The 57,671-nt window shown below is 72.0% G+C and carries 40 protein-coding genes (2 of these 40 only partly in view); 27 read left to right on the top strand and 13 right to left on the bottom strand.

Going from position 1 to position 57,671, the window contains the following annotated elements; all coding sequences use genetic code 11:
- Both OG335_RS06690 and OG335_RS06685 read left to right on the top strand, forming a co-directional pair.
- Positions 1-119, top strand: partial view of a nuclear transport factor 2 family protein gene (locus OG335_RS06690; RefSeq protein WP_405010081.1) — the 3' end only. 403 nt of this gene lie to the left of the window's left edge; only the last 119 of its 522 coding nucleotides appear in the window; the start codon falls outside the window, past its left edge; it ends in the stop codon at positions 117-119.
- A gap of 430 nt (positions 120-549) precedes the next feature.
- A complete protein-coding gene (locus OG335_RS06685) occupies positions 550-2,094 on the top strand; it encodes an ABC transporter substrate-binding protein (RefSeq protein ID WP_405010080.1) in 1,545 nt (514 codons plus the stop codon).
- A gap of 163 nt (positions 2,095-2,257) precedes the next feature.
- Here the strand turns inward: OG335_RS06685 and OG335_RS06680 are convergent, their stop codons facing one another.
- Complete coding sequence (locus tag OG335_RS06680; RefSeq protein ID WP_405010079.1) at positions 2,258-2,743, bottom strand: RrF2 family transcriptional regulator; 486 nt, start codon at positions 2,741-2,743, stop codon at positions 2,258-2,260.
- A 109-nt stretch (positions 2,744-2,852) separates the two neighbouring features.
- Between OG335_RS06680 and OG335_RS06675 the strand changes: the two genes are divergently transcribed.
- Complete coding sequence (locus OG335_RS06675) at positions 2,853-3,590, top strand: SDR family oxidoreductase (RefSeq protein WP_405010078.1); 738 nt, start codon at positions 2,853-2,855, stop codon at positions 3,588-3,590.
- A gap of 139 nt (positions 3,591-3,729) precedes the next feature.
- Here OG335_RS06675 and OG335_RS06670 read toward each other — a convergent pair whose 3' ends face one another.
- Positions 3,730-4,482 (bottom strand): (2Fe-2S)-binding protein, encoded by a 753-nt coding sequence (locus tag OG335_RS06670; protein WP_405010077.1) that lies wholly within the window; start codon positions 4,480-4,482, stop codon positions 3,730-3,732.
- A gap of 668 nt (positions 4,483-5,150) precedes the next feature.
- Here OG335_RS06670 and OG335_RS06665 point away from each other — a divergent pair.
- Positions 5,151-7,382 (top strand): carbohydrate binding domain-containing protein, encoded by a 2,232-nt coding sequence (locus OG335_RS06665; RefSeq protein ID WP_405010076.1) that lies wholly within the window; start codon positions 5,151-5,153, stop codon positions 7,380-7,382.
- 131 nt (positions 7,383-7,513) lie between these two features.
- Here OG335_RS06665 and OG335_RS06660 read toward each other — a convergent pair whose 3' ends face one another.
- Positions 7,514-8,506 (bottom strand): site-specific integrase, encoded by a 993-nt coding sequence (locus OG335_RS06660; RefSeq protein ID WP_405010075.1) that lies wholly within the window; start codon positions 8,504-8,506, stop codon positions 7,514-7,516.
- Positions 8,507-9,104: 598 nt separating this feature from the next.
- Positions 9,105-10,898 carry an adenylyl cyclase gene (locus OG335_RS06655; protein WP_405010074.1) on the bottom strand — a complete coding sequence of 598 codons (1,794 nt, stop codon included), beginning with the start codon at positions 10,896-10,898 and terminating at the stop codon, positions 9,105-9,107.
- A 467-nt stretch (positions 10,899-11,365) separates the two neighbouring features.
- Between OG335_RS06655 and OG335_RS06650 the strand changes: the two genes are divergently transcribed.
- From OG335_RS06650 to OG335_RS06570, 17 genes are all read left to right on the top strand, one after another.
- Positions 11,366-12,397, top strand: coding sequence for a substrate-binding domain-containing protein (locus OG335_RS06650; protein WP_405010073.1), 1,032 nt, complete (start codon positions 11,366-11,368; stop codon positions 12,395-12,397).
- Between the two features lie 381 nt (positions 12,398-12,778).
- Positions 12,779-14,614, top strand: coding sequence for a ribulokinase (locus tag OG335_RS06645; RefSeq protein WP_405010072.1), 1,836 nt, complete (start codon positions 12,779-12,781; stop codon positions 14,612-14,614).
- Between the two features lie 3 nt (positions 14,615-14,617).
- Entirely contained in the window at positions 14,618-15,346 is a 729-nt protein-coding gene (locus OG335_RS06640) for an L-ribulose-5-phosphate 4-epimerase (RefSeq protein WP_405010071.1), read from the top strand.
- A 233-nt stretch (positions 15,347-15,579) separates the two neighbouring features.
- Positions 15,580-16,680 (top strand): aldose epimerase family protein, encoded by a 1,101-nt coding sequence (locus tag OG335_RS06635; protein WP_405010070.1) that lies wholly within the window; start codon positions 15,580-15,582, stop codon positions 16,678-16,680.
- Between the two features lie 834 nt (positions 16,681-17,514).
- On the top strand, positions 17,515-18,969 hold the full coding sequence (locus OG335_RS06630) for a family 43 glycosylhydrolase (RefSeq protein WP_405010069.1): 1,455 nt from the start codon (positions 17,515-17,517) through the stop codon (positions 18,967-18,969).
- Between the two features lie 268 nt (positions 18,970-19,237).
- The gene (locus tag OG335_RS06625; protein WP_405010068.1) at positions 19,238-20,281 is read left to right on the top strand and encodes a LacI family DNA-binding transcriptional regulator; all 1,044 of its coding nucleotides are present in this window, start codon (positions 19,238-19,240) and stop codon (positions 20,279-20,281) included.
- 352 nt (positions 20,282-20,633) lie between these two features.
- Entirely contained in the window at positions 20,634-22,844 is a 2,211-nt protein-coding gene (locus tag OG335_RS06620) for an endo-1,4-beta-xylanase (protein WP_405010067.1), read from the top strand.
- A 637-nt stretch (positions 22,845-23,481) separates the two neighbouring features.
- Positions 23,482-24,825 carry a sensor histidine kinase gene (locus OG335_RS06615; RefSeq protein WP_405010066.1) on the top strand — a complete coding sequence of 448 codons (1,344 nt, stop codon included), beginning with the start codon at positions 23,482-23,484 and terminating at the stop codon, positions 24,823-24,825.
- A complete protein-coding gene (locus OG335_RS06610) occupies positions 24,822-25,262 on the top strand; it encodes a roadblock/LC7 domain-containing protein (protein WP_405010065.1) in 441 nt (146 codons plus the stop codon). Before OG335_RS06615 ends, OG335_RS06610 begins: the two co-directional genes overlap by 4 nt.
- On the top strand, positions 25,259-25,642 hold the full coding sequence (locus OG335_RS06605) for a DUF742 domain-containing protein (protein ID WP_405010064.1): 384 nt from the start codon (positions 25,259-25,261) through the stop codon (positions 25,640-25,642). The genes OG335_RS06610 and OG335_RS06605 overlap by 4 nt, the downstream gene beginning before the upstream one ends.
- 10 nt (positions 25,643-25,652) lie before the next feature.
- Positions 25,653-26,234: a GTP-binding protein gene (locus OG335_RS06600; RefSeq protein WP_405010063.1), complete on the top strand. Its 582-nt coding sequence runs from the start codon at positions 25,653-25,655 to the stop codon at positions 26,232-26,234.
- Positions 26,231-27,523 carry a cytochrome P450 gene (locus tag OG335_RS06595; RefSeq protein ID WP_405010062.1) on the top strand — a complete coding sequence of 431 codons (1,293 nt, stop codon included), beginning with the start codon at positions 26,231-26,233 and terminating at the stop codon, positions 27,521-27,523. The genes OG335_RS06600 and OG335_RS06595 overlap by 4 nt, the downstream gene beginning before the upstream one ends.
- Positions 27,524-27,685: 162 nt before the next feature.
- Positions 27,686-28,804, top strand: a complete 1,119-nt coding sequence (locus OG335_RS06590) for a polyprenyl synthetase family protein (RefSeq protein WP_405010061.1) — start codon at positions 27,686-27,688, stop codon at positions 28,802-28,804.
- Positions 28,801-30,441, top strand: coding sequence for a prenyltransferase/squalene oxidase repeat-containing protein (locus tag OG335_RS06585; RefSeq protein WP_405010060.1), 1,641 nt, complete (start codon positions 28,801-28,803; stop codon positions 30,439-30,441). The genes OG335_RS06590 and OG335_RS06585 overlap by 4 nt, the downstream gene beginning before the upstream one ends.
- The gene (locus OG335_RS06580) at positions 30,438-31,799 is read left to right on the top strand and encodes a cytochrome P450 (RefSeq protein WP_405010059.1); all 1,362 of its coding nucleotides are present in this window, start codon (positions 30,438-30,440) and stop codon (positions 31,797-31,799) included. Before OG335_RS06585 ends, OG335_RS06580 begins: the two co-directional genes overlap by 4 nt.
- Entirely contained in the window at positions 31,796-32,761 is a 966-nt protein-coding gene (locus OG335_RS06575; RefSeq protein ID WP_405010058.1) for a hypothetical protein, read from the top strand. Before OG335_RS06580 ends, OG335_RS06575 begins: the two co-directional genes overlap by 4 nt.
- 762 nt (positions 32,762-33,523) lie before the next feature.
- Positions 33,524-35,086, top strand: a complete 1,563-nt coding sequence (locus OG335_RS06570; protein ID WP_405010057.1) for a polysaccharide lyase family 1 protein — start codon at positions 33,524-33,526, stop codon at positions 35,084-35,086.
- A gap of 172 nt (positions 35,087-35,258) precedes the next feature.
- On the opposite strand, the gene OG335_RS06565 is transcribed toward OG335_RS06570, so the two are convergent.
- The 4 genes from OG335_RS06565 to OG335_RS06550 form a co-directional block, all read right to left on the bottom strand.
- Positions 35,259-36,089 carry a DeoR/GlpR family DNA-binding transcription regulator gene (locus OG335_RS06565; RefSeq protein ID WP_405010056.1) on the bottom strand — a complete coding sequence of 277 codons (831 nt, stop codon included), beginning with the start codon at positions 36,087-36,089 and terminating at the stop codon, positions 35,259-35,261.
- A gap of 308 nt (positions 36,090-36,397) precedes the next feature.
- Positions 36,398-37,579 (bottom strand): zinc-binding dehydrogenase, encoded by a 1,182-nt coding sequence (locus tag OG335_RS06560; protein ID WP_405010055.1) that lies wholly within the window; start codon positions 37,577-37,579, stop codon positions 36,398-36,400.
- Positions 37,576-39,168, bottom strand: coding sequence for a flavin-containing monooxygenase (locus OG335_RS06555; RefSeq protein WP_405010054.1), 1,593 nt, complete (start codon positions 39,166-39,168; stop codon positions 37,576-37,578). Before OG335_RS06555 ends, OG335_RS06560 begins: the two co-directional genes overlap by 4 nt.
- Positions 39,165-40,502: a spinster family MFS transporter gene (locus OG335_RS06550; RefSeq protein ID WP_405010053.1), complete on the bottom strand. Its 1,338-nt coding sequence runs from the start codon at positions 40,500-40,502 to the stop codon at positions 39,165-39,167. Before OG335_RS06550 ends, OG335_RS06555 begins: the two co-directional genes overlap by 4 nt.
- Before the next feature lie 173 nt (positions 40,503-40,675).
- On the opposite strand from OG335_RS06550, the gene OG335_RS06545 reads away from it, so the two are divergent.
- Positions 40,676-41,914 carry a PucR family transcriptional regulator gene (locus tag OG335_RS06545; RefSeq protein ID WP_405010052.1) on the top strand — a complete coding sequence of 413 codons (1,239 nt, stop codon included), beginning with the start codon at positions 40,676-40,678 and terminating at the stop codon, positions 41,912-41,914.
- Between the two features lie 176 nt (positions 41,915-42,090).
- On the opposite strand, the gene OG335_RS06540 is transcribed toward OG335_RS06545, so the two are convergent.
- From OG335_RS06540 to OG335_RS06520, 5 genes are all read right to left on the bottom strand, one after another.
- Entirely contained in the window at positions 42,091-43,137 is a 1,047-nt protein-coding gene (locus OG335_RS06540) for a substrate-binding domain-containing protein (RefSeq protein WP_405010051.1), read from the bottom strand.
- 515 nt (positions 43,138-43,652) lie between these two features.
- Positions 43,653-46,685: a TIM-barrel domain-containing protein gene (locus OG335_RS06535; protein WP_405010050.1), complete on the bottom strand. Its 3,033-nt coding sequence runs from the start codon at positions 46,683-46,685 to the stop codon at positions 43,653-43,655.
- Positions 46,686-46,886: 201 nt separating this feature from the next.
- Entirely contained in the window at positions 46,887-48,362 is a 1,476-nt protein-coding gene (locus OG335_RS06530; protein ID WP_405010049.1) for an RICIN domain-containing protein, read from the bottom strand.
- 241 nt (positions 48,363-48,603) lie between these two features.
- Complete coding sequence (locus tag OG335_RS06525) at positions 48,604-50,157, bottom strand: glycoside hydrolase family 76 protein (protein WP_405010048.1); 1,554 nt, start codon at positions 50,155-50,157, stop codon at positions 48,604-48,606.
- A 220-nt stretch (positions 50,158-50,377) separates the two neighbouring features.
- Complete coding sequence (locus OG335_RS06520; protein WP_405010047.1) at positions 50,378-52,498, bottom strand: glycoside hydrolase family 2 TIM barrel-domain containing protein; 2,121 nt, start codon at positions 52,496-52,498, stop codon at positions 50,378-50,380.
- 721 nt (positions 52,499-53,219) lie between these two features.
- Here OG335_RS06520 and OG335_RS06515 point away from each other — a divergent pair.
- The 5 genes in view from OG335_RS06515 to OG335_RS06495 are tightly spaced (at most 30 nt apart) and all read left to right on the top strand, a layout consistent with a single transcriptional unit that may run on beyond the window.
- Positions 53,220-54,473 (top strand): extracellular solute-binding protein, encoded by a 1,254-nt coding sequence (locus OG335_RS06515; RefSeq protein WP_405010046.1) that lies wholly within the window; start codon positions 53,220-53,222, stop codon positions 54,471-54,473.
- A 14-nt stretch (positions 54,474-54,487) separates the two neighbouring features.
- Positions 54,488-55,657, top strand: a complete 1,170-nt coding sequence (locus tag OG335_RS06510; protein ID WP_405010045.1) for an ABC transporter ATP-binding protein — start codon at positions 54,488-54,490, stop codon at positions 55,655-55,657.
- Positions 55,654-56,577, top strand: a complete 924-nt coding sequence (locus OG335_RS06505) for an ABC transporter permease (RefSeq protein ID WP_405010044.1) — start codon at positions 55,654-55,656, stop codon at positions 56,575-56,577. Before OG335_RS06510 ends, OG335_RS06505 begins: the two co-directional genes overlap by 4 nt.
- A complete protein-coding gene (locus OG335_RS06500) occupies positions 56,574-57,473 on the top strand; it encodes an ABC transporter permease (RefSeq protein ID WP_405010043.1) in 900 nt (299 codons plus the stop codon). The genes OG335_RS06505 and OG335_RS06500 overlap by 4 nt, the downstream gene beginning before the upstream one ends.
- 30 nt (positions 57,474-57,503) lie before the next feature.
- Positions 57,504-57,671, top strand: the 5' end (the start) of a protein-coding gene (locus tag OG335_RS06495; RefSeq protein ID WP_405010042.1) for a glycoside hydrolase family 27 protein. 1,605 nt of this gene lie beyond the right edge of the window; 168 of the gene's 1,773 nt are visible here — the first part of the coding sequence; it begins with the start codon at positions 57,504-57,506; its stop codon lies beyond the right edge, outside the window.

Below are 57,671 nucleotides of genomic sequence, written 5' to 3'. Positions count from 1 at the left end.
GCAACCCGCTGGTCCCCGAGCCCAACGCCGAACACCACCCCGACATGCACACGAACGTGCTGCGCGAGCACAGCGAGGCGGGGCGAGTCGCCTTCCTGAACGCGATCTCGGCGACGTAGGCACGGAGACCGCGTCCCCCCGGGGCCGGCGCCGCAGGACGTCCCGGCGGCCCGTGCCCGGGGGACGGCGGCACGCTCCTCCTCGCGGGTGACCGCGAGACCCCGGAAGCGGGCAGGCCACCGCACCGTCGGGGAAGCCCCCGCCGGCGCCCGCGAACGCGGCGGACCCGCCGCCCTCCTGACCCCCGCCTCCCCGCCGCCCTCCTGACCCCCGCCTCCCCGTCGGCGCTCCGCGCCGCCGGAATCCGGACCCTCCGCCGCCCGGGACACCGGCGACGGCCCGGTCCGCGGACGTGCCCACCCCGTGACGGCCGGGGCCGTCCCGTCCGCACCACCCGCCCGGAGCGCCGGCACCCGATGAGCCGTGCCGTGCCCGGCGCCACCCGCCGCCGTGGGTGCGGTCCCGCCACCTGCTCGGAAAAAGGAAACAATGCTGCCCGCGTTCCGAAGACTCCTGGCTGCGTTCTGCCTCTCGACGGCGCTGGCCTCCAGCGCCTGCAGCGGCCCCGACGCCACCACCTCCGGATCGGACGGCCGGACGATCACCCTCGCCTCACCGAGCGCGCTGTCCGACCTCGACCCCTACTCCTGCACCGGCGGCCAGGACCAGACCGTCCTGGGTGCCGTCTACGACACCCTGCTGCGGCAGGCGCCCGACGGCGGCTTCCAGCCCGCCCTCGCCGTCTCCTGGCGCTACGAGAGCCCGGTCAGGTTCACCCTCCAGCTGCGTACCGGTGTCACGTTCGCCGACGGGACGCCGCTGGACGCCGAGGCGGTCAAGCGGAACCTGGACCGGGCCGGCGCCTCGACCGGCACCGCCACGGCGAACTTCGCCGCAGCCGTCCGGTCGGTCTCGGTCGAGGGCCCGGCCCGTGTCGCCATCACCCTGCACCAGCCGTACCCGGACCTGCCGGCCGTGCTCGCGGGCTGCACCGGCATGATCGTCAACCCCGAGCGCCTCGTCACCCCCGAGACGCTGGCCACCACCATGGACGGCTCCGGCCCCTACACCTACGACGCCGCCGGCAGCGAGCCCGGCACCCGGTACGTCTTCCACCGCAGGAAGGGCTACTGGGACCAGGGCTCCTACCCCTTCGACACGGCCGTCTTCGAGGTCATCCCCGACATCGACGCCGGCTACGAGGCCCTCGCCGCCGGCCGGGTCGACGTCGCCGCCGGCGCCTCCTCGGCCCTCCAGCGCGCCGGGCAGATCGTGCCGGCCTCCGTCCGGGGCCAGGACGTCCAGTACCTGGTCAACCTGCTGGACCGCGGGGGATCCCGGGTGCCCGCCCTTCGGGACGTACGGGTCAGACGAGCCCTCAACACGGCCGTCGACCGCGTCGCCGTCAACACCCGGTTCTTCGCCGGTGCCGGACGCCCCACCGTCCAGATCATCCCGCCCGGCGCCCCCGGCTACGACGCGGCACTCGACGACACCTACCCCCACGACGTCGTGAAGGCGAAGCAACTCCTCACGCAGGCCGGTTTCCCCAACGGCTTCACCCTGACGGTGCTGTCCACCCAGAGCTTCAAGTGTGACGCCGTCCTGCAGGCGGTCGCCGCGCAGTGGGCGGCGATCGGCGTGAAGGTGGAGGACGTCGTGAAGCCGTACGACGAGTACCTGGAGAGCCTGGCCAGCCAGATCTATCCCGCGGTGATCGTGCCCGTCCAGGGCACCCCGCCGTACACCGCGCTCGTCAACAACTTCGCCGAACGCAGCCGCCGCAACCCCTACCGCAGCACCGACGCCGCCTTCACCGAGGCGCGCCTGAAGGCCCAGGACGCCACCAGCTCCGAGGCGGTGGACGGCCTGCACACCATGTCCGGGCGCCTGGTCGACCAGGCCTGGTACGTCGGCATCGGCACCAGCGCGGTGACGTGGCTCTACAACCCGGCGAAGGTCACGAGCGTCCGCATGCAGGAGGGCGGCTACAGCCCCGGGCTCTACAACTGGCAACCGGCGAAGGGTGACTGACTCCGGGTCAGCCGATCCCGGCCGGGTGCTCCGGCACCGCCGCGCGGGTGCCGGGGCCGATGACCGGGCGCACTCCCCTGTGGCCTGGCCTGGCCCGGCCCGGCCCGGCCCGGACTGAACTGGCCCGGCCCGGCCCGGCAGCTCGGCCGAGGCCGCCGACGGGCTACGGGTCGGTGCCCGCGTTCAGCCAGGCGCCGATCCCCGGGAGCGCGTCCGGCCCGCCGGCGCTCTCCACGGAGGCGGCGAGGTCGGCGATCGTGACCCCGGCGAGCGAGGCGCGCCATGCGGCGTCGGCGGCTCCCATCGCCCGGGCGATGGGGCACGGCTCGGTGCACTGCTCCGGTGGTGTCGCGAACGGGCCGCGCCGGCGTATCTCGGTGCACACGAATGCCGGGGTCGCCCCGTCGACGGCCTGCACCACATCGAGGAGGGTGATCCGGTGGGCCTCCCTGGTGATCGCGTAGCCACCGGTCTTGCCCTGGACCGAGCGCACCAGGCCCGCGCGGGAGAGCGCCTGCAGCTGCTTGGCCATGTAGCTGGGCGACACGTCGTGCAGGGCGGCCAGCCGGGCGGCCGGCACCGGTTCGCGGGCGGCCGTCAGCACCACGCAGCAGTGCAGTGCCCACTCGACGCCGCCGGACAGTTTCATGTCGCCTCCCGATTGACCCGGACATAGACTATCCGAGTATTGTCTCGGACATCAGGTATCCGAGTTTGCGTGCCGGGGGGAGCACCCGGCACACGGAGGAAGGCACACCATGAAGATCACCGTCATCGGCACCGGACTCATCGGCTCCCAGCTCGCCGCCCGGCTGGAGGGCCAGGGCCACGACGTGACCGCCGCGTCGCTGTCGTCCGGCGTCGACCTGCTCACCGGCGCCGGCCTCGACGGAGCCCTCGCCGGCGCGCACACCGTCGTCAACGTGACCAACAGCCCGACCTTCGACGAGCAGTCCCTCGCCTTCTTCCGCACCACCGTCGGCAACCTGCTCGACGCGGGCGAGCGGGCCGGCGTGCGGCACCAGGTCGTCCTGTCGATCGTCGGGGTGGACCAGGTCCCCGAGCTGGACTACTACCGCGCCAAGGTGCTCCAGGAGGACCTGCTGCGCGGCGGCCCCACCCCGTACTCGATCGTCCGCGCCACGCAGTTCTTCGAGTTCATGGAGCCCACCATGTCCTGGACCTCCGACGACAGCGCCGTCCGCCTGCCCGCCACTCCGGTCCAGCCCGTCGCCAGCGCCGACGTGGTCGCCGCCCTCGCGGACGTGGCCACCGGCTCCCCCCTCGGCGGCGTCCTCGACGTCGCGGGCCCCGACCGGTTCACCCTGGACGAGCTCGGGCGCCTCACCCTGGCCGCCCGGGGCGACGGGCGCCCCGTCGTCACCGACGACCGGGCCGGCCTGTTCGCCGCCGTCCGCGGCGACGTGCTCACCGCCGGGCCCGACGCCCGTCTGGCACCCACCCACTACCGGGACTGGCTGAACACCACCGGCTGAACGCCACCGGCTGAACACCGCCCTCACCGGTCGACGGTCAATGGCCGGAGCGGCGCCGCCCGGCGACCCGCCGTGAGCCCACGGCGACCCCGGCGCGGCCCCGCACCGCCGTGGGGCGGCCCCGGAACGCGGCTGCGGGTCAGCGCCGGGGCGGCCGGTCGAAGACGCAGTCGCCGCAGACGCCCCCGCCGGGCACGCGGTAGTACAGGCAGCAGGAGTTCCGCCGGAACGCCGTCGGGTCGGGTCCGGTGTGGGTGCCCGTCCCGAGGAGCGGCGGACTGTCCAGCAGGGCGCGGGCGAGCGCGGCGGCGGTCCGTGCGGCCCCCGTCCGCCGCAACTCGGGGTCGTTGCCCAGCACGCGTACCGTACCGGCGAGGGCCGAGGCGGCGTTGCCGTCCAGGAGCCGTGGTGCGACCGGGGCGACCGAGCGTACGGCTGCCGCCAGGGAGGCGAGGTTGGCCACGACGACCGTACGGTGCAACTGCTCCACCAGCGGATCGCCGGGCCCGGTGACGGCGGGGCGCGGCAGTCGGAAGGCGTGCGGCAGCCACAGGTCGAGCGGACCCTGCGGAGGGAGGGCGAAGTGGGCCCGGTCGGGATCGAGGTCCGGCACGGCTCCGCCGAGGGCCGCGGTGCCGAGCGCGACCGACCACAGGCGGGCGGCCAGCCCCAGGTGCACGATCGACGCCGCGACCCGCGGCTCCGCCGTGCCCAACTGCCGCGCGGCGGCGGCAGACTTCCGGGCGATCGGGCTTCCGGGGCCGGTCGCGTAGAGCTCGCGCAGCGGCCGGAAGCCGTCCGGCGGCGCCCCGCCGGGGGCGCCGGTCCGGACGGCGAAGTACGGTCCGATCCGGCCGACCCGGTCGGGCAGGTGGTCGGGCTGCCCGCTCATGACTGCGCCGCAGCCCGAGAGTTCCGCCGCTGCGCGGCGTCGCCGAGTCGCCGGTACGCGGTCGAACGGGTCAGGGTCATGTCGGACGGCCTCTCCATCTCGGTGGCGGCGATCTCGGCGGCGAGGACCGCTCCGGATCCGCACCGGAACTCCCGAACACCACGGCGGTGACACCCTACGGGCCGGACCTCCCCACACCGAACGGGTCGACGCCGGCACGGCCCTGATGGCGGCACACCGCGCCGAACCGCGCGCGGCGCCGATCGGTGCCGCACCCGAGGTGTTCGTGACGGCCGCCGCCCTGTGCGGCCGCGCCGTCCACTCTCGGCAAGTATCTGAAAGAACTTGCAGGTTTGGGCGCGCCAATGGGCCATCAGGTCGGGTTTCGTGGCGAGATCCGGTGGCGAAGGTGGTCAAGTCGGCCTGTTTTCACGGCCGGAACGATAGATTCCGAATGGAAGCTCTTGCGCAAACTTGCGCCAAAACTCTTGACGTGCCGGACCGGTGGCGGGAGGGTCGTCGGCGGCTCACCCCGTCGCACGGCCCGCTGTTCGAGCACCACGGCAGCGGGCCGTCGACGGACTTCGGCCTGCCGCTGCGCACAGTGCGCGGACGGCACGGTCGGCCCGCACGTTCCTGACGCCCACACCCCACCCAGGGAGTCATCCATGCCCGAAAGATCCCGTCCCCTCACGAGCGGCGCCCCCCGCACGGCGCGCATCCGGCCCCGGCGCGGTCCGGTCGGCCTGCTCGCCGCCGGTGCGCTGCTGGCCGGTGCCGTCCTGCCGGTCGCGTTCCAGGCCAGCGCCGAGGCCGCCTCCGCCCCGAACGGCGGTGACGTGATCGCGAACCTCTTCGAGTGGAACTGGAACTCGGTCGCCACCGAGTGCACCACCGTGCTCGGACCCAAGGGGTACGGAGCCGTCCAGGTCGCCCCGCCGGCCGACTCGATCAAGCTGAGCGGCGCCCACCCCTGGTGGGAGGTCTACCAGCCCGTCTCGTACGCGCTGAACAGCCGGATGGGCACGGAGGCGCAGTTCAGGGCCATGGTCACGGCCTGCCACAACGCGGGCGTCAAGGTCTACGCCGATGCCGTCATCAACCACACCGCCGGCGTCAACCAGACCAGCACCAGCTCCTACGGCGGCGCGAGTTTCAGCCCGACCGCCTACACGTACAACAACATCCCCTACGCCCGCGCGGACTTCCACGGCTCCCCGCCGTGCCCCAACGCCGACCTGGGCATCAACGACTGGAACAACGTCACCCAGGTCCAGGAGTGCCAGCTGCTCCTCCTGTCCGACCTGAACACCGAGTCGGACTCCGTCCGGGGCAAGATCTCCGGCTACCTCAACAGCATGGTCGAGGCGGGCGTCGACGGCTTCCGGGTGGACGCCGCCAAGCACGTCGCCCAGGCCGACATGGCCAACATCCTCGGCCGGCTCCACGACACCACCTGGGGCGGGCGGCCCTACATCTACCAGGAGATCTTCCCCGGCAGCAGCGGCCAGCTCGCACCGTCCGCGTTCGAGGGCAACGGCAGCGTCCTGGAGTTCACCTACGCCTACAAGCTCAAGGACCAGTTCAACGGCAACATCGCCAACCTCAAGACCTTCGGCCAGAGCTGGGGCTTCGAGCCGAGCGACAAGTCCGCGGTCATGGTGACCAACCACGACCTGGAGCGCGACCAGACCACGCTCACCTACAACAGCGGTTCCAAGTACAACCTGGCGCACGTCTTCGAGCTCGCCTGGAACTACGGCACCCCGCAGGTCTACTCCGGCTTCCGGTTCGCCAACAAGGACGACTCCCCGCCGGCCGACGCCAACGGCTTCGTCACCGACGTCAACTGCTCGAACAACACCTGGACCTGCACCGACCGCAACCAGGGCATCGCGAACATGGTCGGCTGGCACAACGCGGCCAAGGGCCAGGCCGTGGCCAACTGGTGGGACAACGGCAGCAACGCCATCGCCTTCAGCCGCGGCAACGCCGCCTGGGTCGCGATCAACAACGGCACCACCGCCGTCACCCGGGCCTTCGCCACCGGCCTGGCCGCCGGCACCTACTGCGACGTCATCCACGGCGACCTCACCTCGACGGGTGCCTGCACCGGCACCACCGTCACCGTCGACGCCTCCGGCAACGCCACCGCCACCGTCCCGGCCGGCGACGCCGTCGCCCTGCGCACCGGCGTGGGCGGCGTGACGCCCAGCCCGAGCGGCGACCCGACCGCGAGCCCGACCGCGAGCCCGACCGCCTCGCCGACCAGTGGCACCAACAGCGCGACCGTGTTCTACAGCACCGACAAGAACTGGGCCGCCTACAACCTCCACTACGCCCCCACCGGCGGCACCTGGACCACCGTGCCCGGTGTCGCGATGGCCGCCGCCTGCACCGGCTGGGTCAAGAAGACCGTCGACCTGGGCACCGCCACCGGCCTGGCCGCCACCTTCAACAACGGCACCGGCACCTGGGACAACAACAACAGCGCCAACTACGCCCTGGGCACCGGCAACGTGACGGTCAAGGGCGGTGTCGTCGGCAGCGGCGACCCGTGCACCAGCGCCACCCCCACCGCGACGCCGACCGCGACTCAGACCGCCACGTCGGCCGCCGTGTTCGCCGTCAACGCCACCACCGTCGTCGGCCAGAACATCTACGTCGTCGGCAACAACGACACGCTCGGCAACTGGAGCCCGGGCAGCGCGCTGCTGCTCTCCTCCGCCGCGTACCCGGTCTGGAAGCTGACCGTGCCGCTCGCCGCCGGCACCTCCTTCGAGTACAAGTACATCCGCAAGGACGCCGCAGGCAACACCACGTGGGAGTCCGGCTCCAACCGCACCGCCACCGTCCCGGCCTCCGGCCAGATCACGCTGAGCGACACCTGGCGCAGCTGACACCCCCACCCGCACGGAGGGGCTGCCGCACCGGGCCGGTGCGGCAGCCCCGCGCGTGCTGCCGCACCTGGACGGGCGAGCAGTTCGTCGACCTTCTCGGCCGTCGGCCGGTTGCAGCCGGAGAGGCCCGGCTACACCGGGTCGGGAGCGAAGGGCGGCACGACGGCACGGCGGAGGACGGTCACGCCGGGGAGGCCGGCCGGTTCCAGCTCGATCGCGCGACGGAGCTGTTCCATGCGCTCCGGCATCGGCTCCCAGCCGGGCTCCCCGGCCATGTCGGTGTTCAGGCTCCGGATCTCGCGGACGTAGGCCCGGGCCAGGCCCCGGAAGTGCAGCGGCATGCCGGGCCGGCTGCGGCCGCTGGGGGAGACGCTCACCCACAGGGCGGGGGTGGTCTCGTTCTCCGGGCCGTCGGGCTTCGCGGTGTCGCGCACGACCAGGCGGTGGCGGACCGCCAGCCAGTGCCGCATCGCCGCCCGGGTCGGACCCGACAACGCGACCGTCTCGGTGGCCGGTTCGGCCCGTAGATCCCGGTGCTGAGGCAGCCGGGTGACCCGGATCCTGCCCCGACGGAGATCGACGTCGTCCACGTGCATGGTGCAGAGCTCGCCGGCGCGGCAGCCGGTGTCCATCACCGTGCCGATGATCGCGAGGATCCGGCTCCTGGCCTCGGACCGCCCCGGCCGGGCCGCGCGTTCCAGGTGGCCGAGAAGAATGCTGCGCGGGCGGGCGGCGACCACCGGCCGGAGGGCGACCTGCAGGGCGCGGTCCGGGAGTACGACGGTGATGCCCGCCAGGGCGCCGAGGATCTGCAGGCAGTCCGCCCGGACGTTCATGGACGCGGACGAGGCCTGGTCCGGCCGCGCGGCCGGCTTCCGCCGGAGGACGCCCAGCCCGGCCGCCCTCAGGTAGGCGGCGAGGGTGTCCGGCGCGAGGAGTCCGGCGAGGGAGCCGGCGGCCGCCGACGGGATCTCGCCCCGCTCGAGGGCGGTGCGGAGCTCGCCGGCGACCCACCGCAGTTGCTTCGCCCGGGACTTGCTCGTCGGCGGTTCGCAGGCGCGCTCGACCACGGCGTTCAGCTCCTCGACCGAGGGAGGATCTGCTGCTGCCGGGACGTCCGCCATGGGGACCACCCTACGGCCGGACCGGGACAGTGCACCGGTCCGTGCCGTCGGACGACCCTCGACGCGCCTCGCACGGCGGCTCCGGCACCGGCCCGCAGGGCCGGGCGCGGTTCCCCGGTGGCCTCGCCGAACGTCGACTCCGTTGCGCGGCAGGGGCGATGACGTGGCCCGGGATCGGGGTGCGGCGGGGGAGCCGTCCCCGTCCTCGCCCGGCGAGGACCGTGATGCTGCTGATCCGCTGCCGGGCAGGCCGTGCCCGTGAACCGGCGTGCGGCGGGCGAGGGTGCGTGAACCGGCGCGCGGCGCGCGAGGGTGCGTGAGATGTGCAATAACTGGCCTGGGGCGCGGTGGTCCGCTCGGGCCGGCACCGTGGTGACCGTCCGCTCCGGGTCACCCTTGCTCGGACGGTTGCCGTCCTTCGGCACCTGGAGGGGGCGGGCCTCGGGGTATGCGCCGGTCCTCGCGGTGGTGTCGCCCGTACGGTGCGCCGTCGCGTGCGGCCCGGTGGACCCGCCGACGCCGTGCCCCCGACGTTCCGCCGCGGGAGCGCGCGGGTGCGGGGCGGCGCCGGGAGACCCGGCACCGCCCCGGTGGTGCGTCAGACGGTGGCGACGCCGTTCGAGTAGCTCTTCATGAAGTAGGTGGCGAAACCGTTCTGCACCGGGTCGCCGCTGTTGTTGACGCAGTGCAGGATGCCTCCGCCGCCGGGGCCGTTGAGGCAGACGGTCATCAGGTCGGTGAGGACGACACCGGGGGTGTCGGGCACCTCGTAGGCCCGGTCGGTGTAGATGTCGGCCTGCAGGTTGAAGAAGCAGTAGCTGCCCAGGCCCCAGGCGTGGTGGTCGGTGACGGAGTCGGCGACCTTGTACGCGGCGTAGCCGCGGGTGCCGCCGCGGACCCAGGCGGACTGGGTGGGGACGTCGTAGGGGTGCTCGTTCTGGAAGAAGTAGGTGCGGCCGTGGTTGCCCTTCCAGAGCACCTCGTGCTTCTGGAAGTGCTCGACGAACAGGCCGTAGACGGTGACCCGGTCGCCGTTGACGAGGAAGCCGACCTCGGCGGGGTTGACCGACCAGCCGACGCTGCCGTCGAGGCCGTGGTCGGCGCGCCAGATCCAGACGTGGTCGACGATCACGTCGTTGCTGTCGATCCGGATGCCGACCTCGGTGCCGCCGGGCACGAAGCCGCCGACCCGGACGAAGACGTCGAACAGCACGGTGGGGCGGGCGGAGTGGTTCCTCCGGCTGCGGCCGTCGCCGACGGAGAGCAGGACGGACGAGCCGGCGGAGGCGGTTTCGAGGAGCACGCCCGCGATCGTGACGTCGTCGACGTCGGCCACCTCGACGAGCGAGTTGCCGTCGGTCGCCTGGAGGGTGGCCAGGCCGAGGCCGAGGACGACCGTCCCGGGCCGGGACACCTCCAGCGGCGCGGAGAGCCTGTAGACGCCCGGGGTGAACAGCAGGTGCTCGCCCCGGGAGAGGGCGCGGTTGAGGGTTCTGGCGGAGTCGCCGGGCCGGGCCACGTGGAAGCGGGACAGCGGGACGCTGTGCCCGGCGGTCCGGCCGGAGGCCCAGGTGGTGCCGGTGGAGTTGCGGCGCAGGGCCGGGACGAAGACGTGGTAGCCGCCGCGGGCGTCCACGGTGAGGTACGGCTTCTCGCGGACGACGGGGGTGCGGTCGACCGTGGTCATCGGAGGGGCCGGGAAGCTCTGGGCGGGAGCGCCCTGGGTGCCGACGAAGACCATGTTCCAGTTGGAGCCGGTCCAGCTGCCGAAGGTGTCGTTGCGGGACAGCCACTGCTGCTGCGAACCCGACTCGACCTGGCCGTCCACGAGGCTGTCGGCGAGGAAGCCGCCGCTGGACCAGCGGTTGCCGGGCGGGCTGGGCCACAGGGTCATGTCGCCCTTGACGTGGGTGCGGCGCATCGGGGCCGCCTGGGAGACCGCCCAGCGCTCCAGGCCGTCCGGCGGGACGATGCACAGGTTCTCGGCGGCCCGCCAGAAGTTCTGGGTGCCGTTGCCCTCGAACCACTGCGCGTCGGACGTGACATGGCCGTTGATCACCACGTCGTCGGGGCTCTCGCCCAGGCCGAGCACGTGCGTGTAGAAGCCGACGTTGATGTCGACGTTGTAGGTGCCCGGCTTGAACGCCAGGGCGTACCGCTCGGAGCCGAACTGGTTGGACTCCTGGATCTTGAACACGGCGTCGACCTGGGCCTGGATGGCCGCGTCACCCATGGAGGGATCGAAGACCAGGACGTTGGCGCCCAGGTCGGTGGTCCCGTGGGGGCCTGACGTGGCGGAGGCCGAGCCGGTCGACAGGGTGCCGACCATGGGCAGTGCGGCGGCGACGGCGGCACCGCGGAGTACGGTCCGGCGGTTCGGGGTGACAGACATGACTCTCCCTGACGTGGTGGATGGGGAGGGGCCGGGGCAGATTCTCGATGGGGGTGAGAGCGCTCTCTCGCGGGAGGAAGTGAAACACCGGGGCCATGCGGCGTCAATAGGGTGCATGCGCCGGGTGTTTCGGGTGGGGTCCCGTGTTCACTTGATGAAGGAGCACCGCCGGTCCCGCTTCCGGAAGCCGGACATAGGACGGCGGGAGTGTCGAACCACCTGATGGGGAAGGTTTCCTGACTCAAAGTCCTGACGGTGCCATGTGCCGCGGGCGACGGTTGACCCCTGCGCGTCCTGCCGTCCCGCCCGTGCCGGGCCCGCGCGTTGCGCGTCCTGCCACGAGCGGCCCGGACCGGTCGTGGACGGCCTGCCGGTGGCGCGTCGGCCCGTGCCGGGCGACGCTGGATCTGAGCTGTGGGCCCGACGGAACCCGCCGATGTCCGGTGCCGAGACGTGAGGGGGCCGGAGTGGACGAGGGAAACGGCAAGGCCGTGTCGCGCCTGCCGGTGATGGCGGATGTCGCGAAGGTGGCGGGGGTGTCGCACCAGACGGTCTCGCGGGTGCTGAACGACGCGCCCCATGTGCGGCCCGCCACCCGGAAGAAGGTGCTCGCGGCCATCCGGGAGCTGGACTACCGGCCGAACACGGCGGCCCGGACCCTGGTGACCCGGCGTACCCGGACGCTGGGCGTGGTGAGCTTCGGCAGCACGCTCTACGGCCCCGCGCTGATGCTGGACAGCATCGAACTGGCAGCGCAGGCGTCCGGCTACTTCGTCAGCGTGGCGAGGCTGCGCTCGCTCGACACCGCCTCCGTCCAGGGTGCGGCGGACCGGCTGCGCGACCAGGGCGTCGAGGGGATCGTCGTCATCGCTCCGCAGCTGCCGGTGGTGCGGGCGATCGCGCGGCTGTCGAGCGCCGTCCCCGTGGTGGCGGTCGGCTCGGCCGGCCGCTCCCGGGTGCCGATGGTCGCCGTGGACAACGAGGCGGGCGCGGTTGCGGCCACCCGGCACCTGCTCGGCCTCGGGCACCGCACCGTGCACCACATCGCGGGGCCGCCCGACTGGCTGGAGAGCGCGACCAGGCGCGAAGGGTGGCGCAAGGAGCTGGAGGCGGTGGGGGCCCGTGTTCCGGAGCCGTGGAGCGGCGACTGGAGCAGCCGGTCCGGCTACGAGGCCGGCCGGCAGATCGTGAAGGACCCGCAGGTCACGGCGGTGTTCTGCGCGAACGACCACATGGCGCTGGGGCTGCTCTGCGCCGTGCACGAGGCGGGCCTCACCGTGCCGGAGGACATCAGCGTCGTGGGGTTCGACGACATCCCCGAGGGGGCGTATTTCGCTCCTCCGCTCACCACTGTCCGGCAGGGGTTCGAGGAGCTCGGCCGCCGCGCGCTGGAACTGCTCGTGGAGGAGCTGGACAGCGTGCCGCGCGCCCACAACCACGTGCTGGTCTCGCCGGAGATGGTGATGCGTCGCAGCGCGGGGCCCGCCCGGCAGCGCTGAGGGCGGTCTCCGTCGGTGGGTGCCGCCCGTCGCGTCCGCACGCGGCCGTCAGCTTCCCGGGCCCGTCTTCACCGGACTTTCCCGGGCCTCTTGACGCGCCAATTGTTAACGCTAACAATTGGCGACGAGACGGCTCCGGCCGGAACGCCACCCAGTCCGCCGGCAGCACGGGCGGATTCCCGCTTCGGCCCGCCACCCCGGCGGCCACCGCTCTCCGCAGCCTTATGAGGGTGAGGTCGGCGGAGCGGTGGCCGGCCGCCGGACCCCCGCAACGAAGCGGACCGGTCCGGCGGCCCCACAAGCCCCACAGAGACGACGACGCAGGCGCCCGGCGCCCGCCGACAGCGCGGCAGGATCGCACCTGCCATTAAGGACGAGACCGTGACCGAGACTTCCCCCGCCCGTGACGGGGACACCTACGTGGTCGGTGTCGACTTCGGTACGCTCTCCGGCCGTGCGGTGGTGGTCCGGGTGCGTGACGGTGAGATCCTCGCCTCGGCCGTGCACGAGTACGCGCACGCCGTGATCGAGGAGCGGTTGCCGGGCAGTGGTGAGCAGCTTCCGCCGGACTGGGCGCTGCAGCATCCGGAGGACTGGCGGGACGTGCTGCGTACGGCGGTGCCCGCAGCGCTGGCGGCCTCGGGTGTGGATGCGGGTGCGGTGGTCGGTATCGCCACCGACTTCACCGCCTGCACGGTGCTGCCGACGCTGGCGGACGGCAGGCCGCTGGCCGAGACCGAGTTGTGGGCGGGGCGTCCGCATGCGTGGCCGAAGCTGTGGAAGCACCATGCCGCGCAGGGCCAGGCCGACCGGATCAACGACCTCGCCCATGCACGGGGTGAGAAGTGGATCCACCGCTACGGGGGGAAGATCTCCGCGGAGTGGCAGTACGCGAAGGCGCTGCAGGTGCTGGAGGAGGACCCGCAGGTGTACGCCGCGTGTGAGCGGTGGATCGAGGCCGCGGACTGGATCGTCTGGCAGCTCGCCGGCGCCGAGAGCCGTAACACGTGCACTGCCGGCTACAAGGGCATCCACCAGGACGGCGCCTACCCCACCGAGGACTACCTCGCCGCGCTGAACCCCGGCTTCGCGGACTTCGCGGCCACCCGCCTGGAACACCCCCTGACCCCGCTGGGCGCCCGCGCCGGCTCGCTCACCGCGCAGGCCGCTGCCTGGACCGGCCTGCCGGAGGGCGTCGCGGTGGCCGTCGGCAACGTGGATGCCCATGTCGCGGCCCCTGCCGCCCGTGCGGTCGAGAACGGCCAACTGTTGGCGATCATGGGCACCTCCACCTGCCACGTCGTCAACGGCGCCGCCCTCGCGGACGTCCCCGGTATCTGCGGCGTCGTCGACGGCGGCATCATCGCCGGCTCCTACGGCTACGAGGCCGGCCAGAGCGCGGTCGGCGACATCTTCGCCTGGTGGCTGCGCCAGGGCGTCCCCGCCCACTACCAGCTGGAGGCCGACACCACCGGCGAGGACCTCCACGAGCTCCTCACCCGCAAGGCCGCCGGCCAGAGCGTGGGCGGTCACGGCCTGATCGCCCTGGACTGGATGAACGGCAACCGCTCCACCCTGGTGGACCACCACCTGAGCGGCGTCATCATCGGCATCACCCTCACCACCCGCCCCGAGGAGATCTACCGGGCCCTGCTGGAGGCCACCGCCTACGGCACCCGCACCATCGTCGAGGCCTTCGAGGAGGGCGGTGTCCCCGTCACCGAGTTCGTCGTCACCGGCGGCCTCAAGAAGAACGCCCTGCTGATGCAGATCTACGCCGACGTCCTGCGCCGCCCGGTCTCGCTGGCGGTCTCCGAGCAGGGCCCCGCGCTGGGCTCCGCGATCCACGCCGCGGTCGCCGCCGGTGCCTACCCGGACGTGCGCACCGCGTCCGCCGCGATGGGCCGCGTCCAGCGGGGCGCCTACCTCCCCGATGCCGCCCGCGCGGACGCCTACGACGCGCTGTTCGCCGAGTACCGCCTCCTGCACGACCACTTCGGCACCGGCCCCGACAAGCAACTCCACCGCCTGCGCGCCATCCGCAACACCGCCCTCACCAGCAGTGGCCCGCAGGACGACGCGCCGAGCACCGCGCCGCCGCGCGCCGCCGTGAGCGCCACCCCGACCGGGACCGGTCCGAGCGGTGCCGTCCCGACCGGTGCTGCTCCGGCCAGTGCTGCTCCGGCCATCGACGGCTTCCCGAAGAGTGAGGTCTGACCCTTGACGACCGCCGCCATCGACGTGCTCCGCCGGCAGGTGAGCGACCTGCACCAGGAGCTGGTCCGCTACAACCTGGTCGTGTGGACGGCCGGCAACGTCTCGGCCCGGGTGCCCGGCGAGGACCTGCTGGTCATCAAGCCCAGCGGCGTGTCCTACGACGAGCTGACGCCCGCCAGCATGATCCTGTGCGACCTGGAGGGCAACGTGGTGGAGGGCGGGCACAGCCCGTCCTCCGACACCGCCGCGCACGCCTACGTCTACCGGCACATGCCCGAGGTCGGCGGCGTGGTCCACACCCACTCCACGTACGCCTGCGCCTGGGCGGCGCGCGGTGAGCCGGTGCCGTGCGTGCTGACCGCGATGGCCGACGAGTTCGGCGCCGAGATCCCCGTCGGCCCGTTCGCCCTGATCGGCGACGACTCCATCGGCCGCGGCATCGTGGACACCCTGACCGGCCACCGCTCACCCGCCGTCCTGATGAAGAGCCACGGCGTCTTCACCATCGGCAAGGACGCCAAGGCCGCGGTGAAGGCCGCCGTCATGTGCGAGGACGTCGCCCGCACCGTCCACATCTCCCGCCAGCTCGGCGAGCCCCTGCCCATCGCCCAGGCCGACATCGACGCCCTCAACCACCGCTACCAGAACGTCTACGGCCAGCAGCCCACGACCGCCTCGACGGCGTCGATCTCGTTGGCGACGAGGCGGAAGCGGTCGCCCCAGGGCCTCTGACCCACGACAGCCGCGCCGGGGCCGCCCTGGGATCAGGAGCCGGCCCCGGCGCCCTGTCCGGCCGGCGGCTCCCTCGCCTCCCCGTTCCGAGCCCGCCGGCCTCCCGGCCGTGCCGACGGCCCGCCGGTCCGCGCAAGGTGCCGCGCCGCCGCGGACCGCGCGGCGGGCCCCACCGCACGCCCCCTGCCCGTGGAGCGTGCCCCCTGCCCACGTACCGAGGACGGACGACGCCCATGACCACCCCCGCCATCAGCCGCGAGCCGTACGCCACCCTGCCCGACGGACGGACGGTGGAGCGCTGGACCCTCGGGGCCGGCGGGTCGCTGACGGCCGAGGTGCTCACCCTCGGTGCCCGGCTGCAGGCCCTCCACGTGCCGGACCGGCACGGGCGGCGCACCAACGTGGTGCTCGGCGGCGCGACCGCGGCCGACCTTCTCGGCGAGGCGGCCTACTTCGGTGCGACCGTCGGCCGGTACGCCAACCGCATCGCCAACGGCCGCCTGCCCCTCGACGGCGCGGTCCACAGCCTGCCGGACCAGTCGGGCGGCCACGGCGGACACGTCCTGCACGGCGGCCCGGACGGCTTCGCGACCCGCCTCTGGGAGGCCGGCCCCGTGCACCGGGCCGACCGCGCGGGCGTCCGCTTCCGGCTGCACAGCCCCGACGGCGACCAGGGCTTCCCCGGCGCCCTCACCGCCCAGGTCACCTACCTCCTCGACGCCGACGGTGCACTCACCATGGAGTACGAGGCCACCACCGACGCGCCGACCGTCGTCAACCTCACCAACCACGCCTACTTCAACCTCGCCGGCGAGGGCGACGGCACCGTCCTGGACCACGTGCTCCAGGTCGAGGCCGACCACTACCTCCCCGTGGACCCGGGCCTCATCCCGCTCGGCCCGCCCGCACCCGTCGCCGGCACCCCCTTCGACCTCACCGAGCCGCGCACGCTCCGGCAGGGCCTGGCCGGCCCGGACGGGCAGCTGACCGCCGCGGGCGGCGGATACGACCACAACTGGGTGCTGCGCGAGGCGGCGGACGGCGCGCTCCGGCGCGTGGCGACCCTGTGGCACCCCGCCAGCGGTCGACGGGTGGAGTGCCTCACCACCGAACCCGGCCTCCAGGTCTACACCGGCAACCACTTCGACGGCTCGCTCGCCGGACCCTCGGGCCGTACCTACCCGCCCTTCGGGGGAGTCGCGCTGGAGACCCAGCACTTCCCCGACTCGCCGAACCATCCCGACTACCCCTCCACCGTCCTGCGTCCGGGGGAGGGGTACCGCTCCACGACGGTCTACCGCTTCACGGCGGGAGATTTCCGTCCGATCTCTTGACCACAGAAGTGTGAGCGTTAACAATCATGGAGTCGCAGGCCCGAACCCACAGCCTGGGCAAGCGACTTCGCACACGGGGTGGCTCGAAGAGCCACCCCCCTCTGACGCGGGTTCCGGACCGGGCACGTCCGGCCCGCGCTCTCTCCAGCCTCCCGGCAGGGCAGCCTCCGACGCCCTGCCGCGGGCCGATCGTCGCGCCGGGCCATCCCCCGGCGCGCCCTGGCGCCGCCCGTCCCTCCGCGCGGCGCCCGAGAGTCCGAAAGGCGCAGCAGTGACCCGCTCCACCCGCGTACCCGGAAAACCGGCGGCACCCCGAACTTCGGCTGCCGTCGGGCTCGGCGCCGCCCTCGCCGGGCCCCCGGTGAGACCGCTGCCACGCCCACCTCGTGCACGTGCACGAACCGGGCCGCCGGCAAGTGCCCCGGCTCGGCCGTCCGCTCCGCCGCGGGCGGTGCCGATCTGCGCCGGTGGTCCCGGCACGGCGACGGCTGCCGGACGTTCCGCCTGATCACCGGCGACACCGGCGACACCGGCGACACCGGCGGCCGGGTCCGGCTCGCCGACGCCGTCAGCGGCAAGGTCGCCGAGGGCGGCGACGTCCGCCGGTGGACCCGGCTGAACACCGCCTGCCAACAGTGGCGGATCACCCCGAACGCCTGACGCCCCCTGTCCGGCCGGACCACTCCGGCCGTCCACCCGCGGGCCGGATGCTGCTCCGGACGGCTTCCGGCTCACGGGCCGGGACCGTGCGAGTGCCCCGACCGGTCCCGGCCCACCCCCACCCGCCAAGGTCCTGCGGACCTCACCCCGCAGCGCTTCCCCAGGAGCACCCCCATGCCTGCATCGCGCGTCCTGTCCCGCACCTCCGCCGCTGCCGCCGCCGCCGTGCTGGCGGCGCTGGTACTGCCCCCCTCCGCACAGGCCGCCGTGCCCGCCTCGCCCGCGGCGACGTACACCAACACGATCGCCGAACAGCGCGCCGACGCGCAGATCTACAAGCACACCGACGGCTACTACTACTTCACCGCCACCGTGCCCGAGTACAACCGGCTCGTGCTGCGCCGTGCCACCACGATCCAGGGTCTGGCCACCGCCCCGGAGACGACCATCTGGACCCAGCACGCCACCGGTGCGATGGCCAACCACATCTGGGCCCCGGAGATCCACTTCATCGACGGCAAGTGGTACGTCTACTTCGCCGCCGGGTCCTCCACCGACCAGTGGCGGATCCGCAGTTACGTCCTGGAGGGCACCGGCTCCAACCCCCTCACCGCCGCCTGGACGGAGAAGGGGCAGATCGCCACCCCGATGGACAGCTTCACCCTCGACGCGACCACCTTCACCGTGGGCGGCGTCCGCTACCTCAGCTGGGCGCAGGCGGACCCGGCGATCGCCACCAACTCCAACATCTACATCGCCAGGCTCGCCAACCCGTGGACGATCACCGGCACCCCGGTGCGGCTCACCGTGCCCACGCTGAGCTGGGAGACGGTCGGCTACAAGGTGAACGAGGGCCCGGCCGTCATCCAGCACGGCGGCAGGGTGTTCCTCTCCTACTCCGCCTCCGCGACCGACTCCAACTACTGCCTGGGCCTGCTGAGCGCCTCCGCGACCGCGAACCTGCTCGACCCGGCGTCCTGGACGAAGAGCCAGAACCCGGTCTTCACCAGCAACGCCGCCACCGGCCAGTACGGGCCCGGGCACAACCAGTTCACGGTCTCCGAGGACGGCAGGAGCGACATCCTCGTCTACCACGACCGCTCCTACAAGGACATCACCGGCGACCCGCTGAACGACCCCAACCGCCGCACCCGGGTGCAGAAGCTCTACTGGAACACCGACGGCACCCCGAACTTCGGCATCCCGGTCGCCGACGGCGTCACGCCCGTCCGGCTGTCCTCGTACAACTTCCCCGCCCTCTACGTCCGGCACTTCGACTACCGGGCGAAGCTGGAGGCGAACGTCACCAACCTCGCCGACTCCCAGTTCCGCACCGTCACCGGCCTCTCCGGCACCGGCACCGTCTCGCTGGAGTCGGCGAACTTCCCCGGCTACTACCTCCGCACCCGCGCCAACGGCGAGGTCTGGGTCGACAAGAACGACGGCACCGCGGCCTTCCGCAGCAGCGCCAGCTACTACCAGCGGGCCGGCCTCGCCGACGCCGCAGGCGTCTCCTACGAGTCCTACGCCACCGCCGGCCAGTACGTGCGGCACTACAACTACCTGATGTACACGCAGGCCGTGCCCACCACCCTCGACAAGGCCGACGCCACCTTCTACCGGCAGTAGCCGCTCCTGCCGGGCTGCGCCGCACTGCCGCCGACGGTCGCGGCAGTGCGGCGCGGGCCGCGGTACGGCCCCGCGCGCGGCGCCGTGCTCCCGCCGGCGTCACCGCAGGTGCCGCCGGGCGGCCGGCCCCTGCCCGGCGCGGTCGTGCGGCGCCGCCGGACGTCGGCTCCGCACGACCGGTGCATCCGGGACGGAAGTACGGTGTCCTCCACATCACCCGGTCGGTGCCGGTCGTCCGGTGTTCGCGTCCAGATCGTAGGAGTGTCCCGTGCCGCGGCTTACCGAAGGTGCCCGCATGCCCACCATGGTCGACGTGGCCCGGGCGGCGGGCGTCTCGCACCAGACGGTGTCCCGTGTCCTGAGCAACCATCCCAACGTGCGGGAAGCCACGCGCCAGGTGGTGCTGAAGACCATCGGCGACCTCGGGTACCGGCCCAACAGCAGTGCGCGTGCGCTGGCGACCCAGCGCACGCGCACGCTGGGCGTGGTCGCGGCGGACACCACGCTGTTCGGTCCCGCGAGCACGCTCGCCGGGCTGACCGGCGCCGCCCGCGCCGAGGGCTACATGGTGTCCACGGTGAGCGGGCAGGAGCTGAACCGCGTGAGTCTGGCCGACGCGCTTGAGCACCTCGGTGCCTGGGGCGTGGAGGGGGCGGTGGTGCTCACCCCGCAGCGGGAGGCCGTGGCGGCGCTGGTCGGCATGCGGCTGCCCTTCCCCGTGGTGACCGTGGAGGGCGGTCACGACCTGGCGATCCCGAACGTGTCGGTGGACCAGCGGCTCGGGGCGAAGCTCGTGACCCGCCATCTCCTCGGCGCGGGGCACCGAACCGTCTGGCACGTCACCGGCCCGCAGGACTGGCTGGAGTCGCAGGCCCGGACGGCAGGCTGGCGAGCCGCACTGGAGGAGGCCGGCGCCGAGGTCCCGCCGCCGCTGGCGGGTGACTGGAGTCCGCTGTCGGGCTACCGGGCGGGCCAGGAACTCGCCGGCCTGGTCGGCCGGGGAGCGGCGGGCGGTCCCGGAGTGACGGCGGTGTTCGCCGGCAACGACCAGATGGCGCTGGGAATCATGCGGGCGTTCCGGGAGGCGGGCATCCGCATGCCCGGCGCGGTGGCGATCGCCGGGTTCGACGACATTCCCGAGTCGGAGTTCTTCGCGCCCCCGCTCACCACCGTCCGGCAGGACTTCACGGCGGTCGGCAGGGCCAGCATCCGGTTGCTGATCGACCGGATCGAGGGCACGGACACGGCCGACCGGCACCTGCGCATCGAGCCCCACCTGATCGTTCGCGGCAGCACCTCGCAGGCGTCCTGAGGAGGGACGACGGCAGGTGCCCACGCAGTCCGGCCGGCCGGGTGACCGTCCCGCCCGGCCGCTCCGGGGGACGCCGGTGCGTTCGGGATGACGGATCGTCACCGACGCCGCGGGGCCGGTCGTGGACGCCGTACGGTCCTGCGGCCCGACGCATTGCCGGTGGGGACGCGTTGCTCCTAGGATCTGGGCGGTCATGCCTCTGCCAACCGCGCTGGTGTCCGGCGCGGGAAGTGCGGGAGGCGCTGCGGCGCATCGCCGCTCCCACGCGCCGGGCTCGTGCCGGCGTGGTCCCAGGTAGCCCCGCGCTCTCCGCCGGTGGCCCACGTGCGTTCACAGACAAGGATCTGACCGCATGCCTCCTCATCCTTCCCGCCCCCGGGCGGTCGCGCTGCTGCTGGGCCTGTGCGCGGCCCTGGTCGCGGCGCTCTGCCTGACCCTCTCGGCAGGTGCGGTGCCCGCCCTCGCCGACTCCGTCCCGGTCACCGACCTGAGCGGCGACTTCGAGGCCGGTACCGTCCAGGGCTGGACCGCCCGGGCCTCGGAGACCGTCGCGGTCTCCACCGCCGTCGCCCACCAGGGCACCGGCAGCCTCGCGGTGACCGGCCGCACCGCCAGCTGGCAGGGCGCCTCGCTGGACCTCCTGGGCACCCTGCAGCCCGGCACGGCGTACACCCTCACGGTGTGGGTGCGCCTCGCGGCGGGCGAGTCCGCCACCCCGGCGCGGCTGTCGATGGAGCGCCAGTCCGGCGGCACCACCGGCTACGAGACGGTGGCCTCCGGTGTCACCGCCACCGCCGACGGCTGGGTGAAGCTCAGCGGCACCTACACGCTGGCCGGCACCCCGACCGTCCTGAAGGCGTACGTGGAGACGGCGAGCGGCACCCCGTCCTTCCACATCGACGACTTCACCCTGACCCACCTGCCGGCCGTGCCCGTGCAGCAGGACATCCCGTCGCTGAAGGACGTGCTGGCGGCGGACTTCACCGTCGGCGCCGCGGTCCTCCCCGCCGAGGTCACCGGTGACCACGGCACCCTGGTCAAGAAGCACTTCGGCTCGGTGACCCCCGGCAACGCCATGAAGTGGGACGCCACCGAGCCCACCGAGGGCACCTTCCGCTACACCGACGCCGACGCCACCGTGGACTTCGCCGCCGCCAACGGGATCAAGGTCCGCGGCCACACCCTGGTGTGGCACCAGCAGACCCCGGCCTGGGTCTTCCAGGACGCCGCCGGAAACGCCATGACCGCCACCCCGGAGAACAAGGCGCTGCTGCTCTCCCGCCTGGAGGCGCACATCAGGGCGGTGATGGGCCACTACAAGGGCGAGATCTCCGCCTGGGACGTCGTCAACGAGGTCATCGACGAGACCCAGTCCGACGGCCTGCGGCGCAGCCCGTGGTACCAGATCACCGGCACCGACTACATCGCCGACGCCTTCCGGACCGCGCGCGAGGTCGACCCCGCCGCCGAACTCTGCATCAACGACTACAACACCACCGTGCCCGCCAAGCGCCAGGCGCTGTACAACCTGGTGAGCAGCCTGCGCCTGCAGGGCGTGCCGGTGGACTGCGTCGGCCACCAGATGCACGGCAACATCGACTGGCCCTCCGCCTCGGACACCACGGCGACGGTCGAGCAGTTCGCCGCGCTCGGCGTCGACCAGCAGATCACCGAGATGGACGTCAGCGTCTACACCGACAACACCTCGTCCTACACCACCATCCCCGACAGCGCGCTGACCAAGCAGGCCGCCGAGTACAAGGCACTCTTCGACGTCTACCGCAGCCACCGGGACGCCATCAGCTCGGTGACGCTGTGGGGGGTCGCGGACGACAACACCTGGCTGAACTCCTTCCCCGTCAACCGGATGGACGCGCCGCTCCTCTTCGACCGGCAGCTCCAGGCCAAGGCGGCCTACTGGGCGCTGGTGGGCAACGGCACCGCGAGCCCGAGCCCGAGCACCCCGCCGCCCGGCGACGTCCAGGCCCCGTCGGTGCCCGCCGGGCTGACCGTCCGGGCGACCACCGCCTCCGGTGCCACGCTCACCTGGACGGCGTCCACGGACGACACCGGGGTCACCGGCTACGACGTCTACCGTGACGGCGCCAGGGTCGCCACCGCCACCGCCACCGCCTACACCGACAGCGGGCTGGCGGCCTCCACCGCCTACCGCTACACCGTCCGCGCCAGGGACGCGGCGGGCAACGTCTCCGCGGACTCCGCCGCCGTCACGGCCACCACCACCGCCGCGCCCACCGGCGGCGGCTGCACCGCCGCCTACCGCGTGGACAGCGACTGGGGCGGCGGGTTCGTCGCCACGGTCTCGGTCACCAACACCGGCAGCACCGCCACCACGTCCTGGCGGGTCACCTGGACCTGGGGCGGCGACCAGAAGGTGGTCAACGCCTGGAACGCCACGGCGGTCCAGAGCGGGGCCTCCGTCACGGCCGCGTCCATGGGCTACAACGGCTCCCTGGCCCCCGGCGCCGGCACCTCCTTCGGCTTCCAGGGCAGCAGGGGCGGCAGCAACCCGGTACCCGTGCTCACCTGCACCGCCGCCTGAGACCGTCCGGCGTCCGCCCGCACCGCACCACTGCACACCCCTGAACCGCCCGCACCGCCCGCACCGCCCGCACCGCCCGGAACGACCCGGCCGCCCCGGACGCATCCACCGCGTCCGGGGCGGCCGTCCCGGGACGTGCCGGCCGTCGCGCGTGGGGCCCGGCGCTCCGTGCCGCGGACGTCCACCGTACGGTCGTGGGCGGCGGCTGCATCGTTGGCTTCACTGATCATGTGATCTAATGATCGCTCAGATGCGGAGCTCCTGAATCAAGTTATTGCTCCGTGGCCCTGATGGAAGACCCGCGGAGTTCAGGATGATGCTCACGTCTGCCAGGCCATCGCACGCAGGGGCGCCGGACGCCCCGTGCGGAGCGTCGTCGTGTTGTGGAGCAGCAGCGCGGCGATGAGCTGAGCGGCGAGGTGCATGTCTGCCGGTCGGCGCGAGCATATGTGTCGTGCGCATGGCAGGTTGCCCCCGTCCCTGCCGCGCCCGGCGCTGCTCCATCGATCAGTTCCCGCCCCTCATCTCTGCCCCCAATCTGCCGGTACTCCGAAGGTCGGGCTCTCGTTCGCCGTGAACGAGCGGCTCCTCAGCGCCTGGCCTCCGGAGCCGGCTCGAGCCCCCGAGGACCCGACCCTTGACCTCGATTCCCGAGACCGCCGCCGTGGTGCTCGGCGCCACGACCGCAGCCGGCGCCGTCGCCACGGCGCTGCTGGCACGTTCGCGTCGCGCCCTGGTCGCGCGAAGCGCCGTGCAGTCCGAGGCGCTGAGTGCATCCGACCGGCGCGCGCAGGATCTCCGTGACCAACTCCAGCTGCTGGGGGATGAGTTCCGGCATCTGGTCGCCGACCGTCTCCCCGGCCTGGCGCTGCACCTGGTCAGTTCGCACCACCCGGTTCCCGGTCTGAAGCACCAGGTTCTGGCCGGGACGGAGTTCGCCCCTCTGCACGAGGCCGTTCTCGGCCACTACTCGGACACGGTGGCCAAGGAGCGGCGGCGGATCGACGCCTCCGCCCGCGCGGCGCTCCGTGGTGCGTGCCAGGACATCCAGGCCCTGTCGTACCGGCTGCAGACGCAGGTCGAGAGCCTGCAGAGCGACTTCGACGACCCGCGTCTGCTCGACAGCCTGTTCAAGGTCGACCACCTCAACGAGCAGGCGATCCGCCTGGTCCAGAAGGCCGCGATCGTGTGCGGGGCCTGGCCCGGGCACGTGCGTCCGGACACCTACGTGGTCGAGATCGTCAGCGGGGCCTCGTCCCGCCTCCACGGCTACGAACGCATCAAGATCAACTCCCGGCTGCTCGCCTCGAACCTCGCCGTCGTCGGCCGCGCCGCGGAGCCCATCGCCGTGGCCCTCACCGAGCTCATGGCCAACGCCCTGGAGCACTCCCGCGACGACCTCGCGGTGGAGGTCGGCGTGATCCAGACCGGCAGCGGCAGCGTCTGCGTCACCATCGACGACGCGGGCACGGGCATGAGCGCGGAGGCCGCCCGCCGCGGTGCCCGCCTGGTCTCGGGCGAGGACCAGCAGGACACGCTCCTCACCGAGCTCGGCGATCCGCCGGCCCTCGGCTTCGCGGCCATCGGCCGGCTCGTCGCCGACCATGGCTTCCAGGTCTCGATCGACCAGGTCTCCCCCTACAGCGGGGTCCGCACGGTCCTCACCGTCCCCCCGCACCTGCTGACCACGATCGACGAGGAAGTGGAACCGATATCGGCGATGGCCCCCCTGCCCGCCGCGCCCCCCGCGGCACCCCAGTGGCCGACCCCGGCCGCCCCGAACGACGCGCCGGACGAAGCGCCGGACGAAGCCGGCGACCTGCCCCAGCGGCGCCGCCGCGCTCGTGAGCTGAACCGCGGTGAGACGCCCGTCATCGAGTCCCGGGAGTTGAACCCGGAAGAGGCTCGTGACACCTGGAGCCAGTTCCAGGCGGGACTCGCCGCCGACCGCGACTCCACCGACTCGAAGGAAGCACAGTGACCGTTCTCCCCACCTCGCGCCCCGTGATCGAGGACCCGTCGTGGGTCCTGAACCCCATCACCGAAGTCAGCAAGGAGGTCAGGCACGCCCTGATCATGTCGAGCGACGGCATGGTCATCGGCGCGACGGAAGGGCTCCTCCGCGAGACCGCGGAGGGCATCTCCGCCATGACGGCGGCCCTCCACGGCGCGGCCCGCGCCGCGGCCAACGCCGCGCTGGGCGCCGCGGACGGGACCCCCGTCATGACCATCACCGTGCAGAACGCCCACGGCACGTACATGATCATGCCGGCCGGCATCCGCACCAACACCTTCATCGCCGTCGCAGGAGGCCTCGACATGCCCATGGGCACGGTCGCGCACATCATGGCCCGCCAGGCCAAGAAGCTCGGTGAGCAACTCCTGTCCGTCCCCGCCCGCACACAGGGGGCGTCATGAGCCGCGGCCCGCTGCGCAGGCGGATGATCCCCAGCTACCTGGCGACCCGCGGCGTCGGCACCCCGAGCCGCAACACCCTCCAGTCGCTCATGGCCGTGGTCGCCACGGGTCTCCCGCCCGCCCCTCACCACACCCCCGTGCAGCAGCGGATCATCACGCTGCTCACGGGAGGCGCCCTGACCATCAGCGAGACGGCCGCCTACCTCCGGCTGCAGACAGGCGTGTGCAAGGTCCTGGTCTCCCAACTCCTCGACGGCGGGCACCTGCAGGTTCGCGTGCCGGCCCCGGACGCATTACTTCCCGACGCACATGCCGATCGCCCGTCGAAAGAACTCCTGGAAGAGGTGCTGAGTGGACTCCGCGCGCTCAGGCAGCACTAGCCCGACTCCTGTGTACCTCCCCGAGGACGACCACCAGCGGCTGAAGATCCTGGTGGCGGGCCCCCTCGGCATCGGGAAGACCACGGCGATCAGGACCCTCTCCGAGATCCCGACGCTGCACACCGACGAGGTGATGACCGACGCCGCCGCATCGGCGGACGACCTCACCCTCGACGGCCTGCGCGGCAAGACGACCACCACGGTGGCCATCGACTTCGGCCGCCTGACCGTGCCGCAGGCCAAGGTGGTCCTGTACCTGTACGGCACCCCCGGGCAGCGCCGTTTCCTGCCGCTGTGGGAGGACATCGCCGACGGCGCCATCGGCGCCCTCGTCCTGGCCGACACCCGCCGCCTGGACCAGTCGTTCGAGGTCATGGACCTCATCGAGGAGCGCGGCCTGGACTACGCGGTCGCGGTGAACACGTTCCCGACCTCGCCCGACCACACCCTCGAAACCCTGCGCTCCAAGCTCGACCTGGACGAGCGCACCCCGCTGGTCACCTGCGACGCCCGGGACAAGAACTCCACCCTGGACGCGCTCATCGCCCTGACCGCCCACCTGATAGCCCGATCCGGAGACCGATCGTCGTGACCGTCACTCCTCCCGCCGCGCCGGTGCGCCTCCACGGGCCCGAGCACGACGCGCAGCCCCAGCGCAGCTACGAACTGCTGCGCCTGCAGGGGCCGGTCGGCCTCGCGGAGATCTCCCCCGGTGTCGTCGTCCACGTCGTCACCGACTACCGCGCCGCCATCGACCTCCTCCAGGACACGCACACCTGGTCCAAGGACACCCGCCCGTGGATGGACCAGGTCCCGCAGGACAGCCCCCTCATGCCGCACGTGCAGTGGCGGCCCAGCCTGTTCTTCGCCGACGGCGCCCAGCACGCCCACCTGCGCAGCGTCATCACGGACAGCTTCAGCCTTCTCGACCCCCACGACGTGCGCAACCTGACCTTCCGTTACGCCGACACGCTCCTCCAGCGGTTCGCGGAGGACGGCGAGGCCGACCTGGTCGCCCAGTACGCGCAGCAGATCCCCCTGATGGTCTTCAACGCGCTGTTCGGCATGCCCGACGAGTACGCCCCCCGGCTCCTGAAGGCGTTCACCGGCATGGTGAGTTCGGACCCCGAGCAGGCGGCGCAGGGCGGGCAGGCGCTGAACGAGTACCTCACCAGCCTCTACGCCGCCAAGGCGCAGCAGCGCGGACACGACCTGACCTCGTGGTTCATCGACCACCCGAACGGGCTGAGCCCGGAGGACGTCCTCCAGCAGGTCATCATCGTGCTCGGTGCGGGCAACGAACCGCTGGCCAACCTCATCGCCAGTACCCTCGCCCGGATGCTCTCGGACGACCGCTACTTCGGTACCCTCACCAGCGGGAGCCTGCCGATCCAGCACGCGATCGACGAGGCGCTGTGGAACGACTCGCCGCTGGCGAACTACAGCCTCCACTTCCCCCGGTACGAGGTCGAGTTCCACGGCACGGTCATTCGGGCCGGCTCGCCGGTGATGGTGTCCTACGCGGCCGCGAACTCCTGCCCGCACGCCAACCTGCCGAACGACGACCACCGGTCCGGCAACAAGGCCCACCTCGCCTTCGCCGCCGGTCCGCACGCCTGCCCGGCGCGCTCCACCGCCGTCCTCGTCGCCACCGCGGCGATCGAGCGGCTCACCTCGTACCTCCCCGACGTCAGGCTCACCGTGCCCGCGGCGGAACTGACGTACCACGGCGGCCCGATCTACCGGAGCCTGACGGCGCTGCCCGCGGGTTTCACCCCGATCCACCCCGCGCACCCGCGACGGCACGGGAGCCCCTCCGGGCAGCAGCCCGCCGGACCGTCCGGGCCGGCCGGGCGCGCTCCGGCCCGGGTTTCGGTGTGACGGTGGCCGAAGAGGGTACAGGCACGACCCGGCCATAGCATCGCCATCGCGGATCGAGTCGGGTCGGCGGCGTGTTTTCCGCCACACCGGTGCCAGGCGTGACAGGTGGATCACCTGGGGATGTGCGTCCGTGACCGCATCCGATCGCCAAAGGAACATGCATTGGCCGTTCTTGACCACAAGAGACTCGGGCCGGCCTCGGTCGACGTCGTACCCCGTCCCGCCGCACTGGACCTCACGGCCGTGCGGCGGGACGTCGACGCAGCCCTGGCCGCGTTCCTGGACGCCAAGGAGCAGTCCGCGCCCGGGCCCGAACTGCCACCCCTCATAGCCCAGCTCCGCACCTTCCTGACGGGGGGAAAGCGCCTGCGCCCCCTGCTGTGCGTGTGCGGCTGGTACGCGGGCGGCGGCGCGGGCGACCACGCGTCGGCGGTCCGGGCGGCGGCCGGCCTCGAACTCTTCCAGGCGTTCGCCCTCATCCACGACGACGTGATGGACGCCAGCGACACCCGCCGGGGCCGGCCGTCCGCCCACCGTGCGCTGGCCTCCGCCTACACCGCCGACGGCGGTCCGGCGCACCGGGCCGCGGAACACGGCCTGGGCGCCGCCGTGCTCCTCGGAGACCTCGCGCTGATCTGGTCCGACGAACTCCTGCACGGAGCGAGCCTGACGGTCCGCAGCCCCGAACGGATCCTGCCGCTCCTCGACGAGATGCGCGGCGAGGTGCTCTACGGCCAGTACCTCGACCTGCAGACCACCGGTCGGCTGACCGACGACGTCGAGACCGCCGTCCAGGTCATCCGGTACAAGACCGCGAAGTACACCGTCGAGCGGCCCCTCCACATCGGCGCGGCCCTGGCCGGCGCCGCCCCGGGGGTCCAGGCGGCCCTGAGCGCGTTCGCCCTGCCGCTCGGCGAGGCCTTCCAGCTCCGCGACGACCTCCTCGGAGTCTTCGGCGATCCTCAGGAGACGGGAAAGTCGGTGCTCGACGACCTGCGCGCCGGCAAGGCCACGGTGCTCGTCGCCCTCGCGGCCCAGCGGGCCTCCCGCCGCGAGATGCGGTCGCTGCGTGCGCGGTTCGGCAGACGCAACCTCAACGAGCGGGACGCCGCCGTCGTCCGGACCATCCTGGAGAACACCGGAGCCCGGCAGGCGGTCGAGGAGATGATCCGGACGCGGTGGGCCGAAGCCCTGACCGCCCTCGACCACGCCCCCTTCCCGGCCGCCGCCGTCGCGGCGCTGCGCGACATCGCCGGATCCGCAACTGCGAGGCACGCATGAACGAGCACCGGCACGACGAGGCCGGCACGTCCCTGGCGACGGCCCTCGTCGAGCACCGGCCGGAGGACGAGGCCCACGTCGGCGAAGCGACGAGGCTGATCGCCGCGGTCGACGCCGACCCCTGGGGCAGCGTCCGCCCCTCCCTGTACGAGACGGCCCGCGTGCTGTCCACGGCGCCGTGGCTGCCCGGCGGACGGACCCGGGTCGACCACCTGCTGAACACGCAGGCCGAGGACGGCAGCTGGGGTGACGGACCGGCGCCCTACCGGCTCCTGCCGACGCTGAGCGCCGTCGAGGCCGTCCTCGCGGTGCTGCAGCGCGAACCCGGGACCGGCGGTGCGACGCACCGACTCGCCGCGGCGGCGGCCCGCGGGCTCGCCGCGCTCGGCGGCCTGCCGGCGGCCGGGCCGTGGCCCGACACCGCAGCCGCCGAGATCCTCGTCCCGAGCCTGGTCGCCGCCGTCAACGAGCGCCTCGACCGGCCCGGCACCGCCGACCTCCCGCACCTCGGGCCCTGGCACCGCGGCCCCCGGCCCGTCGTCCCCGGCGGCTACCACGCCGCGGCGCCCGAAGCAGTCGCACGCAAGTGCCGGGCCGCCGGCGGAGTCCCGCTCAAGCTCCACCACACCTTCGAAGGCGTCGCCGCACACCTCCCGGAGACGCTGCTGCCCGCGGCGGACGGGCTGCTCGGCAGCTCCCCGGCCGCCACCGCGGCATGGGCCGCCGCCGCACCCCGCTCCGCGCAGCGGCAGCGCGCGGTCGACGAACTCGCCGCCGTGGCGCACCGCTACGGCGGTCTCCTCCCGGAAGCGGCACCGATCACGGTCTTCGAGCGGCTCTGGGTCGCCGCCGCGCTGTCCCGGGCCGGCCTGCCGCCCGCCGCCGTGCCCACCCTGCGGAAGTGGGCCGACACCCTGTACGACCCCGAGGGCGTCCGCGGCACACCCGGACTGATGGTGGACGCCGACGACACCGCCATGGCCGTACTCGTCGCGGCCCTGGTCGACCGCCCCCGCGACCCCGCCCCGCTCGCCGTGTTCGACAACGGCCGCCACTACGACTGCTACATCGGCGAGGACACCGGATCCCTCAGCGCCAACGCGCACGCCCTCCAGGCCCTCCACGCCTACCTCCGCCACCACCCCGAAGCGGCGCACACGCACCGGCCCGTCGTGCAGCGGGTGGCCGACTGGCTCGTCGAACACCAGCAGCCGCAGGGCCACTGGACCGACAAGTGGCACGCCTCCCCCTACTACGCCACCGAACGCTGCGTCACCGCACTGTCCTCCCTCCCCGGCCCCCGAACACGCGGAGCCCTCCGGGCGGCCACCGCGTGGGTGCTGGCCGGCCAGCACCAGGACGGATCCTGGGGCATCTGGGGCGGCACCGCCGAGGAGACCGCCTACGCCGTGAAGATCCTGCTCCGCACGCCCGGGCCGGAGCGGCAGCCGGCGCACACCCGCGCACTGGACCGCGCCGAGGCGTTCCTGCACACGACGGCCCGCACACCCGGCCACCGGCACCCCGCCCTCTGGCACGACAAGACCCTCTACGCACCCGAGGCGATGATCCAGGCCGAGGTCGTCGCCGCCCGCCACCTGCTGCGGACCCGCACCGAGACGGAGTACCTCCCGTGACCGCCGACGCAACGACCCCGCCGTACGCACCAGGGCGCCTGCCCGTCGTCGGACACGTCATGCCGCTGCTCCGCAACCGACTGGCGTTCATGCAGCAACTGCGCGGCCACGGCGACGTGGTGCAGATCAGGGTCGGCCCGCGGCCGGTGTTCGTCGTCAACGCGCCGGAGCTCATCTGGGAGATGCTCACCGCCCAGTCCGCGAACTTCGGCAAGGGCCGGCTCTTCGACAAGCTCCGGCTGTTCGGCGGATCACCACTGCCGGTCGCCGAAGGGCAACAGCACCTGCAACGCCGCCGCCTGATGCAGCCCGCCTTCCACCGCGAGCGCATCAACTCCTACATCGACATGATGAGCACCACCGCCGAGACCGCACTCCGGAGCTGGGAACACGGCGCACGACTCGACGTGCTGAACGAGATGCAGCTCATGACCCAGGGCGTCGTCATGTCGGTGCTGTTCTCCTCCGAGCCCGAACGCGGCCCGGCCCAGTCCATCATGAACAGCGTCGACACCGTCTTCCAGGCGGCCATCCGTCGCGCCGTCGCGCCGGTCTCCGCCTGGGAGAACCTGCCCCTCCCGGGCAACCGCAGGCTCCGCGCCGCGAACGCGCTGCTGCGCCGCACGGTCGGCGACATCGTCGCCGACCGCCGGACGGACCCCGAACCCCCCGACGACCTCGTCTCCCTGCTCCTCGACACCCGCGACGAGGACGGCCGGCCCCTGGACGACGAGGAGATCCTCTCCGAGATCACCGCCCTGCTGGCCGCCGGCTCCGAGACCACCGCGGTCACCATGGCGTGGCTCCTCCACGAACTGGGCCGCAACCCCGACCTCGAAGAACGCCTGCACCAGGAGGTCGACACCGTCCTGGCCGGCGGCCGGCTCACCGCCGACCACCTTCCCCGGCTCGTCCTCACCCGCAGGCTCGTCACCGAGACACTGCGCCTGCACAACCCCGGCTGGATCGTGACCCGCCAGGCCACCGTGCCCGTACGGCTCGGCACCGCGCTCCTGCCCGCCGGGGCCGACCTCGTCTGGAGCCCGTACGCGCTCCACCGGGACCCCGGGCTGTACCACGACCCGCTGCGGTTCGACCCGGACCGCTGGCTCCCCGACCGGCCCCAGCCCGCCAGGGGCGCGTACATCCCCTTCGGCGCCGGGAAGCGCATGTGCATCGGCGACGGGTTCACCTGGGCCGAGGCGACGGTCCTGACCGCCCTCGTCGCGTCCCGCTGGACGCTGCGGCACGCACCCGGCACCACCGTCCGGCCCGTACCCGCCATCACCGTCCACCCCTCCTCCCTCCACATGATCGCCGAGGCCAGGGGCACCGCGGCGGCGCGGGAGGCCGCGTGACCACCACCGACCGGCCGGGCACCACCGCCCTGCCCATGCCCGACCTCTCCGGCACCTTCCCCGGCCCCTTCCCGACGAGCCCGCACGCGGACCGCATCGCGGAGCACGTCGGCCGGTGGCTCCACCGGTTCCCGCTCCTCGGGCCGTCCGACGCACGGCACACCCTCTGCGACATCGTGGCGCACGGGGTGGCCAGGACCTTCCCCACCGCCGAGCCGGACGGCCTGTTCCTGTGCGCCGACCTCTTCCTGTGGCTCACCGCGTTCGACGACACCTTCGGCGAGGCGACGGCGGCCGGCAGCCCGGCCCGGCTGGTACGCCGGATCCAGACCTGCGTCCACCTCCTGGCCGACGGCGGGCCACCCGACGGCGCCGACCCCTTCGACGAGGCGCTCCAGGACCTCCTCGTGCGGCTGCGGACCCGGGCCACGGCCGCCCAGTACCTGCGGGTCACCGGGTGCCTCAGGGACGTCCTCTTCGGCATGCTCTGGGAGGCGCACCACCTCGCCGAACCCCACCACGTCACGGTGCGCGACTACCGGGCCGTACGCCCCCACACCGTGTTCGTGCGGACCCTCGTCGCCATGGCCGAGGTCGTGCTGCGGTACGAACTGCCGGACGAGGCGCGGAACTCCCCGGCGGTGCGGCAACCGGAGTCGGCCGTCGCCGACCTCGCCGGCGTGCTGAACGACCTCGCCTCCTACGCGAGGGAATCCGCCAGGGGCGTCCCCGACTCGCTGAACCTCGTCCCGTTGATCACGAGGGAGCAGCACTGCGACATCCCCGGCGCCTACGCAGCGGCCTCCCGCCTGGGGGAGGAGTACGCCGCAACGGCCCGGCACGGAATCGCCGCGCTGATGACCGGCGACTCCGCACCGCTCGCCCGGCATGCCCGGGCCCTGGAATCCATCGCCTGCTCCTACGCCTGGCACATCGACCACGCCCGCTACAGGAAGGGCTGACCCCCCTCACGCGCCCGCCGACCGGAACCGCCGCACACCCCGGGACGGCCGGCGGGCTGTGCGGCCACAGGGCCGTCAGGCGCCTGCGTGTTCATATGCTTGAACATTGCTCGTCATCATAAACTTCTCCGGCCCTGCCCGCCGGTGGAGATTGTCCTGTCATCTGCTCCTCGGGCGAGAAGATTAGCCGTCCGGACGCGTGATCGCAGGGTTATTCACTCCAGAGTGGCAGACAAGCAGTGAGGCGATGCCGCCCACGGTGCGACGGCTCAGATTTCATATGTGACAGGAACCTTGTTGGCCCGTCAGAAGCGGCCCTATCCTCGCGGACAGAAATCGCTTCCTGTGAGCGAGCCTCGTTCCGGTTGATGCGGCCGTCATGGCATCGACCGCGACATCCGCACGGGCCGATGCCGGTGCGGGGGCTTCGCGCGGGTCGTCGATCCGCTACGGAGCGGCGGGTATGTGTCATGCCCATGCCGCAATCTCCTCCGTCGCAGTTCACCGTCCGTCGCAGTTCGTCGCCGTCGCCGTCGCCGTTGCCGTCGCCGTTGGCGCGGCGAGCGCCGCGGTGACCCGCGGCGGCCGCGGGGTCGGGCTTCGGCGGGAATGCCGACCCGGTCGCGTCGGGGAGGGCACTCGTGGCGGGACCTGTGAGCCCTGCCCGGTGACAGGTCGACAGCCCCGACGGCCCGCCGGCAGGACGGGCGTACGTACGCAGCACCACCCACCCAGAGTTCGAAAACCATTCGGGAGACGGATATGAGACGACCAGTCGCCCTGCGACTCCACGCGGCACTCGCCACGACGGCCCTGGCGGCCGCGACCGGTGTGGTCGTGCTGGCCATGCCCTCGGCATCGGCGGCGGTGACCGGCAGTGCCACGGGCTACGCGTCCCAGAACGGGGGGACCACCGGTGGTGCCGGCGGGCAGACCGTGCGTGCCACCACGGGGACCGCGATCCACGCGGCCCTGTGCGGCCGGGCCAGCGCCAGCACCCCGATCACCATCGAGGTCGAGGGCACCATCAACCACGGCAACACCGCCAAGGTGTCGGGTTCCAGCTGCAACACCGCCGCGGGCGTCATCGAGCTCAAGCAGATCAGCAACGTCACGATCGTCGGCGTCGGCAGCGGAGCCGTCTTCGACCAACTGGGCATCCACATCCGGGAGTCCAGCAACATCATCATCCAGAACGTGACCGTCAAGAACGTCAAGAAGTCGGGCTCGCCCACGTCCAACGGCGGTGACGCCATCGGCATGGAGAGCGACGTCCGCAACGTCTGGGTCGACCACGCCACCCTTGAGGCGTCGGGCGGGGAGTCGGAAGGGTTCGACGGCCTCTTCGACATGAAGGACAACACCCAGTACGTGACGCTGTCCTACAGCACCCTGCGCAACTCCGGCCGCGGTGGCCTCATCGGGTCCAGCGAGACCGAGCTCTCGAACGGCTTCGTCACCTTCCACCACAACCTGTACGAGAACATCGACTCCCGCACGCCCCTGCTGCGGGGCGGCACGGCCCACATCTACAACAACTACTACGTGAAGCTCAACGAGTCCGGGATCAACTCCCGGGCCGGGGCCCGCGCCAGGGTCGACAACAACTACTTCAAGGACTCCAAGGACGTCCTGGGCACCTTCTACACCAGCGCGGCCGGTTACTGGCAGGTCGCCGGCAACATCTTCGACAACGTGACCTGGTCCAGCCCCGGCACCGAAAACAACCCCGCCGGGCCCGACGTGAAGTCCACCACCACGGTCAGCATCCCCTACTCGTTCAGCCTGGATGCGGCCGGCTGCGTGCCGGACATCGTGACCCAGACCGCAGGGGCCAACAAGGGGCTGAAGGTGTCGAACGGCGCCTGCACACCGCAGACGCCGTCACCGAGCCCGACCACCCCCACGCCGACCCCCACGCCGACCCCCACCCCCACGCCGACGCCGACGCAGACCGGGGGAACCAACCTCAGCATCGGCGCCGGTGCCGACGGCTCCAGCAAGGCCAGCGGCACGAGCTACGGCAACGTCAAGGACGGCAACCTGAGCACCTACTGGTCGCCGGCCGGCTCCACCGGTTCCGTCTCGGTCAAGTGGTCCTCCGCCACCGCGGTGGCCCGCATCAACATCCGGGAGGCAGCGGGCTCCGCGGGCAGCATCGGATCCTGGCGGGTCCTCAACGGTGACACCGGCGCCGTCCTGGCGTCCGGCAGCGGCGCGGGCGCCATCGCGGTCCCCCGTACCTCGCTGAGCAAGATCACCTTCGAGATCACCGGCTCGACCGGAACGCCGAAGGTCGCCGAGTTCGAGACCTACGCGAGTTAGCGGACACGCCCTGGCGGGCACGGTCCCGTAGTCCGGGACCGTGCCCCACCGAACCCACGGGCCGCAGACACCGCACGCGGCCGGTGCGCGTGGACCGCAGGTCGGCCGGGCGCGCACCGGACGGCGCAGGAGAGTTCGGCCCGGCCCCCGGGCCGGGCCGGGCGGTCCGGAATCACGGCAGCGCCGTCAGGCCGACCGGTTCCGTCGTGCTCGCCACGATCAGGGTGCCGACGCAATCCCTGAGCAGCGTCTGGACCTCGGTGTCGAGCCTGTCGTCGGTGATGAAGAGATCGGCCTCGTCGAGCCGGGCGAAGCTGCTGAGCCCGACGACCCCCCACTTGGTGTGGTCGGCGACCACCGCGATCCGCTGGGCGGAGGAGATGAGGGCACGGTTGGTCTGGGCCTCCGCGAGGTTCGGCGTGGTGAGACCCGCCCGGTCCGAGACGCCGTGGGCGCCCAGGATCAGCAGGTCGACGTGGAGACTGCGGATCGCCTGGTCCGCGATCGGGCCGACCAGCGCCGCCGAGCGCGTGGGCGAGCCCCCGGTCAGCAGCAGGGACGGTGTGCCCGAGCCGCGTTCCTGAGCGGTGGTGCGAAGGAGATCGCCGATCGGGAGGGAGTTGGTGACCACCGTCAGGTGTGGGATGTTCAGCAGTCGCGTGGCGATCGCGTAGGTCGTGGTGCCGGCCGAGAGGGCGACCACGGTGCCGGGTTCGACGAGTGAGGCCGCCGCGTCGGCGACGGCGGCCTTCGCCGCGGACTCCCGCCCGGACTTGGCTTCGAAGCCGGGTTCGTCGACCGCCCCACCGGGAACGGCCACGGCGCCCCCGTGGACCTTCTGCACCACTCCGGCTCTCACGAGCGCGTCCAGATCGCGTCGGATGGTCATGTCGGAGACCCCGAACTGTTCGACGAGGTCGGACACCCGGACGGCACCTGACTGGCGCACGAGGTCGACGATGAGGGAACGCCGCTGGGACGCCAGCAACGCCGCATCCGCCATGACCATCCCCTGTCGTACGCATCACACGCCGTGACACCACACCGAAACCACCGGAACCGAACAGGTACAGGATATGCCTCAACATCACGGGGAAGGAACGGGCAGACTGTCGTGATCGGCCGGCGGGTCGCCCGGGCGCCCGACACCCGGCCGATCCGGTGAGCGGTGAGCGGGCCGGCCACGGTCCGCCGATGTGGGCTTCCGGCGGACTGCGGGGCTGTTCCGTCGGGTGTGTTTCGTTCCTGATTCAACTCGCCGGTCCTGTTCCAGGTGTCGTGGGTGAAGGCGGAGACGTCGGCCGGGGCGCCCTACTGCACGGCGGCCCCGGTGATTCCGCGTGTCGCGAGCGACGGATCGATGAGCAGCTTGGCGTGGCTCCCGGGGTCGGCCAGGGCGGTGAAGGCGTCAGGGACGTCCGCCAGCCCCACCCGGCCGGTGACCAGGGAGGACACGCCGAGCGTGCCGTCGGCGAGGGCGTGGAGGGTGTCGCGGAATTCCAGCGGTGTGTATCCGACGACGAAACGGAGGTCGAGTTCCTTGTTCACGGCGAGTGCGGGGCGGATCGCGTCGGAGCCCATGCAGACCCCGACGACGACGACACGCGTGTGCAGGGGGGCGTGGGCCAGGATGTCGTCGAGCATGCCGGGCACGCCGACGCATTCGAACACCACCGGGCGCTTCGGCCGGGTGGCGCCGAGGGAGTCCAGCACGCGCCAGGTGGCCCACCAGGGCAGCGGGAGTCTGGCCATGCCCTCGACCGCGTCGATGCCGGCGTTGTACTCGTCGGGCATCGAGGTGACGAAGCCGTGGCCGCCGGACGCCTCCTCCCAGGGGGACTCGACCGCGGGGTCGACCACGATGTCGGCGCCGAGGCCCCGGGCGAGCGCCCGTCGGCCGGCCGAGTAGTCGCTCGCGATCACGGTGCCGACCTTGCGGGACTTCAGCACGGCTATCACCGCGAGCCCCACCGGCCCGCAGCCGAGGACGATCGCGACGTCCTTGCGCCGTACCTCGCCACGGTCGACGGCGTGCCAGGCGACCGCCATGGGTTCCGTGAGGGCTGCGAGATCGGCGGGCAGGCCGTTGGGCACCGGGAGGGTCAGCGCCTCCTGCACGACGACGTACTCCGCGAAGCCGCCGGGGGCGTCCGCCGACAGGCCGATGCCGTCGACCTGCCGGCCGCGCCGCACCAGCGGGATGGTGACGACCGGTGTGCCGGGCGGGATCCTGCTCTTCCCCCCGGGGCCGTGGTCGACGACCTTGCCGTGGATCTCGTGCCCGAGCACGACGTCCTGGCCGGACCGGAGGTAGCGGGGATAGCCGCACAGGTCGAGTGCGTCGGCCAGCCGGTCGGCGTGCTGACGGGCGTGCAGGTCCGAACCGCAGATTCCGCACCGCTCGACGGCGACGAGCAGCTGGCCCTCCGCGGGGCGCGGCATCGGCAGATCGACGAGTGTCAGGCGTCCGCGGGTGAGGCTCACGGCCTTCATGCCGGCTCTCCTGTGGTGGCGGGGCTGGGGTCGGAGGGCCGTGGTGCGTCGGCGAGGCGGTAGGCGCGTGGTTGCCGGCGCACGGCCCGGCGGCGGAAGCGGAAGGTCCAGTCCGGGTAGATGGTGGCGTTGCGGCCGTTCGCGTCCCGGTAGAACGTGCGGCAGCCGCCCAGCTCCCAGACCGTCTTCGCCAGCTTGAGGTCGAGCTCCGCGTTGTACGCGTCGTGCACCTGCCGGTCCACCTCGATGGACGTGGCACCGGACCGGTGCAGGGTGTGGATCGCGTTCTTCACGTGCTCCACCTGGGCCTCGATCATGTAGACCATGGAGCTGTGACCGAGGCCGGAGTTGGGCCCGAGGAACATGAAGAAGTTCGGGAAGCCCGGGACGGACACGCCCAGGTAGGCGCGGGGGGAGCCCTGCCAGGCCGCGTTCATCGGCACGCCGCCGCGGCCGCGCACCCGGTCGGCGAACGGGATGTCGGCGACGTGGAAGCCGGTGCCGAAGATGATGGCGTCCACCTCCCGCTCGACCCCGTCCGCGTCGATCACGCTGTGCTCGCGGATCTCCTGCAGCGCCCTGGGCACGAGTTCGACGTTCGGCTTCTGGAGGGCGGGGTACCAGGCGTTCGACGGCACGATCCGCTTGCAGCCGAGCGTGAAGTCGGGGGTGAGGGCCCGGCGCAGCACCGGGTCCGGCACCTGGCGTTCCAGGTGCTTGCGGGCGACGCCTTCGACGATCCGCATGAGGCCAGGCCGTTTGGCGAAGCCGAGCACCAGGATCTCCTTGGCGGCGTACACCTTGGCGCGGGCGATCCGCTGCCGGAGCGGCCGGGCACGGAACCGCTCCCGCTCCGCCTCGGTGATCGGCCGGTTGTCGTGCGGGGTGATCCAGGGCGCGCTGCGCTGGAAGACGAACAGCCGGTCCACCCGGTCCGCGATCTCGGGGACGTACTGGATCGCGGAGGCGCCCGTGCCGATCGACGCGACCCGGGCGCCGGTGAGGTCCGCGGTGTGGTCCCACCGGGCCGAGTGCATGAGCGTGCCGCGGAAGCGGTCGATGCCCGGGACGTCGGGCAGCCTGGGTTCGGTCAGCGGGCCCACGGCGCTGACGAGGACGCGCGCGGTCCACCGCCCCCTGTTCGTCGTGACGTACCAGAGGTGGTCGTTCTCGTCCCACCGGGCTTCCTCGACCTCGGTGCCGGTGCGCAGGTGCGGGCGCAGGCCGAAGCGGTCGAGGCAGGTCTGCAGGTAGGCCCGGATCTCCGCCCGCGGGGAGTAGGTCGAGGTCCAGTCCGGATTGGGGGCGAAGGAGAACGAGTACAGGTGGGACGGGACGTCGCACCGGCAGCCGGGATACGTGTTGGACTGCCAGACGCCGCCGGCCGCGGGTTCGCGCTCCAGGATGACGAAGTCGGTGAGCTCCGACTCGCGGAGCGCCCTGCCGAGGCCGATCCCGGAGAACCCGGCGCCGACGACGAGGACCTGGGTGTGCCGGACCGTGATGTCGTCCTCCCGGGTGCCGGCGGGTGTGTCGGGCCGGCCGGGCGTCGTCCCGGTGCCGACCGTCTCCTTCCGGTCGTCGTTCATGCGGTGGCCTCGCGGGCGAGCATCGAGTCGCGGTCGGCCTGGACGGAGCGGGCGGTGAGGAGCATGCCGACCGCCGCGACGGCGAAGGCGAGTGGAACGGTGATCGTCATCGCGGTCTGCAGGCCGTGGGCCGAGGCCGCGTCGGACGCGGAGCCCGCGGCCAGGGCGTCGGACAGCGCACCGACGAGGACGGGGCCGCCGGCTCCGCCCAGCAGGTAGCCGACGGCGAACATCAGGCCCAGGGCGCCGGAGCGCTGCTCGGGGCCGATGACGTCGGACACCACGGGAACGGCCGCCGCGAGGTAGACGATGCCGAGCATGTAGCCCAGGCTGAGGAACACCACCAGTTGCCACAGCGAGCCCTGGTCCGCGGCGAGGCCGATGAGGGAGAACACCGCTGCGCCGGCCAGACAGGCCGTGGCCACCCGGGTCCGGGCCGCGGGTGAGGTCCGGGCGGCCCGGTCGAGGACCCGGCCGCCCGCCAGGAGACCGACCAGCCCGGTGAGACCGACGACGACTCCGCCGACGGCGCCGGCGGCGACCAGGTCGAGCCCGTACCAGCGCTGGAGGACGGGAGTGAGGAAGGTGCCGACGGCGTACGCCGCGAAGTTGTAGCCGGCGAACGCGACGAGCATCCCGTAAAGGGACCTGACCTTGAGCAGCGAGCGCAGGGACGCCGCGCGGTTCTCCCGCCCGGGGCCCGCACCGGGCACCGGTTCGGCGGCGCCGCGCTCGGGTTCGCGGATCCGCAGGACGAGAAGGGCCACCACGACGCCCGGCACGGCGGCGGCGAGGAACGGGGCCCGCCAGGAGTCGAACGCGACGGCGAGCCCGCCGGCGGTGAGGAAGGCGAGCAGTGTGCCGATGGGAAAGCCCAGCATGAAAAGGGAGTTGGCCCGGGAGCGGCGCTCGCTCGGATACAGGTCCGACAGCAGCGAGCCGGTGGCCGGCCCGTAGCTGGACTCCCCGACACCGACACCCACCCGGGAGGCGAAGAATCCCCAGAAGCCGGGCAGCAGTGCCCCGGCGGCCGTGAAGGCGCTCCACGCGAACAGTCCCCAGCCGGCGACCTTCGCACGCGGGATCCGGTCCGCGAGCCGGCCCAGCGGGACGCCCGCGGCGGCGGCGACGAGGACGAACGCCGAGGCGAGGATGCCGACCCGGGTGTCGTCGAGGCCGAACTCGTCCTTGATCGGCTCCAGCACGACGGAAGGCAGTGCCCGGTCGTAGAAGTTCAGCAGGTTGCCGACGAACAGCAGCCAGAGAACGTATCCCGTGGCGGAGCGGGGCGGTGCCTGAGCTGTGCCCAGGAGCTTGGAGAGCGGACGTGTCACGGGGGAGTCCCTTCGACGGTGAAGAGCGCTCTGACTGGTAGCCGGAACAAGGCGCCACGAGCTTGGCCATAGTGTGGCGGCGACCTGACCTCGTGCATACGGCTCCTCCGATAAGATCGCGGCGCCGAACTTGTTTCGGCGAACAAACCTGGCAGTAGACCGAGGTGGAGCCCATGGAGCACGAGATTCCGCCCGTCTGGCCCGTACGGCGACGGATGCCCGACCTCGCCACGCTCGACGGCCCGACGCGCGAAGCGGTGGTGGCGGCCGTGGAGCGTCTGCGCGCTCTGCGCGAGGTCTTCGCCGATCGTGTCCTGGCCCTCATCCGGTCGGACGTTCCCGGCTACGCGGTCATGTCCGACGACGACCTCCGGGTGTCGGCCCACCGCTTCATGGACATCCTCCTCGGGGAGCTCTCGGCCCTGCGGGTCCCCGACGGCGCGCTGCGCGACATGCTCGGCGAGTACGCCCTCGAACGCGTCGCCCGTGGGGTTCCTCTCGACGTCCTGGCCATCGGTTACCAACTGGGCTCACGCGAGATGCTCGCCCTCATCGACGAGGTCGCCGAAGAGGTGGGCCTGCCCTCCGGATTCCTGCTCGCGGTGCACGACAGCACCTGGGAGTTCGCCAACGAGGCGTCCTCGGTCTTCGCCAGGGTCCAGCACGACCTCGTCCTGGAGCGCGCGCACTTCGACGCCGAGCGCCGGTCCGCCTTCGCGAGGGGCGTGCTCGGCGGAGCGTTCACGGCCGAGCGGATCCACCGTGACGCCCATCTCTTCGGGCTCGACCTCAACCTTCCCCACGTCGCCCTCGCCGCGCGGGCGACGTCCGCCACCGCCGCCGACGCGGTCCGCCGCGTCGTCGCGTCCGCCGTCCGTGTCCCCGCCGACCGTCTCCTGCTGGCCCAGGTCGGATCCAGCCTGGGCTTCATCCTGCCGAAGGCCCCCGAGGACGTCGCCCGCCACCTGGTCGCCGTCGGTCCGCCGCTCCCGCTCGACCAGCTGCACCACGGCTTCGACGAGGCGGTGGTGGCGCTCGAAACGGCCGAGCGGTTCACGATGACCGGGCTCGTGCGGCTGTCCGACCTCGGACCGCGCCCACTCGTCCGCTCCGCCGCCCGGACCGCCGCCCAGCTCGCCGCGCGTCACCTCACGGCTCTCGACGAGGCGGGACGATCGAGCCGCGAGATCGAGCAGACCACCCGGGCGTACCTGGACTGCGACCAGGGGGTCCAGGAGACGGCGCGACGACTTGCCGTGCACCCGAACACCGTGCGCTACCGCGTCAACCGCTTCCAGACGCTCACCGGACTGGACCTGCGGCGTACCGAGGACCTGGTGACCGCGTGGTGGCTGCTGAACCGACGGCGGCCGCAGAGCCGTCCGTCCCGGCAGCCCGCCCCACCCACCTGACCCGACTCCTCGGACGAACGCGCGGCCGCGGCGGGACCGGAGGGCACCGGCGCCCGGGACGCGGGGCGGACGGGCCTTGTGGACGGGTGCCCCGGTCCCGTCGGGTGCGGGGTGCCGGGGCGGCGGGGCGGCGGTGGTCGGTCTGGTGGTTTCTTGGGGTGTCGGACCGACCGGCCTCAGTTGCAGGTGACGCCGGCGGACTTCCAGGTGGTGGTGTCGACCATGGTGGTGGGGGCGAAGGCCTCGGCCGGGAAGTCCTTGCTGTTCTTGAGCTTGTCGTACATGGTCTGGACGGCGAGGGCGCCGACGTCCTTGCCGTTGATGAAGAGGGCGGCCTTCATGCCGGAGGGCTTGGTGCCGCTCCAGTCCTTGCAGGCGAGGTAGGCGCCGAGGCCGACGCCGATGACGTTGTCGGCGGTGATGCCGGCGTTCTCCATGGCGGTGACGCCGCCCTGGACGTTCTCGTCGTTGCAGCCCCAGACGATCCAGTGCTTGACGCCCGCGTTCGCGGTGATGGTGGCCGCGATCTTGTCCTGGGCGCCGGTGGGGGTGTTGTCGGTGGCGACGTCGATCTTCTGGATGCTCGCACCGGCGGCGTCGATGAACGCGTCCTTCGCGGCGTTGACCCGGTCGGCGCAGACGGTGACGTCCTGCTTCCACGCCGAGATGATGCGGGTGTCGGCCTGGTTCCAGCCGGCCTTCTTGAACTCCTCGGCGGCGCGCTTGCCGACCTCGCCGCCCATCTGCTGGCCGGAGAAGCCGATCCGGGCGACGAGGCCGTCCTTGGCGCAGGCGGACGGGTCGGGGCCGGTGGCGCAGATCTGGTCGTCGGAGGTGAGCAGGGCGACCTTGGCGTCCTTGGTCAGCTGCACGACCTGGGGGCCGACGGCCGGGTCGGGCACGACGATGATGACGCCGTTGGTCTTCTGCGCGATGGCGGACTGGACCTCGCTGACGGTCTTGTTGGCGTCGTTGCCGAGGTTGACGACCTTCAGGTCGATGCCGAGCTCGGCGGCCTTGGCCTTGGCGCCGGCCGCCTCGCCGACGAAGTACTCCTGGTCGCCCTGCTTCTGCAGGTAGGTGATCGAGATCTTGCCGTTCACCGGTGCCGCGGGAGCGGCGTCCGGCTTCGTCGACTCCTGCCCGGTGGAACAGGCGGTGGTCAGGCCGAGGGTGAGCAGCAGGCCGGTCGCGGCGACGGCGCGGCGGGTGGTGCGGAACATGGGCAGAGCTCCTTGAGCGCGCGCCGGGATGGCGCTGGGGGTGCGGGGGAAAGCGGTGGGTGTCGGGAGCGCACGGCCGACCGCGGTGGGAGAGGGCTGGACCTCTCCGGAGCCGTCCGGTGGCCAGCCTCACCAATAACCAACATGTTCAAACGGTATGCAACACATGACATCCCTGTTACGCAGTGACGTCAAGGGGATGGGAGGACCCGATATCGCCTCGTGACCATCCGTCGCACGCGTCTCGGCGGGCCGGGCCCCGATCGGTCAAAGTTCTGAAATGGCAGGCCTGTTGAATTCTCGACCAGCTGGGCGGCAGCGGCGGCAGCAGCATCCCTGCTTCCCGGGCCTGCACGCGGCCGGCCTGCCATTTCACTCACAACCCAACATCGGCTCGGCCGGTGGTGGTGATGCCGAAGGCTGCCGCCCTTCACGCTGTGGACGGCAGCCTTCGTTCACGGCCCGGACGTACCGGACGAGTTCTTCCACCGGTGCGGGAGCCGGGATGGTTCCTGCTACATCACCGTCAGGCTGTCGAAGTTGGCGCCCGTGGCCTTGGTGAGGGTCGCCCGGACGCTGACGTTCGTCCCCTGCGGGAGGTTCTCGGTGAAGGAGGCCGTCGCCCAGGTGTCCCAGCTGCCCGTGGGCGGCAGGGCGAGGGTGGAGCCCTTCGTGCCGTTGACGTCGATGGTCACGGGGCGGTCGGTGTCGCTCCCGTTGGCGTAGCGGATGAGGAGCTGCCTCGTCCCGGCCGATGCCACACCGACCGTCCACGTGATGGTGGCGCCCGCGGACGTTCCGTTGAAGTCGGTGTAGCCGGTGCCGGTGTAGCCGGGGTGGAGCGTGTCGAGGACGAACGTGCTGTCGAACCGCGCGCTCTCGGCCTGGTAGACCGTGCCGCCGCCGACGGCGGGGAAGGCGGCGCCGCTGGGTTCGACGGTCGCGGCGGTGCCGCCGTTCGTGCTCACGGCGATCTCCGCCGTGATGACGGTCAGGATCTTCGCCTGCGCGTCCCATACGCTGCCGGCCCCGTTGCCGCTGATGAGGGCCGCGGCCTCGCTGGTGAACGCCGGCAGGGTGGCACCCCCGTTGACCCGCATCCCGACGGGCTTCGCCAGGCCGTGGAAACGGACGACGTAGCGGCGCCTGTCGGGCGCGCCCTGGTACGTCCCCTGCGGGTGGGCGATGACGACGCGGGTGGAGGCGTCGGTGTAGGTGAGGCGGGTGACGCTCGTGTTCTGGGCACCGGCCCGGTACGCCTCGGTCACGCCGTCGTCCTCGACGAGCTGGAAGGCGCCGTCGGCCCCCGAGTAGACCTCCATCTCCAGCTGCCGCTCGGTGAGGTAGGCGGTGCTCTGCGCGTACGGGTACCTGGGCAGGATCGCCCCCGCCTTGACGAACAGCGGTGTCTCGCCGGTACGGGTGGTGTAGGCGAAGTCGCCGGTGTCGGATCCGGTGTGCTTGATGTCGGCCCAGAAGTTGTACCAGGTGGCCCCGGCCGGCAGCCAGACCTGCTGGACGCCCCCGCCGTCGGAGGTGAGGGGTGCGACGAGGAGCGAAGGACCCCACAGGTACTGCAGGTCGTGGGTGTAGGCCTGGGGCCGGTCCTGGTAGTCGATCACCATGGCCCGCGCCATGGGCATGCCGGTGGCGGCGGCCTGGTGGGCGAGCGTGTAGATGTACGGCATCAGGGTGTACCGCAGCCGGCCGTACCGCGCGAAGTCGGCCTGTGCCTGCGCTCCCTGGTCGAGCGGCCAGCGCGACGCCTTCGTGCCGTACTGTGCGGTCGAGGCGCCGGTGTGGGGCCGCCAGATCGGGGAGAAGCTGGACCAGGCGACCGGCCAGTTGCGGTAGAAGGCGTCGGAGACCGCGCCGCCGGCGAAGCCGCCGCCGTCGATGTTGGCGAAGGGGAAGCCGCCGAGGCCGGCCGTCTGCATGCCCCGGATCTGGTTCTGCATCTCCTCGTAGGTCTGGCTGATGTCACCCGTCCAGTAGTGCCCGTAGCGCTGCTGGCCCGCGGTGGCACCGCGGCTCCAGGTCCACGGGCGCTTGGCGGATCCGATGTGCCCGCTCCCGGAGGGGTCCCAGCCCTCGCCGCCGACCCCCTTGTGCAGGTTCAGGAAGTAGGCGTTGCGCCCTTCGGCCCAGGTGCGGCCGTCGGCCATCTTCGCCGTGTACGGGATCCCTCCGAGGTCGTCGGTCTCGTCGATCCACAGACCGTCGCCGGGGTACTTGAGGGCAGGGTTGAGGGCCTTGTCCCAGAAGACCTTCCACACCCACGCGCGGGTGGCCGGGTTGCTCCAGTCGGGGACGGCGTTGTTCTCCTTCACGTTCGTCAGGTCGGCCGCCGCGAGGCTGTAGCCGGGCGGCGGGCCGGCCTTCCACCCCGCCATCTCGTTGGTGTTGTTGCGGTTGTAGTCCAGGGTCACGGTGACGCCGTTCGCGGCGGCCCACGCCTGGTAACCGGCGGGGTCGGGCCAGCGGTCGGGGCTGAACTCGAACCACGAGCCGGACCAGGAGCCCGAGCCCGCGCGCCAGCGGTTGTCGTTGACCTGGTGGTCGAAGGGGAAGCCGGCCGCGCGGTGCCGGCCGATCTTCTCGCGCCACCAGGCCTGGGTGCTCACGTCGGCGAAGCTCTTGTCGGACATGTGGAGTCCGAAGATGGACCGCTGGGGCAGTCGCGGGCGGCCGGTGAGCTGGGTGTAGCGGTCGAGGAGCTGCGAGAACCGGGGACCGTTGATCACGAAGTAGTCCACCTGCGGGCGCACGCCGCCGGAGTCGTGCCCGTCGGCGAAGAACCCGTACCCGTTGCTGCCGCCGAAGTTGAAGGTCGTGTCGAACGTGGTGTTGAAGAACACCCCGTACCCCTTGCTGGAGAGGTAGAACGGCACGATGGCGGGCGCCTGGTCGATCGGGTTGTGGGCGGCGGCGTACGCGTCGGCGTAGTTGTGGGAGACCGAGTCCCCGGTGCGGTCGAGCCTCGGTGCGCGGCCGAGCACGCCGTGCCCGGCCTTGAGGAAGTGCTCGTCGGAGGACGGCGGGACGAACGCCTGGGCCGCGACGGTGGCGTTCGTGCCGCTCCAGTTGATGCCGCGGGTGGCGTCCTCCTTCGCCAGCAGCGCGCCGGTGGCCCGCGAGTAGAACTCCAGCCGCATCGGCCGCTTGCGCAGGACGACGCGCAGGCCGTCGGCCGCGGCGGTGTGCACCTCGACGGTGTCCGCGGTGACGGTGAGGCTCAGGCTGCCGCCCATGGCGGTGTGGTTCGCGGGCACCACCATCTCGTAGCGGGTGTCCGCGAAGAGGCTCTCCCCGGCGCGGGCCGCGTGCACCCGGACGATCTGGTCCCCGTACGCGGTGAGCCGCAGTTGCTGGCCGGTCGTGCTGGTGACGGTGACGCTCCGGCTGTCGGCCGTGTGCTTGGCGTAGTCGGCGAACTGTTCCGTGGCCGCGGCCGCCGCGCGGGTGGGCACGGTGCTCACCGCACCGACGGCCAGTGCGCCGACGGCCGTCGACAGCAGGGTCCTGCGCTTGATCTGTCCGCGTTCCATCGTCTCTCCCATACGTGTGGCTGCCAGGGGTGGTCGAAGCAGCGTTCTCGGCCGTGCAGCGGGCCGCGGGCGGGGGTGCGGGGCTGCCGGGCCGGGGGTGGTGCGCAGGCGCGCCGGCGTGACCGCCGTCGAGGAGCGCGGGCGACTCGCCGCGCCTGCGGGGGGGTGTCCGGACTCGAACCCCTTCCGGCGTGGCTCCTGTCAGGAGACGCGCCAGACCTGGTTCGAGCCGCCGTTGCTGCTCCACTGGTCGAGGGCGGTGCCCGCGGTGGTGGAGTTCTTCGGCACGTCGACGACCAGGCCGCTGTTGAGGTTCTTGAGGACGTAGGAGGTGTTCGACGCGGAGGCGTAGTCGCCGACCGCGTCGAAGGCCCACAGCTGGCCGGCCGCGCCGGAGCACGGCCACTGGACGAGCTTCCCGCCCGCCGTGGTGGAGGAGCCCGACACGTCCAGGCACTTGCCGCTCTTGGCGCTGACGAGACTGAAGACGTTGCCGTAGGCGCGGCGGAGGTTCCAGGTCTGGTTGGTGCCGCCGGTGGCCGGCCACTGGATGACGGCGGCGCCGTCGCTCGTGGACTCCTTCTCGACGTCGACGACCTGCGAGTTGCCGGCGCCGGTGAGGACGTGGCCGGCCGCGCTGGGCACGGACGCGTCGGCGGTCCAGGTGCCCGCGGAGAGGTCCAGTGACCAGGACGAGAACCATCCGACGTTCAGCGTCGTGCCCGAGAAGGTGATCGGCAGCCAGACGAGCGGGGAGTTGCCCAGGTCCGAGGCGTTCCAGCGGTCGCCGGCGTAGATGTACGTGGTGCCCGAGGAGCCGCTGACCGGGATGATGTTCGCGGTCTGGGTGTTGTACGTCGAGGTGCCGACGGGTGCGAACTCGGTGAGCGTGGACCACGGCCCGCTCAGCGAGGTGGCGCTGGCGTACACGTTGTCGTTGAGGTTCCAGCCGGTCAGGCGGGAGCCGAGGAGGTAGTAGCGGCCGCCGGACTTCATCATCGCCGGGGACTCGTAGTCGGGCAGGAGGGCGACGGTGGAGGCCGCCGAGAGGTAGTCGGCGGACAGCCGGTCGATGCGCAGGCCGTGCTGCGGGTCCCGGGAGAGCAGGTAGGCGGCGCCGTCGGACTCCTGGTAGAGGCCCAGGTCCTTGCTCTGGAAGCCCAGCGGCCGGGAGCTGCCCCGGTAGGTGTACGGGCCGCAGGGGGTGGAACTCGTCGCCACACCCACCTTCGCCTCGGAGTAGGAGGGGCTGTCGATGTGCATGTACATCACGTAGGTGCGGGTCGAGGCGTTGTAGATCACCTTGGGCCGCTCCACGATCCGGCCCGGCCCCAGGTCGCCGCTCGCCTGCCGGGACAGCGCGGTGCTGCGGTGGGTCCAGGTCTGCAGGTCGGTCGAGGAGTAGCAGGGGATCGCGCGGAAGGACGTGTCCGAGGAGTTCTCGCCGGTCTTGTCCTCGCCGAACGCGTACCAGGTGCTGCCCGACTTGACGATGCCCAGGCCGTGCATCTGCAGCCGGTTGCCGTTCTGGTCCTTCCACGCCGCGCCGGGGGTGAAGGTGCTCACGTCCGCCGCGTGGGCGGCGGGCAGTGGTCCCAGGACGGCTGCGGCGAGCAGCAGCAGTGCTGCCACGGCGCGCCGGAGCGTCACCGCCGGCGTGGGGGCGTTCTTCAGCATGGATTCCTGCCTTGTCCGAGGTCGTCGTCGACCGTTGCTGTGTGCTGTGTGCTGTGTGCTGTGTGCTGTGGCCGGGGGAGAGGGGAGTCGGGTGCCGCCGGGGCCCGGCGGGACGACCGCCGGGCCCGGGGAGGATGGCGCCGTCGGCCGGGGTGGCCGACGGCGCCGAGCGCTGCCGCGGGTCCGGCGGTCCTCGCCCGTGAAGAAGGACCGGAGGCATCCGCGGCAGCGCCGCACGGGGTCAGCCGGCCTGCGGCAGCGTCCACTTCTGGTTCGCGGCGCCGTTGCAGGGCCAGATCTGGAGCTGGGTGCCGTTGGTGGTGCTGGATCGCGGGTCGTCGAGGCACTTGCCGGTGGCGGGGTTGACCAGGGCGCCGTTGGAGGACTTCCAGTTCTGGTTGGCGGCGCCGTTGCAGGTCCACAACTCGACCAGGGTGCCGTCGGCGGTGCCGTTGCCGGTGATGTCGAGGCAGAGCCCGTTGGCGCGCAGGGTCTGGCCGTTCACGGTCCACCGCTGGGACGGTTCGCCGTTGCAGTCCCAGATCTGGGCCTTGGCCCCGGGTGTGGTCGATGCCTTGTAGTCGTCGAGGCACTTGCCGGCGATTCCCGACCTCACGGGGCCCGTCGGGTCGTGGGTGCCTGCTCCCGGCAGGGCCGCGACGAGTGCGTCCTCGGCGCTCGCCGTGGTGCTGGAGGAGACGTCCTTGACCGGTCCGGCCCAGGACACGCCGAATCCGCTGCTGTTGGTGTCGTGGGCCGTGATCGAGCTCGCCTGGGCGTTGAGCCACGAGTCGTAGGCGGTGGTGTGGGCGCCGGTGGCCAGCGCCCGCAGCCCGCGCACGAAGATGCCCTTGAACGAGACGGCGTCCTGGTTGCAGCCCGAGGCCTCGCACGGCTCGGTGAGGATGCCGTTCCTGGAGAGGCGGGAGGTCGCGGCGTCGGCGATCTCCCGGGCGGTGGTGAGCAGACCGGTGTCCCCGGTGGCCCTGGACAGCTCGGACAGGCCGGCGAGTATGACGCCCTGGTTGTAGGACCAGGTCTGCAGGCCGTTGTTCTTGCACGAGCCGGTGAGGCCGTCGTTGACCAGGTGCGAGCTGTTGATCATCCCGGTGCCCTTGAACCAGTTCCACTCCTGCTTGGCCCAGTTCAGGTAGGTGGTGTCACCCGGGATGCGGTTGTGCAGGGCGGCCGTCAGCTGGAGGAAGAGCTCGTTGGGGATGGCGTTCTTGTAGCTCCTGGCCGTGCTCCACCAGACGCCGCCGCCGCATGTCGAGTCCCAGTAGCCGTGGATGTAGTCGGCGTCGGTCCTGGCCATCTGCAGGTAGGCGGGGTTGCCGGTGATGTCGTAGGCCTGGACCCAGGCCAGTCCCCACCAGCCGGTGTCGTCCAGGTACTCGTTGGTGAAGTTCGACGCCTTGTGCTTCTCGAAGGCGCCGGAGATCGCGTACGCGTACTGGGAGTCGCCGGTGGTCTGCTGGTAGGTCTCGATGGTGCTCAGGGCCACCGCGGAGTTCCACCAGCCGGTGCCGATCTGGCCGGTGCCCGGGTTGTAGGACTTCATCAGCGCCGCGGCGCCGTTCGCGGCGGGTGAGGCCGCCGAGGCGGGGCCGGCCGCTCCGACCAGCGCCGACACTCCTAAGACGAAGGCGGTCAGGGCCGAGCCCAGGACCGGAGCGCCGCGCCGGCGCCCCGTCCCGTGGTCCTGGTCGCCGGGTGCGGTGGTGCTGCCGTCCGTGGCGTCGGCAGCGTGCGCGGCCGCCCTCGCCGCGGGGTGTCCGGCCGTGTGACGTTGCATGTCGTACCTCATTCGGGTGGGTGGTGGGGGTGGGGTGGGGCCCCTGTGACGTGCACGAAGTGAGGTGGAGGCTTTCGACGGGACGGCGTTGCGGGGATGTCACGTGACACGGTGCGGTCGTACGGGTTGCACGGGTCGCACGGCGCCGTACGGGCCGTACGGGCCGTACGGGTCGTGGGTTCGTGGGGGTCGCAGGGGAGGCCCGGGGCCGGAGGATCCGTCAGGACCCGGCGAGGGTCCAGGTGACGGTGTCGGTGTGGGTGGTACCGGCGATGGTGGCCGTGACGGTGAGGGTGTTGGCCCCCTGGCGGAGTGTCACGCCGGTCCACTTGAAGATGTGGTCCGGGCCGGTCCGCCGGCCGAGCGAGGTGCCGTTGAGCACGGCGGTGACCTCGGCGGCGTTGGAGTAGACCTTCACCTCGGTGGTGGCGGCGGTGCGCGAGGTCCAGCGGCGACCGGTGATGTAGAGGGTCGGCTCGGGGGACCAGTTGGCCTTGTACCAGTAGAAGGAGTCCTTGCGGGTGGCGCGGTCGCGGGTGACCAGGCCCTTGTCGTTGATGCCGCGCTGGCCGCCCTCGTCGCGTCCGTCGGAGGCGAAGTCGAACATGTTCCACACGTAGGTGCCCCAGACGAACGGCCGGGCGGCCAGTTGCTTCCAGGAGGCCTCGTGCAGGAGCGCCTGGTACTCCTCGGGGTGGAAACCGCTGCTGTAGCCGGTTGGGTTGAGGGCGTGCTGGGTGGTGTTCGCGCCTGCGCCGTACTCGGAGACGGCGAAGGTGCGGCCGGGCTCGGCCTTGTGGAGACCGTCGGCCCAGCCCCCCAGGTCGTTGTAGGAGCCGCCGTACCAGCCGTAGTACTTGTTGTACGCGGTGGTGTCGGCGTGGCCCGCGACCTTGGCGTCGTTGCCGAGGTTGTTGGCGTAGACGCTGATGCGGTCGGGATCCTCGCTCCTGACCAGTGCGGCCAGGCTCGCCAGCAGGGTGTTGGTGGCGGTGTCGTCGGAGCGCTGCTCGTTGCCGATGCCCCAGAAGACGATCGAGGGGTGGTTGTAGTTCTGCCGGATGAGCTCGCGCAGCTGGTTCTGCGTGCTGGTGGTGAAGGCCGTCGAGTTCGTGGTGCCGTTGACCAGCGGTATCTCGGCCCACACCACCAGGCCGGCGGCGTCGGCGAGGGTGTAGTCCTTCTGGTCGTGCTGGTAGTGGGCCATCCGGACGGTGTTGGCGCCGACCTCGCGGATGAGGGCGAAGTCCTGTTCGTGGTCGGCGTCGCTCTCGGCCCAGCCGACGACGGAGCGGTCCTGGTGCAGGTTGACGCCGTGCAGACCCAGGTGCCTGCCGTTGAGCGAGAACCCGCTCGTGGGGTCGAGGCCGAAGCTGCGCAGGCCCAGCGGCTCGGTGACGACGTCGGTGACCGTCCCCGCGGCGGCGTCCCGGATCTCGACGGTGGCGCTGTACTGGTACGGATCGGCCAGGCCGTCCCACCGGCGGGGGTTGGCGATGGTGAGCGTCTGTACGACGTCCAGGCCGGAGGCGGCCGCGATCGTCTGCGGCGCGCTGCTGCGGTCGGCCACGATCGTGCCGCTCGCGTCGGTGACGACGGCGCGCACCACCAGGGAGCGGCTCGTGGTGTTGTTGTTGAAGACCTTCGCGCGTACGTCGACCGTCGCGGAGGTGGCGGTGACGCCGCGCTGGCGCAGGTAGACGCCGGGGCCCGCGTAGTCGAGCATCCGCACCGCGAGCCTGTCGACCGCGTGGAGGCTGACGTTGCGGTAGAGGCCGCCCTCGAAGGTGTAGTCGGCGCTCAGCGGCGCGATGTCGGGGTCGGCGGCGTTGGTCACCCGGACGGCCAGCACGCTCTCCCGGCCCGGTGTGAGGTTCGCCGTGGCGCCGAACCGGAAGCGGGAGTAGCCGCCCTGGTGCCGGCCCAGGTGGGTGCCGTCGATCCAGACGTCGGCGACCTGGTTGGCCCCGGCGAACTGCAGGAAGAGCATCTTTCCCGACAGGTTCTCCGGCACGGTGACGCGCCTGCGGTACCAGCCGACGCCCCGGTAGTAGTTGCCGCCGCCGTCCGCCCCGTCCTGGGCGTTCCACGTGTGCGGCACGCTGAGCGAAGCCCACGCACCGTCGTCGAAGGCGGGTGCCTGCGCACCGGTGAGGTCGCCCTTGTGGAAACGCCACCCGGAGTTGAGGCTGAGTCGGGTGCGTGACGCGGGCGGCGTGTACGTCTGCGCGGCGGCCGGTGCGGCTTCGGCCGTGCCGCCCGCGGCGGTGACGGTGAACGCGGCGAGCGCGCCGCCCGCAAGGGTTCCGAGCACCTTCCGGCGGCTGGGATGTTCGTACATGGTGTGCCTTCCCGGGTGGGGGATGCGGCCCCGGGCGGCATGTGGGGCCACACCGTGCGGGGGAGGGGGCCCAGGGCGGAATCACTGGGTCCTATACGTGAACCATGATCTGCAATGTGAACTGCGATTAGAGGCGAGGCTAGGCCGGGGTGACGGCCAGGGTCAACCCTGCTGTTCGGACGAGTAGTTCTGCTCCGTGGGGCGTGGCCGCCCCTCGCGGAGATCATGTATGTGAACGGTGGGGCATGGTGGCCGCAACGGATCGCAGAGCGCCCGAAGCTCTGGCCAGCGGCTTTCCGCGCGACCGCCATGTCGGAAAATGTTTCTTTGGCTTGAGCATTGACCCTGGAAGAAACAGGACAGCACAATTTCCCCCATGCCCCTCGCGGGGCGAAGGGCACCTTCCGGCAACGGACCAGCACGCCAGGACGTGGCGACGGCGGCGACCGTCCCACGGATCGCACCACGGTCCCCTGCTGCGGCGGGCCGCCGCCTCTCTCACGAGAGGTGGGGGCGGCCGGCCGTCACCCGGGCGTGACGCGTCTCCGGCGCGCCATGCCCACGAAACCCACCAGCCACCGGAAGCGGATTCCACTCTGACCGGTCCGGGCCCGCAGCAGGCCGGCCCGGTCGGGCCGGACAGCTCGCATGATCCTCCGTCCCGTCGGGCGGCCGACCCGCCCGACGGGGCACCATCACACAGCGAAGGACATCACCCGCCATGCTCGAATTCCCCGGAAGCAGACTGAGCCTCCCCGCCCCCTCGCGCCGCCGGGTGCTGTCCACTCTCGCCGCCGCCGGCCTCGCGGCGCCCGTCCTCGCGGCCTGTTCCGCCCCGAGCAGCCCCGGTAGCGGCAGCCCCTCGGCGGCGCCCGCCTCGCTCGCCACCGCACCGGCCAAGCCGGTCACGCTGAACGTGCTGGACGTGGCGGGAAACCTGGCGCTGACCAAGCCGATGATCGAGGCGTTCACGGCCGCGCACCCCGAGATCGTCTCGCGGGTGACGTACAGCACCGGCACCGCGCCCCAGCTGGCCGCGAAGGTCCAGGCGCAGCAGCAGGCGGGCAACGTGCAGATCCACCTCGTGCTCACGGGGACCGACGGTCTGGCGGCGGGCATCCAGAAGGGCCTGTGGTACGGGTTGAAGCCGTACCACGACACGTTCTTCCCGGGCCTGATGGCCAACTACCAGCCGGCTGCGGCGGCGATGACCTCGCTGGCGGAGGACCAGGGGATCGAGCTGGTCTGGTACCCGTCGGGGCCGTTGCTGGAGTACGACCCGGCGAAGGTCCCGGCGCCCCCGGCCACCGCGGACGCACTGCTGGACTGGGCGAAGGCGAACCCGGGGAAGTTCCAGTACGCGCGGCCCGCGAACTCCGGTCCGGGGCGGACCTTCCTGATGGGCCTGCCGTACCTGCTGGGCGACTCCGATCCCACGGACCCGACCAACGGGTGGGCCAAGACGTGGGCGTACCTGACGGAGCTGAACAAGTACGTCGACTCGTACCCGGCGGGGACGACCGCGACGATGAAGAACCTCGCGGCCGGCACCGTCCACATGGTCGCCACGACGACGGGCTGGTACGTCAACCCGCGTGCGCTGGGCACTGTCCCGGCCGGGATGAAGGTCGCGAAGTTCTCGTCGTTCACCTGGGTGAGCGACGCCCAGTTCGGGGTGATCCCCAAGGGCGTCGACGCCGACGTGCTGACCGCGGTGCTGCGCCTGCTGGCGTGGATGCTCACCCCGGAGCAGCAGGCGTTCGCCTACGACGACGGCTACTTCTACCCGGGCCCGGCGGTGAAGGACGTGCCGCTGAGCAAGGCCCCGGCCGCCTCGCAGAAGGTCGTCGAGAAGTTCGGCGAGCCGGAATTCGACGCGTGGATCAAGCAGTACCCCATCAAGAACTCGCTGCCCGCCACCACCCAGGTCACGGCCTTCGACCTGTGGGACCGCCGGATCGGCTCGACGAAGTGAGCAAGGTGTCCCCGATGACTCAGACCGCATCCGACCAGAAGTCCGGCCCGGCCTCCGGGGCGCCGGTGGACGGGCCGTCACCGGTCGCCGACCGCCCCGGGTCGCAGCTGCGCGAGCTCCGGCTGGAGGGCGTCACCCGGGCGTACGGTGCCCACACCGCGCTGCAGCCGCTGGATCTGACCCTGCGCGGTGGGGAGTTCGTCGCGTTGCTGGGCCCTTCGGGGTGCGGCAAGACGACGGCTCTGAACTGCCTGGCGGGCCTGCTTCCGCTGACGGGAGGTCAGATCACGCTCGACGGGCAGCGGATCGACACGCTGCCGCCGGAGAAGCGCGGTTTCGGCATGGTCTTCCAGAACTACGCGCTGTTCCCGCACCTGAGCGTGCGGGCCAACGTCGCGTTCGGGCTGAAGATGCGCAAGGTCGGCAAGGCGGAGACCGAGCGCCGCGTGGACGAGGTGCTGCGGCTGGTCAGGCTCGGCGAACACGCCCGCAAGCACCCGGGGCAGTTGTCGGGCGGTCAGCAGCAGCGTGTCGCGATCGCCCGCGCCATCGTCCTGGAGCCGCCGCTGGTGCTGATGGACGAGCCCTTGTCGAACCTGGACGCGGCACTGCGGCTGGAGATGCGCACCGAGATCCGCCGCATCCACCAGCAGTTCGGCCTGACGACCCTGTACGTGACCCACGACCAGGAGGAGGCGCTGTCGCTGGCCGACCGCCTGGTCGTCCTGCACGAGGGGCGCGTCAGCCAGATCGGCACTCCCGCCGACCTGTACGAGCACCCCGCCGACCCGCACGTGGCGGCGTTCATGGGCTACCGCAACCTGTTCCACCTGGAGGTCGCCTCCGCCGACGGCGACGGCGTGCTGGCCCGCGGCCGCGGGATGGCCATGCAGGGCACACCGGTCGCCGACCGCCGGCTGGTCGAGGGTGACAGGGTCGTCGTCGCGATCCGCCCGGAGGACGTCCACCTCGCCCAGGACGGCGGCCGGGCCGACGTGGAGGCCGTCGCCGAGATCGTCGAGTACCACGGGCGCCAGTTCCACGTGGAGGCCCTCACCCGCGAGGGCGACCGCATCCACTTCACGACCGCGGCCTCCGTGCGCCCGCACGACACCGTGTCCCTGACGATCCCCGCCGAGCGGGCCATGGTCTTCCTCCAGGACCCCCGGGAGGCGGCCGCATGACCAGCACCCTGTCGCCGCCGGGAATCGCACCCGGTCCTGTGCGGGAACGCGCGGCGCTGCGGCACCGCCTGGCCGAACGCGGTGTCGACCGCACCCTGCTCCTGCTGCTGCCCGGGCTGCTGGCCGTGGTCGTGCTGTTCTGCTATCCCTTCCTCTACGGGCTGCAGATCTCCTTCCACCCGGACACCGGCGGTTTCCTCGGCTCCTACCGCGCCTTCTTCGGCAACTCCTTCGCGGTCGGCTCCATCGGCATCACCTTCAAACTCGCCCTGCCCGCCGCACTGATCAACGTCGGCGCGGCCGTGCCCGTCTCCTACGGCATGCGCCGCGACTTCCGCGGCAAGCGCCTCCTGCTGGCCCTGCTCGTGGTGCCCATCACCCTGGGCACGGTCCTGACCGCCGAGGGCATCGTCGAGTTCTTCGGCCCGGTCGGCTGGTTCAACCAGACCCTGCACGCGCTGGGCCTGGCCGACACGCCCGTCCAACTGACCTACAACTACTGGGGCGTGCTGCTCTCCCTGATCATCAGCGGCTTCCCGTTCGCCTTCCTGCTCACCCACTCCTACCTCTCCGGCATCCACCCCGCCCTGGAGAAGGCCGCGGCCACCCTCGGCGCCGGCCGGGGGCAGCGCTTCCGCCACATCACCTTCCCGCTGCTGCTCCCCGGGCTCCTGACGACGTTCTGCCTCACCTTCGTCCTGGCCTTCGCCGTCTTCCCCTCCGCGATGATGGTCGGCGATCCCGACGGCAGGACCCACGTCATCTCCGTCGAGGCCTACGAAGTCGCCCTGGAGCGCTTCGACTACTCCCAGGGCTGCGCCATCGCCATGGTCATGACCGCTCTCATGCTCGCCGTCATCGGCATCGCCATGGGCCTGCGCTCCCTCCTCTACCGCGGCTCGACAGGAGGCAAGGGATGAGCACCCCGACCACCACCGCCACCACCGCTCCCCCGACCGGCACCGGCACCGGCACGACGCACGAGGGACGCCGGCGCCGCACCCTGACCCTGCGCCCGGGCACCTGGCTGGTCTGGGCCGCCCTCGCGTTCTTCTTCGTGAACCTCCTCGGCGTCATCGGCTCCGTCGTCCTGAACTCCTTCGGGAAGACCTGGTTCACCGGCTGGGCACCGCGCGGCTACACCACCACCTGGTACAGCCAGGCCTGGGACGAGTTCGACCTGGGCCCGGTCATGTGGGTCACCATCGAGGTCTCCTTCCTCGTCGTGGCGCTGTCACTGCTCCTGGCGGTGCCCGCCTCCTACGCCCTGGCCCGCCGTGACTTCCCCGGCAAGCGCCTGCTGACCACGCTGTTCGTCCTGCCGATCCTGGTACCGCCCATCGCCTACGGCATCCCGCTGGCCACCGTGCTGTACAAGTTCCACCTGGCCGGCTCCCTCACCGGCGTCGTGCTGGCCAACCTGGTGCCCTCCATCCCCTTCGTGGTCTTCACCATGACGCCCTTCATCGAGCAGATCGACCCCCGCCTCGAAGCGGCGGCCCGGATGTGCGGCGCCTCCACCCGCTCCGTCCTCGTCCGGGTACTGGGCCCGCTGCTCCTGCCCGGCATGCTCGCCGCGGGCATCCTCGTGCTGGTCCGCACCTTCGGCATGTTCGAACTCACCTTCCTCACCTCCGGCCCCGACAGCCAGACCCTCATCGTGTCCCTGTTCTCGGCCGTCTTCTCCGCCGGAATCCGCACCCCCCAGTCCATCGACGCCATGGCCGTCATCTACACCGCCTCCATGGCCGTCCTCCTCCTCGTCTCGCTCCGTTTCGTCAATCCCACCCAGCTCGTCGCCCGCAGCTCGAACTGATCCCCCCATGTCGGAAGCTCAAGGACCCCCATGACGTCATCGACACCCCACGGGTCGGGCCGCCCGGCCGGCCCCCTCCGCCGCGGCCGGCGCATGCTCGCCGCAGCCGCGCTGCTGGCCCCGGCCCTGCTCGGAACGGCGGTCTCGGCCGCCCCGCCCGCCGCCGCGTCGGCCAACGGCGCCGGAGCGAAGCCCATC

The sequence above is a fragment of the Kitasatospora sp. NBC_01539 genome (assembly GCF_045040525.1).
In the GTDB taxonomy this organism is placed as follows: Bacteria; Actinomycetota; Actinomycetes; order Streptomycetales; family Streptomycetaceae; genus Kitasatospora.
The sequence above is the reverse complement of the archived record's forward strand: the minus strand, read 5'-3'. Positions and strand labels throughout refer to the sequence as shown.

Excerpts from the sequence above, each read along its gene's own strand:
- OG335_RS06685 (WP_405010080.1), top strand. The coding sequence starts at position 550 with ATGCTGCCCGCGTTCCGAAGACTCCTGGCTGCGTTCTGCCTCTCGACG.
- OG335_RS06680 (WP_405010079.1), bottom strand. The coding sequence starts at position 2,743 with ATGAAACTGTCCGGCGGCGTCGAGTGGGCACTGCACTGCTGCGTGGTG.
- OG335_RS06675 (WP_405010078.1), top strand. The coding sequence starts at position 2,853 with ATGAAGATCACCGTCATCGGCACCGGACTCATCGGCTCCCAGCTCGCC.
- OG335_RS06670 (WP_405010077.1), bottom strand. The coding sequence starts at position 4,482 with ATGAGCGGGCAGCCCGACCACCTGCCCGACCGGGTCGGCCGGATCGGA.
- OG335_RS06665 (WP_405010076.1), top strand. The coding sequence starts at position 5,151 with ATGCCCGAAAGATCCCGTCCCCTCACGAGCGGCGCCCCCCGCACGGCG.
- OG335_RS06660 (WP_405010075.1), bottom strand. The coding sequence starts at position 8,506 with ATGGCGGACGTCCCGGCAGCAGCAGATCCTCCCTCGGTCGAGGAGCTG.
- OG335_RS06655 (WP_405010074.1), bottom strand. The coding sequence starts at position 10,898 with ATGTCTGTCACCCCGAACCGCCGGACCGTACTCCGCGGTGCCGCCGTC.
- OG335_RS06635 (WP_405010070.1), top strand. The coding sequence starts at position 15,580 with ATGACCACCCCCGCCATCAGCCGCGAGCCGTACGCCACCCTGCCCGAC.
- OG335_RS06630 (WP_405010069.1), top strand. The coding sequence starts at position 17,515 with ATGCCTGCATCGCGCGTCCTGTCCCGCACCTCCGCCGCTGCCGCCGCC.
- OG335_RS06620 (WP_405010067.1), top strand. The coding sequence starts at position 20,634 with ATGCCTCCTCATCCTTCCCGCCCCCGGGCGGTCGCGCTGCTGCTGGGC.
- OG335_RS06605 (WP_405010064.1), top strand. The coding sequence starts at position 25,259 with ATGAGCCGCGGCCCGCTGCGCAGGCGGATGATCCCCAGCTACCTGGCG.
- OG335_RS06585 (WP_405010060.1), top strand. The coding sequence starts at position 28,801 with ATGAACGAGCACCGGCACGACGAGGCCGGCACGTCCCTGGCGACGGCC.
- OG335_RS06570 (WP_405010057.1), top strand. The coding sequence starts at position 33,524 with ATGAGACGACCAGTCGCCCTGCGACTCCACGCGGCACTCGCCACGACG.
- OG335_RS06565 (WP_405010056.1), bottom strand. The coding sequence starts at position 36,089 with ATGGCGGATGCGGCGTTGCTGGCGTCCCAGCGGCGTTCCCTCATCGTC.
- OG335_RS06560 (WP_405010055.1), bottom strand. The coding sequence starts at position 37,579 with ATGAAGGCCGTGAGCCTCACCCGCGGACGCCTGACACTCGTCGATCTG.
- OG335_RS06555 (WP_405010054.1), bottom strand. The coding sequence starts at position 39,168 with ATGAACGACGACCGGAAGGAGACGGTCGGCACCGGGACGACGCCCGGC.
- OG335_RS06545 (WP_405010052.1), top strand. The coding sequence starts at position 40,676 with ATGGAGCACGAGATTCCGCCCGTCTGGCCCGTACGGCGACGGATGCCC.
- OG335_RS06540 (WP_405010051.1), bottom strand. The coding sequence starts at position 43,137 with ATGTTCCGCACCACCCGCCGCGCCGTCGCCGCGACCGGCCTGCTGCTC.
- OG335_RS06535 (WP_405010050.1), bottom strand. The coding sequence starts at position 46,685 with ATGGAACGCGGACAGATCAAGCGCAGGACCCTGCTGTCGACGGCCGTC.
- OG335_RS06530 (WP_405010049.1), bottom strand. The coding sequence starts at position 48,362 with ATGCTGAAGAACGCCCCCACGCCGGCGGTGACGCTCCGGCGCGCCGTG.
- OG335_RS06525 (WP_405010048.1), bottom strand. The coding sequence starts at position 50,157 with ATGCAACGTCACACGGCCGGACACCCCGCGGCGAGGGCGGCCGCGCAC.
- OG335_RS06520 (WP_405010047.1), bottom strand. The coding sequence starts at position 52,498 with ATGTACGAACATCCCAGCCGCCGGAAGGTGCTCGGAACCCTTGCGGGC.
- OG335_RS06515 (WP_405010046.1), top strand. The coding sequence starts at position 53,220 with ATGCTCGAATTCCCCGGAAGCAGACTGAGCCTCCCCGCCCCCTCGCGC.
- OG335_RS06510 (WP_405010045.1), top strand. The coding sequence starts at position 54,488 with ATGACTCAGACCGCATCCGACCAGAAGTCCGGCCCGGCCTCCGGGGCG.
- OG335_RS06505 (WP_405010044.1), top strand. The coding sequence starts at position 55,654 with ATGACCAGCACCCTGTCGCCGCCGGGAATCGCACCCGGTCCTGTGCGG.
- OG335_RS06500 (WP_405010043.1), top strand. The coding sequence starts at position 56,574 with ATGAGCACCCCGACCACCACCGCCACCACCGCTCCCCCGACCGGCACC.